Here is a 46,773-nt window from a genome sequence, read left to right as displayed (position 1 = left end):
CGGACCGTCGCCGGGTGGGCGGGACGGGTGGCGCCATGTGGCGGTCAGTCACGCATGGTAGTCATTCGTACGCGGAAAGCGAGCGTGGCAAGCTCTGCAAATTCACGCAAGCCGCTTGCGTCTTTTGCCGTACACTCGCAGCCATGACACGACGACTTGCCGAAGTGGCGAAGAAGGTCGGGGTGAGCGAGGCGACCGTCAGCCGGGTGCTGAACGAGAAGCCCGGCGTCTCCGAGGCGACCCGGGCCGCGGTGCTGACTGCGCTCGACGTGCTCGGCTACGAGCGCCCCACCCAGCTGCGCGGCGAGCGGGCCCGCCTGGTCGGCCTCGTCCTGCCGGAGCTGCAGAACCCGATCTTCCCCGCGTTCGCCGAGGTCGTCAGCGGTGCGCTGGCCGGCCAGGGCTTCACGCCGGTGCTCTGCACCCAGACCGCGGGCGGCGTCTCCGAGGCGGACTACGTGGACCTGCTGCTGGAGCAGCAGGTGTCCGGCATCGTGTTCTTCGGCGGCCTGTATGCCCAGGGCGACGCCCCGCACGAGCACTACGACCGGCTCGCCGACCGCAGCCTGCCGACCGTGTTGCTGAACGCCGCGATCGAGGACCTGGACTTCCCCCGGGTGTCCTGCGACGACGCGGTCGCCGTCGAGCAGGCCGTCGGCCACCTGCATCAGCTGGGCCACCGGAAGGTCGGCCTGGTGCTCGGCCCGGCGGACCACGTGCCCTCGCAGCGCAAGCTCGGCGCGGCCCGTGCGGCGCTGGCCAGGGCCGGTGTCGAGCTGCCGGACGCGCACGTGGAGCGGGCCCTGTTCAGCCTGGAGGGCGGGCAGGCGGCGACCACCCGGCTGCTGCGCCAGGGCGTCACCGGCGTGGTCTGCGCGAGCGACCCGCTGGCGCTCGGGGCCGTCCGCGCGGTGCGCCGGGCGGGCCTGTCGGTGCCTGACGACGTGTCGGTGATCGGATACGACGACTCCTCGTTCATGATGTGCACCGACCCGCCGCTGACCACGGTGCGCCAGCCCATCGAGGCGATGGGCCGGGCGGCCGTGGAGCTGCTGGTGGGCGAGATCGCCGGGGTGAAGGTGACCCACGACGAGCTGCTCTTCGAGCCGGAGCTGGTGGTCCGAGGGTCCACCGCCCCGGTGCGCCAGCGGGGTTGACGATCCCGGAGGAATCCCCGCAATCCACCCCCTGACGGTCCGTCGGACCAAGGGCGGGCACTTCGGTGCCCGCCCTTTTCGTGTGCCCGCATGCGGTGCGATCCGTTGACATGCCTGTAGCACCTCTGTAACTCTTGGCTGACATCGCGCAAAACTCAGACATATAAACGTCAGATTGGTGATTCCTCCTGTAGCTTCCCCCACGAAGGCAGGCCGACGGCGGCCGGATGCTCAAGGGGCGGCTGCCGCTCACGGCCCTCCGGCCCACCCCGCCCACCACCGGCACCACCACCCCGCCGCCGCCCACCGGCGACCTCGCACTGCGCCGGCCGACCACCGAGAGCAGCCACACCCAGGTCTACGGCAGCGACAACGCCGTCGACGGCGACCCGAACTCGTACGGGGAGAGCGCCAACAGCGCCTTCCCACAGTGGATCCAGGTCGACCTGGAGACGGTGCACCCCGTCCGGCGCCTGGTCCTCGCGGTGCCGCCCGCCTCGGCCTGGGGCGCCCGCACCCAGACCGTCGCGGTGCTCGGCTCCACCGGTGGCAGCGCCCTCACCACCCTGGCCGTCGCCGCCGGGTACCGCTTCGACCCGGCCGGCGGCAACACCACCACGCTCACGCTGCCCGCCGCCGTGCAGACCCGGTACCTCCGGCCGCAGTTCACCGGCGACACCGGCTGGCCGCCGGGCAGCTCTCCGCGCTGCAGGCCTTCGCCCAGTAGCGCCCGTCCGGTCGGAACACCGGCCCCGCGCAGCGGCGCGGGAGGACGGATCCACCACAGACCTCGGGCCGCCGCACACCCCGGCGGCCCGATCCGGGGCATGCCCCGGCGCACCCCCCGGGGGGTGCTCGCGCGGCGGAGCCGGGGGCCGCCACGCCGCGCACCGCAATGACATCCGAGACAGAGGGACGCAATGAGATCCAAGCGCACACTGCCGCGGCTCGGCGCCGCGACGGTCGCGACCGGACTGCTGCTGATGGTGATCGGGCCGGTCGTACCGGCCCACGCCGCCGGCGGTCCGAACCTCGCGGCCGGCAAGACCGTGACCGCCAGCAGCTCCACCGGTGTCCAGGTGGTGGGCAACGTCAACGACGGCAGCCAGGACACCTACTGGGAGTCGACCAACAACGCGCTGCCGCAGTGGGTCCAGGTCGATCTCGGCAGCCCCGCCGCCATCGACCAGGTGGTGCTGAAGCTGCCCGCGGGCTGGGGCTCCCGGGACGAGACGCTGACCCTGCTGGGCTCCACCGACGGGTCCACCTTCTCCACCATCCTGGGCTCCGCCGCCCAGTCCTTCGACCCGGGCGCCGGCAACACCGTCCGGCTCAACTTCGCCTCCACCACCACCCGCTTCGTGCGGGTGAGCGTCACCGCGAACACCGGCTGGCCGGCCGCCCAGATCTCCGAGCTGGAGGTGTACGGCTCGACCAGCGCCTCCGGCAACCTGGTGCGCTCGGTCAGCGCCGGCAGCTCCAACGCGCCGTACGCGGCGAACAATGCGGCCGACGGCAACACCGGCACCTACTGGGAGAGCGCCAACAACGCCTTCCCGCAGTGGTACCAGGCCGACCTCGGCTCCGCCGTGCCGGTCAACAAGCTGGTGCTGCGGCTGCCCTCCGGCTGGGAGGCCCGTAGCGAGACGCTGAAGGTCCAGGGCTCCACCGACGGCGCCAACTTCACCGACCTGGTCGCCTCCGCCGCGTACACCTTCAACCCGGCCACCGGGAACAGCGCGACGATCAACCTGAGCACGACCACCACCCGGTACGTGCGCCTCTCGTTCACCGCCAACAGCGCCTGGCCGGCGGCCCAGCTCTCCGAGTTCGAGGTGTACGGCCCGAGCACCGGTGACACCCAGGCGCCCGGTGCGCCCGGCAGCCTGGCGTACACCCAGCCCGGCTCCGGCCAGATCAGGCTGACCTGGACGGCCTCCACCGACAACGTCGGCGTCACCGGCTACGACGTCTACGCCAACGGCGAGTTGCTCACCAGCGTGGCCGGGAACGTGCTGACGTACACCGACAGCCGTCCGGACAGCGCCACCGTCTCGTACTACGTCAAGGCGAAGGACGCGGCCGGCAACCAGTCCGCAGCCAGCAACACCGTCACCCGCACCGGCCAGAGCGGCGACACCCAGGCGCCCAGCGCGCCCGGCGGTCTCGCCTACACCCAGCCCGGCTCCGGCCAGATCAGGCTGACCTGGACGGCCTCCACCGACAACGTCGGCGTCACCGGCTACGACGTCTACGCCAACGGCTCGCTGAAGGCCAGCGTCGGCAGCTCGGTGCTCACCTACACCGACAGCCAGCCGGACACCGCGACCGTCTCCTACTACGTCAAGGCCAAGGACGCGGCCGGCAACCAGTCCGACTCCAGCACCACGGTGATCCGCACCGGCCAGAGCGGCGGCAACGGCACCAACCTGGCGGCGGGCAAGCCGATCACGGCCAACTCCTCGATCTACACCTTCGTGGCGACCAACGCCAACGACAACGACGTCACCAGCTACTGGGAGGGCGCGGGCGGCAGCTACCCCAACACCCTCACCGTGGCGCTGGGTTCGAACGCCGACACCCAGCAGGTGGTGCTCAAGCTGAACCCGGCCTCCGTCTGGGGCGCCCGCACCCAGACCGTCGAAGTGCTCGGCCGCGAGCAGAACAGCTCGACCTTCAGCACGCTGGTCGCGGCGAAGCCGTACGCCTTCGACCCGGCCTCCGGCAACACGGTGACCATCCCGGTCACCGCCCGGGCCGCCGACGTCCAGCTGAAGATCACCAGCAACACCGGCTCCGGCGCCGGCCAGGTCGCCGAGTTCCAGGTGGTCGGTGTGCCGGCCCCCAACCCGGACCTGACCGTCACCGGCACCACCGTCTCCCCGGCCAGCCCGGTCGAGACCGATGCCCTGACCCTCGCCACCACGGTGAAGAACCAGGGCAACGCGGCCTCCGCCGCCACCTCGGTCACCCTGTACCTGGGCGCCACCAAGGTCGGCACCGCGCAGGTCGGCGCGCTCGCCCCCGGCGCCTCCAGCACCGTCAACGTGAGCGTCCCGGCGCAGAACGCGGGCAGCTACCAGCTCACCGCCAAGGTCGACGAGGCCAACGCCGTCATCGAGCAGGACGAGACCAACAACACCTGGACGGCGGCGAACGACCTGGTGGTCAACCAGGTCGCCAGCTCCGACCTGGTGGCCTCCCCGGTCTCCTGGTCACCCTCCAACCCGGCGGCCGGGAACGCGGTCGACTTCTCGGTGGCGATCAAGAACCAGGGCCCCTCGGCGGCCGCCTCAGGCGCGCACGGCATCACCCTGACCGTGCTCGACTCCCAGGGCAACGCGGTCAAGACGCTGACCGGCTCCTACAGCGGCGCGATCGCCCCCGGCGCCACCACCTCCCCGGTCTCGCTGGGCAGTTGGACGGCCGTCAACGGCAAGTACACGGTGAGGACCGTGATCGCCGCCGACAGCAACGAGCTGCCGGTCAAGCAGGCCAACAACACCAGCAGCCAGGGCCTCTACATCGGCCGTGGCGCCAACATGCCCTTCGACACCTACGAGGCCGAGGACGGCGTGCTGGGCGGCGGGGCCGCCGTGGTCGGCCCGAACCGCACCATCGGCGACCTGGCCGGCGAGGCCTCCGGCCGCAAGGCCGTGACACTCAACTCGACCGGCTCCTCGGTGGAGTTCACCACCAAGGCGGCCACCAACACGCTGGTGACGCGCTTCTCCATCCCGGACAGCGCGAGCGGTGACGGCACCAATGCCACGCTGAACGTCTACGTCGACGGCACCTTCCTGAAGGCGATCGACCTGACCTCGAAGTACGCCTGGCTGTACGGCAGCGAGACGGCGCCCGGCAACTCGCCCGGCTCCGGAAGCCAGCGGCACATCTACGACGAGGCCAACCTGCTGCTCGGCACCACGGTGCCGGCCGGGCACAAGATCAAGCTGCAGAAGGACTCGGCCAACTCCAGCCAGTACGCGATCGACTTCGTGAGCCTGGAACAGGCCACCCCGATCGCCAACCCGGACCCGGCGACGTACGTCGTCCCGGCCGGCTTCACCCACCAGGACGTGCAGAACGCCCTGGACAAGGTCCGGATGGACACCACCGGCACGTACGTCGGCGTCTACCTGCCCGCGGGCGACTACCAGACCGCCAACAAGTTCCAGGTCTACGGCAAGGTGGTCAAGGTCGTCGGCGCCGGCCCCTGGTTCACCCGGTTCTACGCACCGACCACCCAGAGCAACACCGACGTCGGCTTCCGCGCCGAGGCCACCGCGAACGGCTCGACCTTCTCGGGCTTCGCCTACTTCGGCAACTACACCTCCCGGATCGACGGCCCCGGCAAGGTGTTCGACTTCTCCAACGTCGCGAACATCACGATCGACAACATCTGGACCGAGCACATGGTCTGCATGTACTGGGGTGCCAACACCGACAGCATGCGGATCACCAACTCGCGGATCCGCGACACCTTCGCCGACGGCATCAACATGACCAACGGCTCCACCGACAACCTCGTCTCGAACAACGAGGCGCGGGCCACCGGTGACGACTCCTTCGCGCTGTTCTCCGCCGTCGACGCCGGCGGCGCCGACGAGAAGAACAACGTCTTCGAGAACCTCACCACCGTCCTGACCTGGCGCGCGGCAGGCATCGCGGTGTACGGCGGCTACGCCAACACCTTCCGCAACATCTACATCGCCGACACCCTCTGCTACTCCGCTGTCACCATCTCGTCGCTGGACTTCGGCTACCCGATGAACGGCTTCGGCGCCTCGCCCACGACGAACCTGCAGAACATGACGATCGTCCGGTCCGGTGGCCACTTCTGGGGCCAGCAGGTCTTCCCGGCGATCTGGGTCTTCTCGGCCTCCAAGGTCTTCCAGGGCATCCGCGTGAGCGACGTCGACATCGTCGCCCCGACCTACAGCGGCATCATGTTCCAGACCAAGTACACGGGCAGCCAGCCGGAGAACCCGGTGAAGGACACCGTCTTCACCAACATCTCGATCACCGGCGCCAAGAAGAGCGGCGACGCCTTCGACGCCAAGTCCGGCTACGGCATCTGGGCCAACGAGATGCCCGAGGCGGGCCAGGGCCCGGCGGTGGGTGAGGCGGTCTTCAACAACCTCACCATGAGCGGCAACGTCAAGGACATCCAGAACACCACGTCCACGTTCAAGATCACCGTCAACCCGTGACGATTGCGCAAACGCAGCAGGGCGGGCGCCTTTCGGCCCGCCCTGCTGCGGCGTTCCGTGCGGCCGCTTGCGGGCTCTGCAGGGCGCTTGCGCCGACGGCTGCGCAACCCGGCGTCACCAGGCCCGGCACGGGCTGCCGCGGCGCCGCACGAGGCCTTTCGGCAGGTGATGGGCAGGTCGCGGCGGCCGGGCGGCTAGCAGTGGAGCCACGCGAACCTGCACAGGCAGTGTCGTGTTTTTGCGAAATCTAGTCGACATCTTGTGGACATCTGTCGAGGCTGGTTAAGTGGTCGACACCGGCCGGCGCTGTTGCCAGACACAGCGACCGTGCCCCGGCCTCGCACGCTTCCCCGGCTCCCGGACGTCTTCCGGGGCCGTCCCCCACCGGAAATCCACGGGCACCCCCGCGACCGGGCGCAGCCCCCACGTGCTTGAAAGGGTCCATCCGCATGACCAGAGACCGGCTCCTCCGCAGAACCGTCGCCCTCGCCGCCGCCGCGGGCCTCGCCCTCACCGCGGCCGCCTGCTCCTCCGGCTCCGACGCCGGCAACTCCGGGGACTCCGGCAAGCCCGCGGCCGGTGCCTCGCTCGACCCGAACACCAAGGTCACCATCAGCATCGACTGCCAGCCGCCGACCACCAAGCCGGCCGAGCGCAAGCAGTGGGCCGAGGACGTCACGGCGTTCAACAAGCTCTACCCGAACGTCACGATCAACGCGAAGGACGCCTCCCCCTGCGAGGAGCCCGCCTCCTTCACCGCGCAGCTCAAGGGCAAGACCCAGCCGGACGTCTTCTACACGTACTTCACCGACCTGGAGCAGGTGCTCGACGCCGACCAGGCCGAGGACATCACCCAGTACGTCAACGAGCAGACGGTGCCCGCGCTCAAGGACATCGACCCGTCCGTCCTGAAGACCCTGACCTCGGAGGGCAAGCTCTACGGCCTGCCCACCACCAACTACAAGATGGGCCTGCTCTACAACCGCAAGCTCTTCAAGCAGGCCGGCCTCGACCCCGACAAGCCGCCGACGACCTGGGCCGAGATCCGGGAGGACGCCAAGAAGATCGCGGCGCTGGGCAACGGCGTCAACGGCTACGGCGACTACAGCGCCACCAACCAGGGCGGCTGGCACTTCACCGCCGAGCTCTACGGCCTCGGCGGCTCGATGACCACCGAGGACGGCAAGAAGGCCGCCTTCAACACGCCCGAGGGCAAGCAGGTCCTGCAGAACCTGTACGACATGCGCTGGACCGACAACACCATGGGCGCCACCCAGAGCCTCAAGTGGCCCGACCTGATGACCCAGATGTCGACGGACAAGCTCGGCATGTACGTCGGGGCGCCGGACGACATCACCTACATGGTGCAGACCCTCAAGGGCAACTACGAGGACTACGGCATGGGCCCGATGCCCGGCGGCAGGGGCGCCCTGCTCGGCGGCGCCGACTACATGTTCAAGAAGGGCTCCACCCCGGACCAGATCAAGGCCGGCATCGCCTGGGTCAACTTCAAGTGGCTGACCATGGGCAAGGGTCAGTTCGACTACGCCCGCACCAAGGCCGACGGTCTGCCGGTCGGCCTGCCGCAGCCCTTCCTGTTCGGCGGCTCCACCCTGGACGCCGACAACAAGGCCAAGGCCGCCAGTGCCACCGTCCCGGTGCAGAACTATGCGCCGTACCTGGCCACTTCGGTGCCCGGCAAGACCGAGCCCGCCAACGCCCAGCAGATCTACAAGGTCCTCGACGGCGCCGTCTCGGCCGTTCTGACCGACAAGAACGCCAACGTCGACAAGCTGCTCTCGGACGCCGAGAGCCAGGTCAACCAGGTGCTGGCCAACCTCCAGTGACGGCCGGTGGGGGCCGGCCGGCGGGCCGGCCCCCACGTACGCCCGAGCCACACCCTCCGACCGACCGGGAGTAAACCCCCATGGCAGCGATCAGCGTCTCCGCCCGCCGGAAGACCGAGCCACCGGCGCACGCCGACCCCTCGCAGGGCCGCGCCGCCCTCCGTCAGCGCTTCCGCAGGCACCTCACCGGCCACGGCTTCCTGCTCGGTGCCCTGCTGTGCTTCGCGTACTTCTCGTGGTACCCGATGGTCCGCGAAGTGATCATGAGCTTCCAGAAGACCAAGCGCGGGAAGACCACCTGGGTCGGCACGGAGAACCTGGACCGCATCTTCGCGGACCCGGACTTCTGGCACGCCTGGCGCAACACGCTGCTGTTCACCGTGCTCGCCCTGGTGCTCGGCTTCGCGGTGCCGTTCGTCGTCGCCGTCCTGCTGAACGAGCTCCGCCACGCCAAGGCCTACCTCCGGGTGCTGGTCTACCTGCCGGTGATGCTCCCGCCGGTCGCCTCGGTGCTGCTCTTCAAGTACTTCTACGACCCCGGCTACGGCCTGTTCAACGCGATCCTGAAGTCGCTCCACCTGCCGACCTCGGCCTGGCTCAACTCGCCCACCACGTCCATGCTCTCGGTCGTCATCGCGGCCACCTGGATGAACATGGGCGGCGCCACCCTGATCTACCTGGCGGCCCTGCAGGGCATCCCCGGAGAGCTCTACGAGGCCGCCGAGCTGGACGGCGCCGGCCTGCTGCGGCGGATCTGGCACGTGACGATCCCGCAGACCCGGCTGATCCTCTCGCTGCTCCTGCTGCTGCAGATCGTCGCCACCATGCAGGTCTTCGTCGAGCCCTACCTGCTGACCGGCGGAAACGGCCCGCGGAACTCGACGCTGACCGTCGTCAACCTCATCTACCAGTACGCCTTCAGCTTCAACAACTACGGCAGCGCCTCGGCGCTCGGCCTGGTCATGCTGCTCGTACTCGCCGGCTTCTCCGCGCTGTACGTGCGCCTGAGCCGCACCAACGACTAGGACGGGAGCCCCGCCATGGCAGACACCTCGACCCGTACCCTGATCTCCGAGACGCAGCTGAACCGCCCGCTGGGCAGGGCGGTCTACTGGACCGTGCTCGTCCTGGTGGTGACGGCCTTCACCCTGGTCTTCCTCGGCCCGCTGTACTGGCTGGTGACCGGCGGACTGAAGTCCACCCAGGAGGTCATCCAGAACCCGCCGACCTTCTTCCCGCAGCAGATCCACACCGACACGTACACCGAGGCGTGGTCCAAGCTCAACATGGGCCGGCTGCTGTTCAACACGCTGTACTACGCGTTCGGGGCGCTCGCCTTCCAGCTGGTCTTCGACGTGGCCGCGGCCTACGCGCTCTCCAAGCTGCGGCCCGTCCTCGGCAGCCTGATCCTCGGCATGATGCTGGCGACGCTGATGATCCCGTCCACCGTGCTGATCGTGCCGCAGTACCTCACCGTCCTGGACCTGCCGCTGCTGCACCTCAACCTGATCAACACCCCGTGGGCGATCTGGCTGCCCACCGTGGCGAACGCCTTCAACATCTTCCTGCTGAAGCGCTTCTTCGACTCGGTGCCGGAGGAGCTGATGGCCGCCGCCGCCATCGACGGCGCCTCGCCGCTGCGGGCGCTGTGGTCGATCGTGCTGCCGATGTCCCGGCCGATCCTCGGCGTGGTCTCCATCTTCGCGGTGGTGAACGTCTGGAAGGACTTCCTGTGGCCGCTGCTGGTCCAGCCGGACCCGAAGAACCAGCCGCTCAACATCGGCATCAATTCGCTGTCCGTCGGCGTGCCGCAGAACGTCGTGATCGCCGCCCTGGCCATCGCCTCGGTGCCGACCGTCGTGTTCTTCCTGATCTTCCAGCGCAACATCATGGCCGGCCTGACCTCGGGCGGGCTCAAGGGCTGACGGCCCGTCATTTCTCGAAAGGACTACCCACCGTGGTGCAGCAGCCCGACCGCCGGGACTGGTGGCGAGACGCGGCGATCTACCAGGTCTACCCCCGCAGCTTCGCCGACGGCAACGGCGACGGCACCGGTGACCTGGCGGGAATCCGCGCCCGGCTCCCGTACCTCGCCGAACTCGGCTTCGACGCCGTCTGGTTCAACCCCTGGTACCCGTCCCCGTTGAAGGACGGCGGCTACGACGTGGCCGACTACCGCGCCATCGACCCGGTCTTCGGCTCGCTGGAGGAGGCCGAGAAGCTCATCGCGGAGGCCCGTGACCTCGGCATCCGCACCGTCGTCGACATCGTGCCCAACCACGTGTCCGACCAGCACCCGTGGTTCCGTGCCGCGCTCGAGGCCGGCATCGGCAGCCCCGAGCGGGAGCTCTTCCACTTCACCGAGGGGCGCGGCGAGAAGGGCGAACTGCCGCCCAACGACTGGAAGTCGGAGTTCGGCGGCTGCCCGTGGACGCGGATCGAGGACGGGCAGTGGTACCTCCACCTGTTCGCCTCCGAGCAGCCCGACCTCAACTGGGCGCACCCGCTGGTCCGCCGGGAGCACGAGGAGATCCTGCGCTTCTGGTTCGACCGGGGCGCGGCCGGCGTGCGGATCGACTCGGCCGGCCTGCTGACCAAGGAGCCGGGCCTGCCCGACTTCGAACCCGGCGTCGACACGCACCCGTTCGTCGACCGCGACGACCTGCACGAGATCTACCGCTCCTGGCGGGCGATCGCGGACTCCTACGAGGAGCCGCGGGTGCTGATCGGCGAGATCTGGGTGCCGGACACCGAGCGGTTCGCCCGCTACCTGCGGCCGGACGAGCTGCACACCGCCTTCAACTTCGACTTCCTGGCCCGCCCGTGGTCGGCCGCCGAGCTGCGCGCCTCGATCGACGGCACGCTGGCCGCGCACGCCCCGGTCGGCGCCCCGGCCACCTGGGTGCTCGCCAACCACGACGTCACCCGGACGGTGACCCGGTACGGTCGCGAGGACACCCGCTTCCAGTTCGCCACCAAGCGCTTCGGCACCCCGACCGACCTGGACCTCGGCCTGCGCCGGGCGCGTGCCGCCGCGCTGCTCTCGCTGGCGCTGCCCGGCTCGCTCTACCTCTACCAGGGCGAGGAGCTCGGCCTGCCCGAGGTCGAGGACCTGCCGCTCGGCAGCCTGCAGGACCCGATGCACTTCCGCTCCGGCGGCACCGACCCCGGCCGCGACGGCTGCCGCGTCCCGATCCCGTGGTCCGGCACCCTGCCGCCGTACGGCTTCGCGCCCGACGGCGCCGAGCCGTGGCTGCCGCAGCCGGCCGGCTGGGGTGCGCTCACCGTGGCGGCGCAGACCGGTGACCCGGACTCGATGCTGGAGCTCTACCGCGCCGCGTTGCGGATCCGCCGCGAGCGGATCACCGGGGGCTTCGACTGGCTGCCCTCCGCCCCGGAGGTGCTGGCATTCCGGCGGGCCGACGGCTTCGGATGCCTGGTGAACCTCGGCGAGCAGCCGGTGCCGCTGCCCGGGGGCGCCCGCCCGGTGCTCTCCAGCGGACCCCTCACGGACGGCGGGCTGCCGTCCGACACCGCGGTGTGGCTGGAGTTCCCGGACACTCGTCTATGATTGCTGGACAGGTGTCCATGAAATCGGAGTGATCCATGCATACGGCGGCGAACGTCCTGGTCGGCCTGGTGGCCGCACTGCACGCGTACATCCTGGTGCTGGAGATGTTCCTCTGGGAGCGCTCCCCGGGCCGGAGCCTCTCCGGCTTCGACGCAGGCATGGCCAGGGCGACCGCGCCGCTCGCCGCCAACCAGGGCCTCTACAACGGATTTCTGGCGGCCGGCCTGCTCTGGGGCCTGATCGCCGCCGACCCCGTCGGCCACGACGCCCAGGTCTTCTTCCTGAGCTGCGTCGTGGTAGCCGGCCTGTACGGCGGGGCCACCGCGAACCGGCGGATCCTGGTCGCCCAGGCACTGCCCGGCGCGGTCGCCCTCGCCGCCGTGCTGGCCACCGGATGAACGACCCCCGCGCCGAGCGCACCAGGGCCGCCCTGCGCGGCGCCCTGCTCGCCGAATGCGGCGAGCGGCCGCTCTCGGAGGTGAGCGTCTCGGCCGTGGTCCGCCGCGCGGGCCTCGGCCGGGCCACCTTCTACCTGCACTACGAGGACCTGCGAGCGCTGGCCGTCGACGCCTGCGGGGAGGTGGTCGAGGCGGCGGTCGACGCCCTGCACGACTGGCGCGGCCCGGTCGACCCGGCGGCGCCGCCCGCCGCACTCACCGCCTTCCTGGCGGACGCCGCCGGGCGCGCCGCCCTCTACCGCGGCCTGCTCGACCCGGGTGGCGGCGGCCCGCTCGGCGACCTCATGCACCGACGGCTGCGCGAGCGCAGCCGCACCGAACGCGAACGGGCCGGTGCCCCGCACGCGGACACGGTGGCCTCCGCGGTCGCCGCGGCCTTCACCGGCCTGCTCGCCGACTGGCTGCACGGCCTGATCGCCGCCGACCCGCCCACCTTCGCCGGCCGGGTCTGGCGGCTGCTGATCGCCCTGCACCGCACTCCGCTGTGACGCCCCGGGGGCGCGTGGGGGCACCTCCCGGCCGAGGGCCGGGGGAGAACTGCGCGGTTCGGGACGGGTGCACTGCGCGAACTCGGGGCGAGCCCTGAACCGTACGGCTCGCCACCCGGGACTGCGCAGTGCCCGCGGCCCTGGTGCACCGCGGCTCAGTGCGCCGGTGCCGGGGGAGTTGTGGCGGCTACGGCAGGTTGCGGGCCCAGATCCAGTCCGGGCCGTCCTCGCCGATCTCGTCGAGGTGCCCGGCACGGGTCAGCCCGGCCTTCACGGCGACCCGCTGCGAGGCCAGGTTGTCGGGGCGTATCCGGGCGATCAGCGGCAGCCGTGGCAGCTCCCGGCCGGCCCAGGCGACGACGGCGGAGGCCGCCTCACTGGCCACGCCCCGGCCCCAGCAGGAGGGGTCGAAGCGGTAGAAGAGGTTGAGCCCGCGCATCCCGCCCAGCACCGTCGGCTTCACCCCGCAGAAGCCGAGCGGCTGCTCCGCGCCGCGGTCGCGCACCACCCAGTAGCCGTAGCCGCTGCGCTGCCACCGCTCGTCCCAGCGGCGGTACAGCCACTCGGCCTCGGCCCGGGTGCGCAGCGCGTCCGAGGGGTTGTGCCGGCAGGTCCGCGGGTCCCGGTGGACGGCCAGGATCACTGCCACGTCCGCGGGGACCGGCCGCCGCAGGACGAGGTGATCCGTCGTCAGTTCCGTTGCGTCCAGTGCCGGTTCGGTCATGGCCGCAGCCTAGCCCGGCAGGCGCTCAGCGGCACCAGCCGTTGCGGTAGGCGTTCCAGTCGGCGGGGGTGGCGGTGAAGTCGACGTACAGCGCCAGGCCGAAGGACTGCCGGCCGCTGCGACCCAGGCCGAGCCGGGCGCCGCGGACGGCCGCCGCGACGGTCTCCGCGGAGCCGTGGTGGCCGAAGCCGTCCGCCCAGTAGGCGGGCAGGCCCATCAGCAGGTCCACGGAGTCCGGGGTCGCGGCCAGCGCCAGCTCGGTCTGCCGGGCGACGTAGCCGCCGTACAGCGACTCCAGCGGCATCCCGGTGTCGTAGCTCATCACCGCGATCTGGTCGACCCGGCGGGCGACGTCGGCGAAGTACTCCTTCGACCACCACTTGCCGTGGTCGGCGACCGCGAGCCCGGCGCGGTGCAGGCCGGGGACGGGGTCGATCTGCGGGGCGGAGACGGAGAGCGGCACCGCGGAGGCCGCGGTGAGCGGCCGGACCTGGTCGAGCAGGGCGAGGAAGCCGGCCGACCCGGAGCGGACGGGTTCGAGGTCGAAGTGCACGCCCTCGAAGCCGAGAGCCAGGGTCTGCACCGTGGCGACGGTGATCCGGGTCCGGACCTCGGGCCGGTCCAGGTGCAGGCCGTCCTTCTCCGGGGCGACCACGTCGCCGAGCCAGGCCTGCACCCGCAGGCCGGGCAGCCGGCGGTGGACGCCGTCCAGGAACCAGCGGGCCTGCGGCGCGAGCGCGGGGTCGAGCGAGCCGTCGTGCGCGAGCGGCCCGGTGTGCACGTACAGGTCGCGGATGCCGGTGCCGGCAAGGCGGGCGGAGAGGGAGGTGAGGTCGGCGTCGGTGCGCCGGCCGTCGACCCAGGCGTGGCCCAGCCAGAGGGCGTCACGGCCCCTGGTCCTGGCCTCGAGAGACGGTTCGCCCACGTACTGCAGTCGGAGGGCGGCCGCGGCGGCGCCCACCGGAAGGAGTAGCAGGCCGAGGGCGGCGGCGAGCGCGACGACGAGCCGCCGGCGCCTGCCCCGCCGGGGCCGCAGCCTCCGCAGCCACGCCGTCGGCGCGGTGATCCTCCGTGGCACCCGGCCCCTCCCGTCCCGTCCGTTCAGGTGGACAGGACGCCCAGGATGCGGAACGGGTTCCGTCGCCGGGCAGGTGTCCGGATACCCTGACGGCGTGCCTCCCCGTTCACGGAGGGGACGCATAGCCGACAGCCGTCGCACCCAGGGAGTCGCCCCATGGCCACCGCCGTCCCCTCGTCCGCCGCAGCCGCCGCTCACCAGGAGCGCGCGAACGCCCTCCGCGAAGCCCTCGCCACCCGTGTCGTGGTGGCCGACGGCGCGATGGGCACGATGCTGCAGGCGCAGGACCCGACCCTGGAGGACTTCCAGCAGTTGGAGGGCTGCAACGAGATCCTCAACGTCACCCGCCCGGACATCGTGCGTTCCGTCCACGACGCGTACTTCGCCGTCGGCGTGGACTGCGTGGAGACCAACACCTTCGGTGCCAACCACGCGGCGCTCGGCGAGTACGAGATCGCCGACCGCATCGTCGAGCTGTCCGAGGCCGGTGCGAGGATCGCCCGCGAGGCAGCCGACGAGTTCACCGCCCGCGACGGCCGGACCCGCTGGGTGCTCGGCTCGATCGGCCCCGGCACCAAGCTGCCGACGCTGGGCCACACCACCTTCGCGGTGATCCGCGAGGGCTTCCGGCTGAACGCGGCAGGCCTGATCGCCGGCGGCGCGGACGCCCTGCTGATCGAGACCAGCCAGGACCTGCTGCAGACCAAGGCCTCCGTGCTGGGCGTGAAGCAGGCGCTCGCCGAGGCCGGTCTGGACCTGCCGGTGCTGGCCCAGGTGACCGTGGAGACCACCGGCACCATGCTGCTCGGCTCGGAGATCGGCGCGGCGCTGACCGCCCTGGAGCCGCTGGGCATCGACTACATCGGCATGAACTGCGCCACCGGCCCCGCCGAGATGAGCGAGCACCTGCGCTACCTGGCGAAGAACGCCAAGGTGGGCCTGTCCTGCATGCCCAACGCCGGCCTGCCCGTCCTCGGCAAGGACGGCGCGCACTACCCGCTGAGCCCGGAGGAGCTCGCGGACGCCCACGAGACCTTCGTCCGCGAGTACGGGCTGTCGCTGGTCGGCGGCTGCTGCGGCACCACGCCCGAGCACCTGCGGCACGTGGTGGAGCGCGTCCAGGGCCGCCCGGTGGTGGCCCGCGACCCGAAGCCGGAGGCGGCCGCCGCCTCGCTCTACCAGTCGGTGCCCTTCCGGCAGGACCTCTCCTACCTGGCGATCGGCGAGCGCACCAACGCCAACGGTTCCAAGAAGTTCCGCGAGGCGATGCTGGCCGAGGACTGGCAGGCCTGCGTGGAGATCGCCCGCGACCAGATCCGGGACGGCTCGCACCTGCTCGACCTGTGCGTCGACTACGTCGGCCGGGACGGCGTCGCCGACATGCGGGAGGTCGCCACCCGGCTGGCGACCGCCTCCACCCTGCCGCTGGTGCTGGACTCCACCGAGCCGGAGGTGCTGCGGGCCGGTCTGGAGGCGCTCGGCGGCCGCGCGGTGCTCAACTCGGTCAACTACGAGGACGGCGACGGTCCTGAGACCCGCTTCGGCCGGATCGCCTCGCTCGCCCGCGAGCACGGCGCCGGCCTGATCGCGCTGACCATCGACGAGGAGGGCCAGGCCCGCACCGCCGACAAGAAGGTGGCCATCGCCGAGCGGCTGATCGAGCAGCTCACCGGCGACTACGGCATCGACGAGTCGTCGATCCTGGTCGACTGCCTCACCTTCACCCTGGGCACCGGCCAGGAGGAGTCCCGCCGGGACGGCATCGAGACCGTCGAGGCGATCCGCGAGCTGAAGCGGCGGCGCCCGCAGGTGCAGACCACGCTCGGCCTGTCGAACATCTCCTTCGGCCTCTCGCCCGCGGCCCGCGTGGTGCTGAACTCGGTCTTCCTGCACGAGTGCGTGGAGGCCGGCCTGGACTCGGCGATCGTGCACGCCTCCAAGATCCTTCCGATCGCGCGGATCCCCGAGGAGCAGCGCGAGGTCGCGCTCGACCTGGTGTACGACCGCCGCAGGGACGGCTACGACCCGCTGCAGCGCCTGCTGGAGCTGTTCGAGGGCGTCTCCTCGGCCTCGGTGAGGGCCTCGAAGGCTGAGGAGCTGGCGGCGCTCCCGCTGGAGGAGCGCCTGCAGCGGCGGATCGTCGACGGCGAGCGGAACGGCCTGGAGGCCGACCTGGACGAGGCCCTGACGGCCCGTCCGGCACTGGAGATCATCAACGACACGCTGCTGGCCGGCATGAAGGTGGTCGGCGAGCTGTTCGGCTCCGGGCAGATGCAGCTGCCGTTCGTGCTGCAGTCGGCCGAGGTGATGAAGTCCGCGGTGGCGCACCTGGAGCCGCACATGGAGAAGTCCGACTCGGAGGGCAAGGGCACCATCGTGCTCGCCACCGTGAAGGGCGACGTCCACGACATCGGCAAGAACCTGGTCGACATTATCCTGTCCAACAACGGCTACAACGTCGTCAACCTCGGCATCAAGCAGCCGGTCTCGGCGATCCTGGAGGCGGCGCAGGAACACCGGGCGGACGTCATCGGCATGTCCGGCCTGCTGGTCAAGTCCACGGTGATCATGAAGGAGAACCTGGAGGAGCTGAACCAGCGGGGACTCGCCGCCGACTTCCCGGTGATCCTCGGCGGCGCCGCCCTCACCCGGGCCTACGTCGAGCAGGACCTGCACGAGATCTACCAGGGCGAGGTCCGCTACGCCCGGGACGCCTTCGAGGGCCTCAAGCTGATGGACGCGCTGGTCGCGGTCAAGCGCGGCGTGCCCGGTGCGGCCCTGCCCGAGCTGCGGCAGCGCCGGCACGCGCGGGTCGAGGTGGAGGAGGTCGAGGAGGTCAACCTCGGCCAGGTCCGCTCCGACGTGGCCGTCGACAACCGGGTGCCGGTCCCGCCGTTCTGGGGCGACCGGATCGTCAAGGGCATCCCGTTCGCCGACTACGCCTCCTGGCTGGACGAGGACGCGCTGTTCAAGGGCCAGTGGGGCCTGAAGGCCTCGCGCTCCGGAGACGGCCCCTCGTACGAGGAGCTGGTGGAGACCGAGGGCCGGCCGCGGCTGCGGATGTGGCTGGACCGGCTGCAGACCGAGGGCTGGCTGGAGCCCGCGGTGATCTACGGCTACTTCCCGGCCAACTCCAAGGGCGACGACCTGATCGTCTACAACGAGGACGGCTCCGAGCGGACCCGGTTCACCTTCCCGCGCCAGCGCCGCGGCCGCCGGCTCTGCCTGGCCGACTTCTTCCGCCCGGAGGACTCCGGCGAGCGGGACGTGGTGGCGCTGCAGGTGGTCACCATGGGCAACCGGGTCTCCGAGGCCGCGAACGAGCTGTTCGCCGCCAACGCGTACCGCGACTACCTGGAGCTGCACGGCCTGTCGGTGCAGCTGGCCGAGGCGCTCGCCGAGTTCTGGCACGCCCGGGTCCGCTTCGAGCTGGGCTTCGGCGACGAGGACCCGCAGGACGTCCGCGACATGTTCGCCCTGAAGTACCGCGGCGCCCGCTTCTCGCTGGGCTACGGCGCCTGCCCGGAGCTGGAGGACCGCGCCAAGATCGCCGAGCTGCTGAAGCCCGAGCGGATCGGCGTGGTGCTCTCCGAGGAGTTCCAGCTGCACCCCGAGCAGTCCACCGACGCCATCGTCATCCACCACCCCGAGGCGAAGTACTTCAACGCCAGGTAATCCGTCCGCTGCGTTCCGTTCGGCACATTTCCGGTCGACGGGCGTATCCTGAATGATCCTGAACGGGCCGGTCCGCTCACCAGCGGGCCGGCCTGTGCCATCCCCGGCCCCGTCCGGCCACCCGTGCGGACGGGACCCCACCCGGCGAAGGGACCTTGCCATGACGACCATCTCGACCCTCACCGAGAGCCTCGGCGGAACCGGCGGCGGCCTGCAGGCCGTGCTGCTCGACATGGACGGCACGCTCGTCGACACCGAGGACTTCTGGTGGCAGGCCGAGGCGTCGCTCTTCGCCGAGTTCGGGCACGCCCTCGACGAGGCCGACCGCGCCCACGTCGTCGGCGGTCCGATGACCCGGGTCATCGACTACCTGCTCGCCCGCACGGCCGTGCCGCTCAGCTCGGCCGAGCTGACCGTGCTGATCAACCAGCGCTTCGTCGACCTGCTGGCCGGTGGCGTGCCGCTGATGCCCGGCGCCGAACGGCTGCTCAACACCCTGGCCGCACACGGCATCCCCGCCGCCCTGGTGTCCGCCTCGCACCGGCACGTCATCGACATCGTGCTGCGCAGCCTCGGCGCCCACCACTTCGCCTTCTCGGTGGCCGGCGACGAGGTGCCCCGGACGAAGCCGCACCCCGACCCGTACCTCACCGCCGCCGCCCGGCTCGGTGCCGACCCGGCCCGCTGCGTGGTCATCGAGGACGCCCCGACCGGGGTGCTCGCTGCCGAAGCGGCCGGCTGCCCGGTCATCGCGGTGCCCTCCGTCGCCGCCATCGAGCCCGGCCCCGGCCGCACCGTCCTCGGCTCGCTGGAGCAGGTCGACCTGGAGCTGCTGCACGCGCTCACCACGGCCAGAGTGTGAGATCGATCTCTTTCCCGAGGGGTGCCGCTCTCTGGCTGCGGCGCCGTGGCGACGGACCGTACTGGGCCTGACGGTCAAATCGGACATTGGCCTACAGATCGCCGGACTGCGGGGCCCGGCGGTCCCGGCCGGCCCCCGGCCCTCGCGCACGCGTGCGAGGCGGTACGTGGTCGATATGGCACGCTACTTCCGGTCATTCCCCGAATAAGGGGACCCACGGACCGTCGCAGCCGCGCCCGCCACCCTGGTCACGGCCCGTGACGGCACCCTACCGGCGCCTCCCCACAAGCCCGGCCGCACGGAGAAGGAATCCATCCCGCATGTCTTCAGCCCACCGCCTGGCCGTGCTCGGCTGCGCCGTCGTGGTCGCCTCCTCGGCCGCCGGCTGCGCCTCCGCGACCAAGGCCGTCACCGGCAAGGACTCGCCGTCCACGATCACCATGGGCACCACCAACGTGACCAGCGTGCTCGACCCGGCCGGTGCCTACGACGCCGGTTCCTGGCTGGTGCTGAACAACACCTTCCAGTCGCTGCTGAGCTTCCCGCCCGGCGCGACCGTGCCGCAGCCGGACGCCGCGCAGTCCTGCGGCTTCACCGGCGGTGACGCGATCACCTACGCGTGCACCCTGCGCAGCGGGCTGAAGTTCTCCAACGGCCACTCGCTGACCAGCGAGGACGTCGTCTTCTCGGTCCAGCGCATGCTGAAGATCAACGACCCGAGCGGCCCCTCCTCGCTGCTCTCCAGCCTCAAGTCCGTGGAGGCCAAGGGCCAGGACAAGGTGGTCTTCCACCTCAAGGCCCCGGACGCGGTGCTCCCGGCGAAGCTCGCCTCGATGGCCGGCGCGATCGTCGACCACCAGGTCTTCCCGGCCGACGCCCTGCTCGCCAACGACAAGCTGGTCGGCTCCGGCCCGTACAAGATCGACTCGATCGCCCCGATCGAGGGCGGCGAGAACCCAGGCAAGATCGCCCTCTCCGCCAACAGCGAGTACAAGGGCGACAACAAGCCGACCACCGGCAAGTTCGCGCTGCGCTACTTCAACGCGCCGGACGAGCTGAAGTCCGCGCTGGAGAGCGGCGAGGTCGACCTCGCCGACAACAGCCTGCAGCCCGCCGCCGGCGCCAAGATCAAGAGCGACCAGATGGCCGGCAAGGGCGACCTCAAGGTCGCCGAGGGCGAGAGCGCGGAGACCCGCTACCTGGTCCTCAACACCAAGGACGCCGTCACCGGCAACCCGGCCGTCCGCCAGGCGATCGCCCAGCTGATCGACCGCAAGGCGCTCTCCCGCACGGTGTACGCCAACACCGTCCAGCCGCTGTACTCGCTGGTGCCGGCCGGCATCACCGGGCACAACACCTCCTTCGCGGACCGCTACGGCGACCCGAGCGTCGACAAGGCGAAGAAGATCCTCTCCAACGCGAAGGTCTCCACCCCGGTCAAGATCACCCTCACCTGGTCGCGCGCCCGGGCCGGCGCCGCCGAGATGGAGCAGATCAAGAAGGACCTGGAGAACGGCGGCGTCTTCCAGGTCGACATCAAGCAGGAGCCCGACTGGAAGAAGTACCAGGCGGGCTGGAAGGCCGGCAGCTACCAGGCCTACACCGTCGGCTGGACCCCGGACTACGCCGACCCGGACAACTTCGTCAGCCCGATCGTGGTCGACGGCGGTGCCTTCCACAACGGCTGGGACGACCCGCGGATCAGCGGCAAGCTGGTGCCCGCCAGCATCAAGCTGACCGACCGCTCCGCCGGCGGCGGCTACGCCCAGATCCAGAACATCGTCGCCGAGGGCGTCCCGGTGATCCCGCTGTTCCAGGCGAAGTCCTTCTACGCCTCGCGCAACGACATCACCGGCGTCGACGGCACCGTCGACACCACCGGCATCTTCCGCTTCTGGGAGATCGGCCGCAACGGCACCAAGTGACCGAACGGCGACGGCCCGCCCCCTCCGCACCGGAGGAGGCGGGCCGTCGCCGTACCCGGTCGGCTCACATCGAGCCGGGACGCACCAGACCCGACTCGTAGGCGTACACCGCGGCCTGCACCCGGTCGCGCAGCTGCAGCTTCGTCAGCACGTGCCCGACGTGCGTCTTCACCGTCGTCTCGCTGACGAACAGCTCGCCGGCGATCTCCGCGTTCGACAGGCCGCGGGCGACCAGCCGCAGCACCTCCACCTCCCGCTCGGTCAGCGCGCCCAGCGCCTGCGGCGGTGCCTCCTCACCGGAGGGCAGCTTGGTGGCGTACATGTCCAGCAGCCGGCGGGTCACCGACGGCGCCAGCATCGCCGCGCCGTCCGCCACCACCCGGATCGCCTGTACCAGCTCCTCGGCCGGCACGTCCTTCAGCAGGAAGCCGCTGGCCCCCGCACGCAGCGCCTCGACCACGTACTCGTCCAGGTCGAACGTGGTCAGTACCAGCACCTTGGCCGGGCCGTCCCGCCCGGGACCGGCGATCCGCCGGGTCGCCTCCACCCCGTCCATCCGCGGCATCCGGATGTCCATCAGGACCACGTCCGGCTGCAGCGCCCGGACCTGCTCCAGCGCCTGCTGGCCGTCCCCGGCCTCCCCGACCACCACCAGGTCGGACTCGGCCTCCAGGATCATCCGGAAGCCGGTGCGCAGCAGCGGCTGGTCGTCGACCAGCAGCACTCGGATCGTCACCTACGACTCCTTGCTCACCATGAGATCCCCCGTGGGATCGTCGTCGGTCGTTCTCTGCACCGGCACCGGCACCGGCACCGGCACCTGCACCGGCAGCGGGTACGGCGGGGGAGTGCCCCCGAACTCGGGGCACCGCGCCTTGTGGTCGCACCAGTCGCACAGCCGGTTGCGGGTGGCCGGGAAGTCGCCCGTCGCCACCGCCCGCGAGATCGTCTCCCACAGCGCCCGGAGCTTGCGCTCCACCGACAGCAGGTCCGCCTCGTCCGGGTCGTACGTGACCACGTCCCCGCCGCCGCCCAGGTACACCAGCTGCAGCCGCCGCGGGACGACGCCCTTCCAGCGCCACACCACCAGGGCGTAGAACTTCATCTGGAACATCGCCTTGCCCTCGAAGTCCCGCGAGGGCGCCCGCCCGGTCTTGTAGTCGACCAGCCGCACCTCGCCGGTCGGCGCGACGTCCACCCGGTCGATGTAGCCGCGCAGCAGCACGCCCGGCTCCAGCGGTGTCTCCACGTACAGCTCGCGCTCCACCGGGTGCAGCCGCGTCGGGTCCTCCAGCCCGAACCAGCGGTCCACCAGCTTCTCCGCGTCGCCCAGCCAGCCGGCCAGCGCCGAACCGTCCTCGTCACCCGGGAACAACTGCGCCAGCTCCGGCCGCTCGCCCAGCATCCGCTCCCACTGCGGGCGCAGCAGCGAACGCGCCAGCTCCGCCGTCCGCTCGCCCGGCGGGTGGTCGAAGAGCCGCTCCAGCACGGCGTGCACCACCGTGCCGCGGGTGGCGGCCGCGCTCGGCGGCTCCGGCAGCCGGTCGATCACCCGCAGCCGGTACAGCAGCGGGCAGGTCATGAAGTCGCCGGCGCGCGACGGCGAAAGGCCCGTCGGCGCGGCGGCCGGCCGGGCCGGCGGCACGGTGTCGGTCTGGTGCATGCCCCCGACCCTATTGCCCTTCGCTCACATCCCGCTGCCGCCCGGCTGACACGGCAGCGCTGGAGCGGCCGCATCCGGGGTATCACCGAGGTGCGGGCAGCACCGGACCGGCGCCGCGGGCGCGGCGCGAGGGGCGCGCGCGGCATCCGGACGGAGATCACGTAGCGTGGGCGCGACGGTGCGGGCCGCGGCAGCCGTGGCAGCACGGCGCGCCGGCGGGGACGACGAGAGCGAAGGGGACGCGGTGAGCGACACCAGGGGGCAGCGGACCTCCGACCAGCCGTCCGCGGGCCGGCCCGAGCGGCCGGAACCGCGCGGCGGCATCCTGATGGGCCGCCCCTTCGGCGTCCCGGTGTACGTCACGCCCTCCTGGTTCGTCATCGCCGCCCTGATCACCTGGGTCTTCGGCGGCCGGCTCAGCGAGGTGCTGCCCGACCTCGGTGCCACCCGCTACCTCGTCTCCTTCTCCTTCGCCGTCGCCTTCTACGCCTCCGTGCTGGTGCACGAACTCGCGCACACCGTGGTCGCCCTCCGCTACCGGCTCTCGGTGCGGCGCATCCAGCTGCAGTTCTTCGGCGGCGTCTCGGAGATCGAGAAGGAGGCCGAGACACCGGCCCGCGAGTTCTGGCTGGCCTTCGTCGGCCCGCTGCTCTCGCTCGTCCTCGGCGGCGGCTTCTACCTCGCCCTCACCGCCGTCGACACCGACACGGTGCCCGGCGTCCTGCTCGCCGGCCTCATGGTCAGCAACCTCGTCGTCGCCGCCTTCAACCTGCTGCCCGGCCTGCCGCTGGACGGCGGCCGGATGCTGCGCGCCGTCGTCTGGGGCATCACCGGCCGACCGATGGCCGGCACCGTCGCCGCCGCCTGGGTCGGCCGCGGCCTCGCGCTGCTGGTCCTCTTCGGCCTCCCGCTGTACAGCGCCTCCCGCGACCCCCAGCAGTCCACCACCGACAGCCTGATCGACGGCGTCCTCGCCGCCGTCCTCGCCGTGATCATCTGGAACGGGGCGAGCGGCGCCGTCCGCAACGCCCGGCTCCGCGAGGCGCTGCCCCGGCTCGCCCTGCGGGACCTCGCCCGCCGCTTCGTCGACGTCACCGCCGACACCCCGCTCGGCGAGGCGCTGCGGCGCGCCCGCGAGGCGCAGGCCGGCGCGATCGTCGTCGTCGACGGCCGCGGCGAGCCCACCGCCCTGGTCACCGAGACCGCCGTCGGCAAGGTGCCCGAGCACCGCCGCCCCTGGGTCGCGGTCGGCGCCCTGGCCCGCGACCTCGAACCCGGCATGCGGCTCGACCTCGACCTCACCGGCGAACAGCTGCTGGCCGCCATGCGGCGGGTCCCCGCCACCGAGTACCTGATCGTCCGCCCCGACGGCAGCCCGTACGGCGTGCTGGCCCTCGCCGACCTCGAGCGCAGACTCGCCCGCGAGGTCGGCGGCCGCGTCTAGGCCGAGGCACACGGGAGGTGCCCTCCCCGGCCCCCCTGATCGGTCACCGCGATCCCTGGGGGGCGACCCCGGCTGGTCGGGGGAGGTCCGGCGTTCCCTTAGGATTGTCGGCATGTCCGAACCGACCGGTGCCACCCGCCGACGCGGGCCCTTCCAGGTCGGGGACCAGGTCCAGCTGACCGACCCCAAGGGCCGCCACTACACGTTCACGCTCCAGGCCGGGAACCAGTTCCACACCCACAAGGGTGCGTTCCCGCACGACGAGCTGATCGGCGCCCCCGAGGGCACGGTCGTACGCACGACGGGCAACGTCCCGTACCTCGCGCTGCGCCCCCTGCTCCCCGACTACGTCCTGTCCATGCCCCGCGGCGCGGCGGTGATCTACCCCAAGGACGCGGGTCAGATCCTGGCGATGGCCGACATCTTCGCGGGCGCCCGCGTCGTCGAGGCCGGCGTCGGCTCCGGCGCGCTCTCCACCTACCTGCTGCGCGCCGTCGGCGACACCGGCATGCTCGCCTCCTACGAGCGCCGCGAGGACTTCGCCGAGATCGCCCGCGGCAACGTGGAGCGCTACTTCGGCGGCCCGCACCCGGCGTGGAAGCTCACCGTCGGCGACCTCCAGGACAACCTGGTCGAGACCGACGTCGACCGCGTCATCCTGGACATGCTCGCCCCCTGGGAGTGCCTGGACGTCGCCTCCAAGGCGCTCGTCCCCGGCGGCCTCATCTGCTGTTACGTGGCCACCACCACCCAGATGTCGAAGACCGTCGAGGCGCTGCGCGAGCACGGCACCTTCACCGAGCCGCAGGCCTGGGAGACCATGGTCCGCACCTGGCACCTGGAGGGCCTGGCCGTCCGCCCGGACCACCGGATGATCGGCCACACCGGCTTCCTGCTCACCGCCCGGCGGCTCGCCGACGGCGTCGAGCCGCCGCTGCGCCGTCGCCGGCCGGCCAAGGGCGCCTACGGCGAGGACTACGACAACGGCACCCCGGAGCCCTCGCTCGCCGAGCGGGCCGCGGCCCGCCGGTCCGCCCGCGAGTCGGCCGCCGCCGAGGGCGTCGACCTGCCCTGACATCGTGACCGGCCACCCGCCGAGGGGCGGCGCGACGGAGGAGTTCCTCCGGCGTGCCGCCCCTCGCGGCGTTCCGCGCCGGGCCCGGCCGAAGAGGCCTCGGCCCGGTGTCCCGCGGCGGCCGATCATGTGGCAGGATGCTCGCTCACGACACCCCCTTCTTCGCGCCCGGATCCCTGGGCGCAGCGACCGGGGGAGAGGTCTGCCCGGCGGGCGCGGCGAGGTGGGGGACACCCCTCGCGGGGACGGCGGGCACCCGGGCCCGGGGGAGCCCTGACAGCGAGCACCAGCAGCGGCCGAGGCGGAGCAGACCATGACCACGAGCGGCATGACCACCGGCGGACCGAAGGTACCCGGGCACGCGCGCAGCGGGCTGAAGCACTGGGCACTGGTCGCCGCCGGCTGCGGCGCGGTGGTGGCCGGGGCGCTCGCGGCCGACCCGGCGCAGGGCAGCCCCACTCCCGTGCGGCCCACCGCGGAGCCGGTGCCGGCGGCCGCCGCACCCGACCCGGGGAAGGCCGAACTTCCCCTTGACTGCGGCCCCTTCGGCGTGTCCGTGGCACTGCGGGCCAGTGCGACGGTGGACGGCGTGCCGAGCACCGTGGTGGCCGCCCACTGCGCGGCCGGCAACGGCACCCCGCCGGACGGCGTCTACCTGCTCACCAACGGTCCGGACGGCCGGCCGCAGGTCGCCGGGACGCTGCTGGACCCGGTGAAGGACGGGCTCACCGTCACCGCCCTCACGATCCGGAGCGACGGCGCGATCCGCGGCCACGCCCAGGGCTGGTCCTCGGACGACGTGCCGCGCTGCTGCCCGGACCGCGCGGTGGACCTCAGCTGGACGCGGCAGGGCGAGAACTGGGTGCGGGCCCAGAGTGCCGTTCCCGCCGGACAGGTCTGACCGGCGCCCGCGGGGGCTGACGGACCGTGGCGTCCGTCCTGCGCGTACCGGTCGTGTCGCGGGGCCGGGCTGAGCCGGGCTCAGCCCGGCGCGCTCACTCGGCGTCGGGGCCGTACACCTCGACCCGGTCGCGCACCCGGCGCACGTGGATGCAGTCGCCGGGGCAGTCCTTGGCGGAGTCCACGACGTCCTGAAGCAGGGTCAGCGGGACGGGCACCGTCTCGCCGGGCTGCTGGCGCAGCTCGTCGTCCTCGCCCTTCACGTAGGCGAGACCGTCGATGTCCAGCTCGAAGACCTCCGGCGCGTACTGCGCGCAGATGCCGTCGCCCGTGCACAGATCCTGGTCGATCCAGACTTCGAGCTCTTCGCCGGTCGCCGACATGTCCCCTGCCGTTTCTGTCACGGAACGCCCCGCTTTGCGCGGCATTTCCACTCTCACTCCAGAGCCGACCTTACCCCCGCCCTGCTTTGAACCGTTGAGCGGTGGGCACATCCACTACCAGAGGGGACGCAACGCAAGGGCGAAGATCGGACACGCCCGATCCATCTTTCTGATCTAGGGGTTTACAGACCCCTGGCTGCAGGTAGGTTTGGGTCGTCCAGCTCCCCCAGGAGGAGGTGAGGACCGTGGCAGCCCACGATGACGACTACAACCGCAGCGCCGGCCGGCCCGCTCGTGGTTCCGACGAGGCCGCGCAGGTCTCGTACCTCGAGCAGGAGATCGCCGTCCTGCGTCGCAAGCTCGCCGACTCGCCGCGCAACTCGAGAATCCTCGAGGAGCGCATCGTCGAGCTCCAGACCAACCTGGCCGGTGTCACCGCCCAGAACGAACGGCTCGCCGCCACCCTCCGCGAGGCCCGCGACCAGATCGTGGCCCTCAAGGAGGAGGTCGACCGCCTCGCCCAGCCGCCTGCCGGGTTCGGCACCTTCCTCGAGGCCAACGAGGACGGCACCGTCGACATCTTCACGGGCGGCCGCAAGCTGCGGGTCAACGTGAGCCCGAGCATCGACCCCGAGGAGCTGCGCCGCGGCCAGGAAGTCATGCTCAACGAGGCCCTGAACGTCGTGGACGCGATGGCCTTCGAGAGCATCGGCGACATCGTCACCCTCAAGGAGGTCCTGGAGGACGGCGAGCGCGCCCTGGTGATCGGCCACACCGACGAGGAGCGCGTCGTCCGGCTCGCCGAGCCGCTGCGCGAGCTCACCCTGCGCTCCGGCGACGCCCTCCTGATGGAGCCCCGCTCCGGATACGTCTACGAGGTGGTCCCGAAGTCCGAGGTCGAGGAGCTGGTCCTCGAGGAGGTCCCGGACATCGACTACCGGCAGATCGGCGGTCTGGGCACCCAGATCGAGCAGATCCGCGACGCGGTCGAGCTGCCCTACCTGCACGCCGACCTCTTCAAGGAGTACGAGCTGCGCCCGCCCAAGGGCGTGCTGCTCTACGGCCCGCCCGGCTGCGGCAAGACGCTGATCGCCAAGGCGGTCGCGAACTCGCTGGCCAAGAAGGTCGCCGAGGTCACCGGCCGGCCGCAGGGCAAGAGCTACTTCCTCAACATCAAGGGCCCCGAGCTGCTCAACAAGTACGTGGGCGAGACCGAGCGGCAGATCCGCCTGGTCTTCCAGCGGGCCCGGGAGAAGGCGAGCGAGGGCACGCCCGTCATCGTCTTCTTCGACGAGATGGAGTCCCTGTTCCGCACCCGCGGTTCCGGCGTCAGCTCTGACGTGGAGAACACCATCGTCCCGCAGCTGCTGGCGGAGATCGACGGTGTGGAGGGCCTGGAGAACGTCATCGTCATCGGCGCCTCCAACCGCGAGGACATGATCGACCCGGCGATCCTGCGGCCCGGCCGCCTGGACGTCAAGATCAAGATCGAGCGGCCGGACGCCGAGGCGGCGAAGGACATCTTCTCCAAGTACCTCAAGGACTCTCTGCCCTTCCACCCGGACGACGTCAAGGAGCACGACGGCTCGGTGCCCGCCACCGTCGCCGCCATGATCCAGTCCGTGGTCGAGCGGATGTACTCGGAGACCGAGGACAACCGCTTCCTCGAGGTCACCTACGCCAACGGCGACAAGGAAGTCCTGTACTTCAAGGACTTCAACTCCGGCGCCATGATCCAGAACATCGTGGACCGCGCCAAGAAGATGGCCATCAAGGACTTCCTCGACCACGGCCAGCGCGGCCTGCGCGTCTCCCACCTGCTCGCCGCTTGCGTGGACGAGTTCAAGGAGAACGAGGACCTGCCCAACACCACCAACCCGGACGACTGGGCCCGGATCTCCGGAAAGAAGGGCGAGCGGATCGTGTTCATCCGCACCCTCGTCACCGGCAAGCAGGGCGCCGAGTCCGGCCGGTCCATCGACACTGTCGCCAACACCGGACAGTACCTGTAAGGACCGCGAACCCTCCGTCCGGCTGCGGTGCCCACCCGCCCCGCAGCCGGACGGCGCGTCTGCACAGGACCACTACGGGCAAGGAGGGCCGCATGACCGTACGGCGCGTGATGGGCATCGAGACCGAGTACGGGATCTCCGTGCCCGGCCACCCGAACGCCAACGCCATGCTCACCTCGTCCCAGATCGTCAACGCCTACGCCGCGGCGATGCACCGGGCCCGGCGGGCCCGCTGGGACTTCGAGGAGGAGAACCCGCTGCGCGACGCCCGCGGCTTCGACCTCGCGCGCGAGGTGGCGGACGCCAGCCAGCTCACGGACGAGGACATCGGCCTCGCCAACGTCATCCTCACCAACGGCGCCCGGTTCTACGTGGATCACGCGCACCCCGAGTACAGCTCGCCCGAGGTGACCAACCCCCGTGACGCGGTGCTCTGGGACAAGGCCGGCGAGCGGATCATGGCCGCGGCGGCGGCCCGCGCCCTGGAACTGCCCAACGGGCAGAAGATCCACCTGTACAAGAACAATACTGACAACAAGGGCGCCTCCTACGGCACCCACGAGAACTACCTGATGAAGCGGGCGACGCCGTTCGCCGACATCGTCCGCCACCTCACGCCGTTCTTCGTCTCCCGCCAGGTGGTCACCGGCGCGGGTCGGGTCGGGCTCGGCCAGGAGGGGTCCGCGAACGGGTTCCAGATCAGCCAGCGCGCCGACTTCTTCGAGGTCGAGGTGGGCCTGGAGACGACCCTCAAGCGGCCGATCATCAACACCCGCGACGAGCCGCACGCCGACGCCGAGAAGTACCGCCGGCTACACGTGATCATCGGCGACGCCAACCTCTCGGAGATCTCCACCTACCTCAAGCTGGGCACCACCTCGCTGGTGCTGGCGATGATCGAGGACGGCTTCATCGCCGTCGACCTGGCCGTCGACCAGCCGGTGCGCACCCTGCACCGGGTCTCGCACGACCCGGGCCTGACCCACCTCCTCCAGCTGCGCAGCGGCCGGAAGCTCACCGCCGTCCAGCTGCAGATGGAGTACTGCGAGCTGGCCCGCAAGTACGTCGAGGACCGGTACGGCCAGGACGCCGACGACCAGACCATGGACGTGCTCGCCCGCTGGGAGGACGTGCTCGGCCGGCTGGAGCGCGACCCGATGAGCCTGTCCAAGCAACTGGACTGGATCGCCAAGCGCGAGCTGCTGGAGGGCTACCGCCAGCGCGACGGCCTGGACTGGGACAACCCCCGGCTGCACCTGGTCGACCTGCAGTACAGCGACGTACGGGCCGACAAGGGCCTCTACAACCGCCTGGTGGCCCGCGGCCGGTTCGAGCGACTGCTCACCGAGGACGAGGTCACCCACGCGGTCTCCAAGCCTCCGGAGGACACCCGGGCGTACTTCCGCGGGCGCTGCCTGGAGCAGTACGCCGAGCACGTCGCCGCGGCCTCCTGGGACTCGGTCATCTTCGACCTGCCCGGCCGTGACTCGCTGCAGCGGGTGCCCACCATGGAGCCGCTGCGCGGCACCAGGAACCACGTCAAGGAACTCCTGGACCGCTGCCGGACGGCCGAAGATCTGGTTCGTGTACTGTCCGGAGGGTAACTCTTCGATCACCTGGGGTGAAATCCCCGCCGAAGGGGAATCATTCCGGTGAGCGCCGAGCGTTGAAGGTAAACCGGGCGCGAATGCCGTACCCGGCGGATAGGGTCTGACCACACAGAGCGAGCGGGGTGAGGGAAATGGCTGGTAAGGACACCGGCGGCGGCCAGCAGCGGGCGAACCGCTCCTCCGAGGAGGTCGAGGAGCAGTCCGCAGAGGCACAGGCCTCCGACGACCTGAAGGAGCGCCAGGAAAAGCTCAGCGACGACGTCGACGCCGTCCTGGACGAAATCGACGAGGTCCTCGAGTCGAATGCCGAGGATTTCGTCCGCGGATTCGTGCAGAAGGGCGGCGAGTAGGAGGGGGCATTCCCTTCCTGAAACCGCGCTGCGGAGGTCGCGCTGCAGGTGTGTCACGGCATGCCTGCAGCGCGCTCTGCTCCCACCGCCCGCGGCGGCACCGCCGATCGTGTGGATCAAGGGGCGCCGACGCGGGTAGGGTCCGGGCATCAGCTGCTCGATCGACTGCTTGATCGTCAACACGGAAGGAATCGTGTGGAAGCCATCACTGGTGGCACCGGGCGTCTACCGGCTGCCTTCCTGACCCCCGGGTCCTCGTCGTTCATCGACTTCCTCGGCCGGCACGCGCCCGAGCTGCTGCCCGGCAACCGCAGCCTGCCCGGGGGCGTGCTGGAGGCGCCGCACGGCACCACCATCGTCTCCGCGGTCTTCGACGGCGGCGTGGTGATCGCCGGTGACCGCCGCGCGACCATGGGCAACGTGATCGCCCAGCGCGACATCGAGAAGGTCTTCCCGGCCGACGAGTACAGCGCCGTCGGCATCGCCGGCACCGCCGGCCTCGCCGTCGAGATGGTCCGCCTCTTCCAGCTGGAGCTGGAGCACTACGAGAAGATCGAGGGCGCCGTCCTCTCCCTGGAGGGCAAGGCCAACCGGCTCACCACCATGATCCGGTCCAACCTGGCGATGGCGATGCAGGGCCTCGCCGTGGTGCCCATCTTCGCCGGCTACGACCTCGACCTCGGACGGGGCCGGATCTTCACCTACGACGTCACCGGCGGCCGCTCCGAGGAGCGCGGCTTCGCCGCCACCGGCTCCGGCTCGGTCTTCGCCCGCGGATCGCTGAAGAAGCTCTACCGCGAGGACCTCGACGGCGAACAGGCCGCCACGCTGGCCGTGCAGGCCCTCTACGACGCCGCCGACGACGACTCCGCCACCGGCGGCCCGGACCTCGCCCGCGGCATCTTCCCGATCGTCTCGCTGATCACCGAGGACGGCTTCCGCCGGCTCTCGGACGACGAGGTGTCGGAGATCGCCGTCTCCATCACCGCAGGGCGCCGCGAGCACCCCAACGGCCCGCAGGCCCCGCTGCTCTAGTCCGCCACCCACCCAGGAAGAAGGGGACGACCGCCGGTGTCCACACCGTTCTACGTCTCGCCTCAGCAGGCCATGGCGGACCGCGCGGAGTACGCCCGCAAGGGCATCGCCCGCGGCCGCAGCGTGGTCGTGCTCACCTACGCCGACGGCATCGTCTTCGTCGCGGAGAACACCTCCCGGGCGCTGCACAAGGTCTCCGAGATCTACGACAAGATCGCCTTCGCCGCGGTCGGCCGGTACAACGAGTTCGAGAACCTGCGCATCGGCGGCGTCCGCTACGCCGACCTGCGCGGCTACTCCTACGACCGCGCCGACGTCACCGCCCGCGGCCTCGCCAACGTCTACGCCCAGACCCTCGGCACCATCTTCTCCTCGGTCGGCGACAAGCCGTACGAGGTCGAGCTGGTCGTCGCCGAGGTCGGCCGCACCGACGGCGACGACCAGATCTACCGGCTCACCCCGGACGGCTCGGTCGTCGACGAGAAGAACTACGTCGTGGTCGGCGGCAACGCCGACTCCATCGGCAACTACCTGGGCCAGCGGCACCGGGCCGGCATGGCCCTCACCGAGGCCCTCAAGCTCGCCGTCGACGGCCTCGCCCGCGACCCCAACGGCGGCAGCCCGCGCGCCATGACGCCGGAGCAGCTGGAGGTCGCGGTGCTGGACCGCAAGCGCGTCCAGCAGCGCAAGTTCAAGCGCATCCTGGGCGGCCAGCTCGGCCGCCTGCTCGGCGGCGACGCCTCCGCGGCCGAGGACGAGCCGGCCGCCGGCGCGAAGCCGGCCTCCGAGGGGGAGGCGCCCGCCGCCGAATAGCCCGCCCGTGTGAATCCCGTACGGCACCCGACGGTGCCGTACGGGATTCACGTGCGCCTTCCGGGATTTGACACCGCGCCGTGGTCGGATTGCCGGCGGTACCGTGACCTTTTCGGCTCCGCCGAAGGGGTTTCGGAATGCTCCCGGAAGAGAAAAGATGCCTCATGGACCGCCGAATTTTCGGGCTGGAGAACGAGTACGGTGTCACGTGTACGTTCCGGGGACAACGGCGTCTGTCTCCTGACGAGGTGGCCAGGTACCTCTTCCGCCGCGTAGTTTCCTGGGGCCGCAGCAGCAATGTCTTCCTGCGGAACGGTGCACGCCTCTACCTCGACGTGGGCTCGCACCCCGAGTACGCCACTCCCGAATGCGACGACGTCACCGAGCTGGTGACGCACGACAAGGCGGGCGAACGCATCCTGGAGGGCCTGCTCGTGGACGCCGAGCGGCGCCTCCACGAGGAGGGCATCGCCGGCGACGTCTACCTGTTCAAGAACAACACCGACTCGGCCGGGAACTCCTACGGCTGCCACGAGAACTACCTGGTGGCCCGGCACGGCGAGTTCTCCCGGCTGGCCGACGTCCTCATCCCCTTCCTGGTGACCCGCCAGCTCATCTGCGGCGCCGGCAAGGTGCTGCAGACGCCGCGCGGCGCGGTCTACTGCGTCAGCCAGCGGGCCGAGCACATCTGGGAGGGCGTCAGCTCGGCGACCACCCGCTCCCGGCCGATCATCAACACCCGCGACGAGCCGCACGCCGACGCCGAGCGCTACCGCCGGCTGCACGTCATCGTCGGCGACTCCAACATGTCGGAGACCACCACCCTGCTCAAGGTCGGCGCCACCGACCTGGTGCTGCGCCTCATCGAGGCGGGCGTGGTGATGCGCGACCTCACCCTGGAGAACCCGATCCGGGCGATCCGCGAGGTCAGCCACGACCTCACCGGTACGCACCAGGTCCGGCTCGCCAACGGCCGCGAGGCCAGCGCGCTGGACATCCAGGAGGAGTACTTCACCAAGGCGCTGGAGTTCGCCGACCGCAAGGGCCTGAACACCGGCACGGTGGCCCGGGTGCTCGACCTCTGGGGACGCACCCTGGAGGCCGTCCGCACCGAGGACCTGGAGAAGGTCTCCACCGAGATCGACTGGATCATGAAGTACCGGCTGATCGAGCAGTACCGCGAGAAGCACCAGATGACGATGTCCAACCCGCGGGTCGCCCAGATCGACCTCGCGTACCACGACATCCACCGCCGCCGCGGGCTGTTCTACCTGCTGCAGAACAAGGGCCGGGCGGCCCGGGTCACCACCGACCTCAAGACCTTCGAGGCCAAGTCGGTGCCCCCGCAGACCACCCGGGCCAGGCTGCGCGGCGACTTCATCCGCCGGGCGCAGGAGCAGCGGCGCGACTTCACGGTGGACTGGGTCCACCTGAAGCTGAACGACCAGGCACAGCGCACCGTGCTGTGCAAGGACCCGTTCCGTTCGGTCGACGAGCGGGTGGAGAAGCTCATCGCGGGCATGTGACGCCCGCGGAGGGCACAGGCGGCCCCGAGGGGTGGCGTCCGGGCGGGTGGGTCCGGACGCCACCCCTCCGGCACGTGCTTGCGCCTCCCCGGCTGCGGCGCCCCCGGGTCATACGCTGGCGACCATGCGACGATTCGCCGGACTGCCGGCCGTGCCCCTTGCCGCCCTGCTCGTCGCGGTGCTCGCGGCGTGCTCCAGCGGCTCCTCCGGGTCCTCCGGGGCCTCGCCCGCCGCCTCCGCCTCGGCCACCGCGGTGCCGAGCCCGGTGGAGTCGGCCGACCCGATGCCCACCGTCGCCGGGGACTTCGGGTCCAAGGCCGAGATCACCCTGCCGCAGGGCCAGCCGAGCGGCGAGTTCGTGGTCAGCGTCGTGCACGAGGGCGACGGCGCCACGGTGGCCAAGGGCGACTGGGTGACGGTCAACTACACCGCCAAGGACTGGACGACCCGCAAGGACGTCTCCAGCTCCTACGACACCGGCGGCAAGCCGCAGCTGTACCAGGCCGGCAGCGGCCAGCTGGTGCCCGCCTTCGACCAGGCGGTGCTCGGCAAGAAGGCCGGCAGCCGGCTGCTGGTGGTGGCCCCGCCGGCCGCGGGCTTCGGCACCTCCGGGAACACCGCGGCCGGCGTCGGCGGCCAGGACACCGTGGTCTTCGTCCTCGACATCCTCGACGTGGTGCCGCCGGACTCGACCGTCTCCGGGGAGATGACCCAGCCGCCCGCGACCGCGCCGCAGGTCAAGGACAACGGCAAGCAGGCGCCGACGATCACCATCCCGGCCGGGCAGAGCCCGCCGACCGAGCTTCAGACCTACGTGCTGATCAAGGGCGACGGCAAGCCGGTGCAGTCCGGGCAGCAGCTGCTGGTGCAGTACACCGGTGTGCTGTGGTCGGACGGCTCGCAGTTCGACTCCTCCTACTCGCACGGCGGCGCGCAGGCCCTCCAGGTGGGTACCGGCAGCCTGATCAAGGGCTGGGACCAGGGCCTGGTCGGGCAGACCGTCGGCAGCCGCGTGATGCTCGTGGTGCCGCCCTCGCTGGGGTACGGGAACCAGTCCAGCGGGCCCGTCCCGGCCGACGCCACGCTGGTCTTCGTCATCGACATCCTGGAGGCCGTGTAGCGGCCCTGCGAAGGCTCCCGGCAGGTCCCGGGCAGGCCCCGCACATGCCGGTCCCCGTACGATCCGTGCGACACGCCCGGGGCCGGGTGACGGGTACAACGATCCCGCACCGGTCAAGGAAGTCCTCATGCGGACCTGACATACTGCTGGCGTTTTCGGCACTGTGGCAGCGCTGTCAGGTCCGGCGAGGGCGTGGCGCGGCGAGATGGATGGGGAGCAATGTCTGAGAAAGCGTCGAGCCCGGGCGAGGCCGGCACCGCCGCGGGCGACCCCGCGGCCGCACGTCCCGGCGGCCCGCTGCCCGGGGACGGCGAGTCGATCGTCGTTCCGCCCGCGATCCTGAAGCAGCAGGCCGGCTGGGGCCAGGCCCCGGCCCGGCCCGCCGGCGAGAAGGACGAGGAGCCGCAGGTCTTCGCCTCGACCGTGCGCCGCAAGGACCTGTCGGAGGCCGGCTACGACGAGGACCCGCCCGGCGCCGGCCGCCTCGGCGCGATCCTGGGCACCGTGCTGGCCGTCCTGCTGGTGGGCAGCTGCATCACGCTCTACATGGTGAACAAGGACGACGGGAAGTCCGCCGCGGCCCCCACCCCCGACGCGGCGGCCACCGCCTCGCCGACGCCCTCCGCCGACCCGGTGCCGCCGATCAAGGACAACGCCAAGGTCCTGCCGACCGTCACCGGCGACTTCGGCACCAAGGCGACCATCACCCTGCCCAAGGAGGCCGCCGAGGGCACCTTCGTGGTCAAGGAGCTGAAGTCCGGCGACGGCACCAAGGTCGACAAGAACACCTGGGTGACCGCCGACTTCTCGGCCATGAACTGGGGCACCGGCAAGGAGATCGAGGGCTCGTACAAGAGCGGCAAGCCGCAGCTCTTCCAGGCCGGCGCCGGCAAGCTGATCCCGGCCCTCGACCAGGCCGTCACCGGCCACAAGGCCGGCAGCCGGCTGCTCGTCGTCGCCCCGCCGGCCGCCGCCTTCGGCTCGCAGGGCAGCAGCAGCATGGGCGTCGGCGCCAAGGACACCCTGGTGTTCGTGATCGACATCAAGAACGCCACCGCCCCGGACACCGTGCTCAGCGGCGACATGACGGCCCCGCCGGCCGACCTGCCGAAGGTCAAGGACAACGGCAAGAAGCCCGCCGACATCACCCCGGTGCCCGGCACCCCCGAGGTCAAGGACCTCAAGTCGCACGTCCTGATCCAGGGCAAGGGCCGCAAGATCGAGGCCGGCGAGAAGGTCCTCGTCCAGTACACCGGCGCGCTGTACAAGGACGGCAAGGTCTTCGACTCCTCGCTCAAGCGCGGCGAGGCCTTCACCTTCGTCACCGGTGGCGGCGGCGTCATCGAGGGCTGGGACAAGGGCATCACCGGCCAGACCGTCGGCAGCCGGATCGAGCTGGTGATCCCCGCCTCGCTCGCCTACAAGGACCAGGCGCAGGGCGACATCCCCGCCAATTCGACACTGGTCTTCGTGATCGACATCCTGGATGCCGGCGTCGGCTCCCAGGACTAGTCCCAGGACTGGTCCCGGGGCGGACGACCTGGGCCGTTCCCGGGCAGCGCGACACGTCGCGCCGCCCGGGAATGGCCCGGACGGGCAGCGGCGCGCCGTACGGTGGACCGCAGCGGTGCCTGCCGCCCCGTCATGTCCGTATCACCGAACGAGATGAGTCTGTTGTGAGCCTTTCCAAGCCGGAGATCGACTTCCCGGGCGGCGAGCCGCCGAAGGAACTGCAGATCCGCGACATCGTGGTCGGCGACGGTGCCGAGGCCAAGGCCGGCGCGGTCGTCGAGGTGCACTACGTGGGTGTCACCTTCTCCACCGGCGAGGAGTTCGACGCCTCCTGGAACCGTGGCCAGACCTTCCGCTTCCCGCTCGGCGCGGGCCGCGTCATCAAGGGCTGGGACCAGGGCGTGGAGGGCATGAGGGTCGGCGGCCGGCGCGAGCTGGTCATCCCGCCGAACCTGGCGTACGGCAACCAGTCGCCGAGCCCGCTGATCCCCGCGGGTTCCACCCTGATCTTCGTCGTCGACCTGCTCGGCGTCTGAGACACCCCACAGCACCGGGCCGCACCCCTCGGGGGTGCGGCCCGGTGCCGTCGTTCCGGGGTCCGGCAGGGCTCGGCTTTTGCTCAGCGTGCCCGGACCGGTACGGTCGGGTCCGCCGGATCACGAGGGTGCCGGCCGGACGGACAGGAAGGTCAGCGATGGCGATCGCGAAGGCGGAGCGGTTGATGAACCTCGCCCTCTGTCTGATGAACACCAGACGGCCGCTCTCCAAGAAGGAACTGCGGGAGTCGGTCGAGGCCTACCGGGAGGCCTGGCAGCAGGGCAGCGAGGACGCGTTCAACCGGATGTTCGAGCGCGACAAGGACGACCTGCGCGAGCTCGGCCTGGTCATCGACGTCGACGAGAACGCGCTCGACGGCGAGGTCGGCTACCTCGCCCGCCGGGACCGCAACCGCCTCCCCGAGATCGTCCTCGACGCCGAGGAGGCCGCCGCCCTCACCCTGGTCGCCCGGGTCTGGCAGCAGGCCAAGATGTCCGGTGCGGCCAGCGGCGCCCTGCAGAAGCTCCGGGCGGCCGGCGTGCCCTTCGCCGAGGACGCCGAGCACACCGCCCTGCAGCCGCGCATCCCCGCCCGCGAGGCCGCCTTCGAGCCGCTGCTGGTCGCCGCCCGCGACCGGCGCCCGGTCACCTTCGACTACCGCAAGGCCGGCGCGTCCGCCGCCGAGCAGCGTTCCGTCGAGCCCTGGGCCCTCGAGTGCTGGCGCGGCCACTGGTACCTGGCCGGCTACGACCGCGACCGGCAGAGCGCCCGGGTCTTCCGGCTCAGCCGGATCACCGGCAAGGTCCGCTCCCGGGCCGGCGGCTTCACCGGTGACGTCCCCGAGCACGTCGACGTGCGCGCCCACGTCGCCCGGTTCGCCGGCGAGGGCGCCGTCACCGAGGGCGCCACCGCCACCGTCCGGCTCCGCCGCGGCGCCGCCTTCCCGCTCCGCGGCCGGGCGCTCGCCACCACCCGCGTCGACGAGCACTGGGACGAGCTGGAGATCCCGTACGGCTACGGCCTCGGCGCCGACCTCGCCGAGTTCGGGCCCGACGTCGTCGTCCTCGGACCGGACGACCTGCGGGCGGACGTCATCGACCGGCTGCGCGCCGTCGCCGGAGTGGGGGAGTAAAGGCATGAGCAACGCGATCGACCAGACCCGGCGGATGCTCTCGCTGGTCACCTACCTGCGCGAGCGCCCCGGCGCCGAGGTGGCCGAGGTCGCCCGCGCCTTCGGCATCACCGAGCGCGAGCTGATCGGCGACCTCAACGTGCTGCCGATGTGCGGCACCAGCTTCCGCGGCGGCGACCTGCTCGACATCGACACCGACGGCGACCGGATCTGGTGGCACAACGTCGACGACGTCGCCCAGCCGCTGCGCCTGGCCGCCGACGAGGCCACCGCCCTGCTGGTCGCCGCCCGGGCGGTGGCCGGCCTGCCGGGCCTGCGCCGCCGCGACCGGGAGGCGCTCACCCGCGCCGTCACCAAGATCGAGGACGCGGCCGGTGACAGCGCCGAGTCCAGCGCCCGGGTCGGCGTCACCTTCGAGGCCGAGGGCCAGGTCTTCGCCGACATCGACCGCGCGCTCACCGAGGGCCGCCGGCTCTGGCTGCGCTACTGGTCGCACGGCCGCGGCGGCATGACCGAGCGCGAGGTGGACCCGATCCGCCTGGTCACCGAGGGCCACACCTACCTCGAGGCCTGGTGCCGCACCTCCGAGGACCGCCGGATCTTCCGCCTGGACCGGGTCGCCGAGATCAAGGTGCTCGACGAGCCCGCCGACCCGCCGCGGATCGAGCCGCGCGACCTGTCCGCGGGCCTGGTCAACCCGGCCGCGGACGACCCCGAGGTGATCGTCGAGGTCGGCCCCGGCGGGCGCTGGGTCGCCGAGTACTACACCCACGACAAGGCCGAGGAGCTGCCCGACGGCGGGCTGCGGATCACCCTGCGCAGCGCCGACCCGTCCGGGCTGCGCCCGCTGGCGCTCCGGCTCGGCCGCGACGGCCGGATCGTCTCCCCGCCCGCCCTCGCCGAGCAGGCCCGCGAGGCGGCCCTCGCCGCACTCGCCGGCTACCCGGAGGGGCAGGCCTGACCGGTGGCGTACGGCACCAGATTCCAGGTCTACTGCTCGCAGTGCCGGGAGAAGGTCGAGCTGCCGGCGGAGGACTTCCGGCTGGTGCTCGGCCCGACCCGGGAGCGCACCTTCTACGGCTTCGTCTGCCCGGAGTGCGGGGTGTCCGTCCGCAAGCCGGCCGGGGAGAAGATCGTGCAGGCCATGACGGCGGCCGGGGTCAGCACCATGCGCCTGCTGCCGGTGGAGGGCTGACCGACCGGTAGGGTCGTGCCATGCCGTGGACCCTCACCGCCGCCGTCCTGCTGGCCACCGCCGGCCTGCTCGTCCTGGGCGCGCTCGCCGTCCGGCTCTGGGCGGACGTCCGCTCGCTGGCCCGCGCGGTCGACTCCGCCTCGCGGGCCCTGGCCGCGGCGGCCGCCGACCTCCCGGGCCGCTGACCCCCCGACCGCCGATCTCCGGGCCGCCGACCCGGCCGGGTACCCTCGTGGCAGGCCCCGCGGTGCGGCCGGGGCCGCAGTGGGACGGCGGTTGCCGGGCGGCAACCGGCAACGACTACCATCGCCCGAAACGGGGAGGACGCGCCCCGCCGAGGGAATGGTGGTGCACATGCGCATCTCGCCGACGGCGATCCTGGTGGTCGCGGTCCTCGCGGTGCTGCTCTTCGGGGCGAAACGCCTGCCGGACGCCGCGCGGGCCCTCGGCCGGACCCTGCGCATCCTGCGCAGCGAGGCCAAGGCCCTGCGGACGGACGGCGCCGGTGCGCCACCGCAGCCCGCGGCGGAGCCGGCGCCGATGACGATCAAGCGGGCACCCGGGTCGGGCGACGCCCGTCCGGTCGGTGCCGCCGACCACGGCGCGGCCCCGCGGGGCTGAGCCGGTACCCACGGCCATCGGGGGTCCGCCGTCCGGCGGGCTCCGTCGTACGAGTTGAGGACCGGGCTTGAGCAAGTCTTCCAAGGCGCCGAAGCCGCCGAAGGACCCCGAGGGCCGGATGGCGCTCGCCGACCACCTGCGCGAGCTCCGCAACCGGGTGGTCAAGTCGGTCCTGGCCATCGTGATCACCACCGTCGTGGCGTTCTACTTCCACCGGGAGCTCACCAACTTCCTGCTCGAGCCGCTCCCGTCCTGCGGCGAGAAGGGCCTGACGGCCACCGGCGAGCGGTGCGGCGTGGTGTCGACCATCGGCCTGCTGACGCCGTTCACCCTCGCGCTGAAGGTCAGCCTCACGGCCGGCGTGGTCGCGGCCACCCCGGTCTGGCTGTACCAGCTGTGGGCCTTCGTCGCGCCGGGCCTGCACAAGCACGAGCGCAAGTACTCGATGAGCTTCCTGGCGGCGGGCGTCCCGCTGTTCCTCGCGGGTGCCGTCCTCGCCTACCTGATCCTGCCCGCCACCGCGGAGATGCTGATCTCCTTCGCGCCGACCGAGACCGTGCCGATCATGCCGGCCGAGGACTACCTCGACGTGGTGACCCGGATGGTGCTGGTCTTCGGCGGGGCCTTCGAACTGCCGCTGCTGCTGGTGATGCTCAACATGATCGGCGTGCTGAGCGGCAAGCGGCTGCTCGGCTGGTGGCGCGGCATGGTCATGGGCATCACCGTCTTCGCCGCCTTCGCGACGCCCAGTGCCGACCCGCTGAGCATGCTCGCGCTGGCCGCGCCGATCTGGGCGCTGTACTTCCTGGCGGCGGGCATCGCGCTGCTCAACGACCGCCGCCGGGCGCGGCGGAACCCGGACGCCGGGCTGAGCGACGAGGAGGCCTCGCACCTGGACCTCTCCGTCGAGGGCGTGGACGGCCCGGAGTCGGTCGAGGCCTCGGCCGCCCCGGAGGCGCCCGCCCCGGTGCCGGCCGCCCGCACCGAGCAGATGGACGACATCACCTGATCCGTGCCTCCGCACGAAGCCCGGAGCCACGACGCCCGGAGCCGCGAAGCCCCGATCCGCCCACACCTCGGCGGACCGGGGCTTCCGGCGTTCTGCCAGGTCCGACGGCGCCTGGCGTGATCGGACGGGCCCGATGCGGTCTGATGGGGGAGAGCCCCCGCGCGGGGCGTTTCGGAGGAGGCGCGCAGCATGCCGAAGGTGACCACCCAGACCCCGGCCGGGGAGGGCGCCGCCGCCCTGGCCCGGCGCGGCGAACTGGAGGGCTGGACGGTCGACCACGTCGAGTTCCGGCAGCCGGTGGACGGTGCGGCGGCCATGGCGGGCCTGCCGGGCGGCTGCAGCTGCCCGCACTGGGGCTACGTGCTCCGCGGCCGGCTGGCCTTCCGCTTCGCCGACCGTGAGGAGGTCTTCGAGGCGGGCGACGTCTTCCACCTGCCGCCCGGCCACGTGCCACGGATCGCGGCCGGCACCGAGATCGTCCAGTTCAGCCCGACCTCGCAGCTGAGGGCCTTCGAGCAGGCGGCGGCCACTGCCGCGGGGGACCGGCCGGGGTGACCCTTCCCAGACACTGAACCATGTGACATATTACTGCTGTGCTCACGCAACCCAGCCACGACGTCGTGGTGATCGGCGCCGGTGTCGTCGGTGCCGCCTGCGCCTACTACGCCGCGCGGGCAGGCCTGCGGGTCGCCGTGGTCGACCGCGGCCCGGTGGCCGGCGGCACCACCGGCGCCGGCGAGGGCAACCTGCTCGTCTCGGACAAGGAGCCCGGCCCCGAACTCGACCTCGCCCTGCTCTCCACCGGCCTCTGGCGCGACCTCGCCGAGGAGCTCGGCGCGGCGGTGGAGTACGAGCCGAAGGGCGGCCTGGTGGTGGCCTCCGCACCCGCCGGCCTCGACGCGCTGCGGGGCTTCGCCGCCCGGCAGCGGGCCGTCGGGGTGCAGGCCGAGGAGATCCCCGCCGACGGGCTGCCCGCCCTCGAACCGCACCTCGCGCCCGGCCTCGCCGGCGGCGTCCGCTACCCGCAGGACGCCCAGGTCCAGCCGGCCCTCGCCGCCGCCCACCTGCTGCGCGCCTCCGGCGCCGACCGGCACCTCGGCGAGACCGTCCGGGCGCTGCGGACGACCGCCGCCGGCGCCGTGTGCGGCGTGGTCACCGACCGGCGGGAGCTCGCCGCCGCCGCGGTGGTCAACGCCGCCGGCACCTGGGGCGGCGAGATCGCCGCGCTGGCCGGCGTCCACCTGCCGGTGATGCCGAGGCGCGGCTTCGTCCTCGTCACCGAGCCGCTCCCGCGGATCGTCCGGCACAAGGTGTACGCGGCGGACTACGTGGCCGACGTGGCCAGCGGCTCGGCCGCACTGCAGACCTCCGCCGTGGTCGAGGGCACGCCTGCCGGACCGGTGCTCATCGGCGCCAGTCGGGAACGGGTCGGCTTCGACCGCACCCTGTCGGTGGAGGTGCTGCAGCGCCTCGCCGCGCAGGCCGCCGCACTCTTCCCGGTGCTCCGCGGGGTCGCCGTCCAGCGCGCCTACCGGGGCTTCCGCCCCTACCTGCCCGACCACCTGCCCGCCGTCGGGGCCGACCCGCGGGTGCCCGGGCTGTACCACGCCTGCGGGCACGAGGGGGCCGGCATCGGCCTCGCCCCCGCCACCGGACTGCTCGTCGCCCAGCAGCTCACCGGAGACCCCACCGCGCTCGACCCCGCACCGTTTCGCGCCGACCGCTTCAAGGTCGTCGGCCCCGCCGGCACCGAGCCGCCCGTCACCGATCGAGGAGAGGCATGACCGTGGACCGCACCCCCGCCCGGCTGGCCGACGCCACGCCGGGGCCGGGCCACACCATCGAGTTCGACGGACGGCCGGTGCCCGCGCTGCCCGGCCAGAGCATCGCCGCCGCCCTGTGGGCCGACGGCGTCCTGGCCTGGCGCCGCACCCGGGTCGGCGGCCGGCCGCGCGGCGCGTTCTGCGGCATCGGCGTCTGCTACGACTGCCTCGCCACCGTCGACGGGCAGCCGAACCGGCGCACCTGCCTGATGCCCGCCGAGCCCGGCACCGTCGTCACCACCCAGGAGGGCCACGGCCGTGCCGATCTCGCCGTCTGACCCGACCGCCCCGCACCGCGACCCGGCAGCGGTGCCGTACGACCTCGCGGTGGTCGGGGCCGGCCCGGCAGGGCTGGCCGCCGCCGTCACCGCCGCCGAACTCGGCCTGCGCTGTGCCCTGCTGGACGCGGCCGAACGCCCGGGCGGCCAGTACTACCGGCACCCCGCGCCCGGCCTCGGTGCCGCCCGCCCGGACCGCCTCCACCACCACTGGCCCGCCTTCACCGCCCTCCTCGCCCGCCTCGACACCCAGGTGCGGGCCGGACGGGTCGACCATCTCGCGGGCCACCACGTCTGGACGGCCGAACCCGGCGAACCCTGGCGGCTGCACGCCGTCGTCGGCCCGGCCGGCACCGGCAGCGCGGTCGTCGAGGCCCGCAACGTGCTGCTCGCCACCGGCGCGTACGAACGCCAGCTGCCCTTCCCCGGCTGGACCCTGCCGGGTGTGGTCACCGCCGGCGGCGCCCAGGCCATGCTCAAGGCCGGACTGGTGCTGCCCGGCCGGCGGATCGTGGTGGCCGGAAGCGGACCGCTGCTGCTCGCCGCCGCCGCCTCGCTCGCCGCGGCCGGCGCCCGGGTGCCCGCCGTCGTCGAGGCCGGCGACTACCTCGGCTACGCCCGTACGCCCGCCGCCCTCGGCGCCCTGGCCGCCAACCCCGGCAAGCTCGCCGAGGGCGCCCGGCACGCCGCCCTTCTGCTGCGCCACCGGGTGCGGCTGCGGCCGCGGGCCGCGGTCGTCGAGGTGCACGGCGAGGACCGGGTCACCGCCGTCACCGTCGCCCGGCTGGACTCCGCCTGGCGGCCCGTCCCCGGCACCGGGCGGCGGATCGCCTGCGACGCCCTCGCCGTCGGCCACGGCCTGCTGCCGCAGATCGAACTCGCCACCGAACTCGGCGCCCCCACCCGTACGGCCCCGGACGGTGCCGTCGCGCTCGCCGTCGACGAGCGACTGCGCACCGGTCTGCCCGGGCTCTGGGCCGCGGGGGAGACCTGCGGCGTCGGCGGCGCCGACCTCGCGCTGGTCGAGGGCGAGATCGCCGCCCGGGAGATCGCCGGGCGGCCGGTGCCCACCGCACTGCGCTCGGCGCGCCGCCGCAGGCGGGCCTTCGCCGACCTGCTGGCCGCCGCTCACCGCCCGGGCCCGGGCTGGACGGACTGGCTCACCCCCGGGACGGACGTCTGCCGCTGCGAGGAGGTCCCGGTCTCCCGGATCCGGGAGGCCGTCGAGGAGCTCGGCGCCGGCGACGCCCGGACGGTCAAGCTGCTCACCCGGGCCGGTATGGGGTGGTGCCAGGGCCGGATGTGCGGTCCCGCGGTCGCCTGCCTCTCCGGCGGCGGCCCGGCGCGCCCCGACAGCCGCCCGCTCGCCTGCCCCGTCCCGCTCTCGCACCTGGCCGAGGCCGCCCCGCGGCCCTCCGACGGCAGGTCCTGAGCGGACCGCCCGGCCTGCGGGCCGGTCGGCCCGTACGCCGGCGCCGCCGGCGGCCCGCATGTCGGGGGGTCGGCGGGTCGGCCTTGTGGCGGCCCGTCCAGATCTATAAAATGTCACACCTCACCACTCAGGAGCGAAACCCATGACCCGAGTCCCGTACGACCCCGCCCGGCCCTGGCGCGGCATCATGGTCGCCACCGCGCTGCCGCTGCGCGAGGACCTCACGGTCGACCACGACGCCTACGGCGAGCACGTCCGCCGGCTGATCGACGCCGGGTGCCACGGCGTCGTCCCGAACGGCTCGCTCGGCGAGTACCAGACGCTCACCCCGGAGGAGCGGGCCCGCGTGGTGCGCACCGCCGTGGAGGCCGCCGGCGACGGCGCGCGGGTGATGCCCGGCGTCGCCGCGTACGGCTCCGCCGAGTCCCGCCGCTGGGCCGAGCAGGCGGCCGAGGCGGGCGCCGGGTCGGTGCTTCTGCTGCCGCCCAACGCCTACCGCGCCGACGAGGCCGCCGTGCGCGCCCACTACGCCGAGGTCGCCAAGGCCGGGCTGCCCGTCGTGGCGTACAACAACCCGATCGACACCAAGGTCGACCTGGTGCCCGAGCTGCTCGCCCGGCTGCACACGGACGGCTCGATCGTGGCCGTCAAGGAGTTCAGCGGCGACGTCCGCCGCGCCTACCAGATCGCCGAGCTCGCCCCCGGCCTCGACCTGCTGATCGGCGCCGACGACGTGCTGCTGGAGCTCGCCCTCGCCGGCGCGGTCGGCTGGATCGCCGGCTACCCCAACGCCCTGCCGGAGGCCTCCGTCACGCTGTACGAGGCCGCCGTCGCCGGTGACCTCGCCACCGCACTGCCGCTCTACCGCACCCTGCACCCGCTGCTGCGCTGGGACTCCAAGACCGAGTTCGTGCAGGCCATCAAGCTGTCCATGGACATCGCCGGGTTGCCCGGCGGCCCCTGCCGGCCGCCCCGCGGCCCGCTCGCCCCGGAGGTCGCGGCCGCCGTCCGCGCCGCCACCGAGAAGGCCCTCGCCGAGGGCCTGTCGTAGCCGTCGTCCCGTCCGCCGGCCGCCGCCCACCCGGCGCGGCCGGCCCCGACCACCGAGGGGGAGCGGCATGCGCAGCCGCCACGTCTTCCACGCCGTCGACTCGCACACCGAGGGCATGCCCACCCGCGTGATCACCGGCGGGTTCGGCACGCTGCCCGGTGCCACCATGGCCGAACGGCGGGTGCACTTCCAGCAGCACCTGGACCACTTCCGCACCCTGCTGATGTACGAGCCCCGCGGGCACGCCGCGATGAGCGGCGCGATCCTGCAGCCCCCCACCCGGCCGGACGCCGACTTCGGCGTGCTCTTCATCGAGGTCTCCGGCCTGCTGCCGATGTGCGGCCACGGCACCATCGGCGTCGCGACCGTTCTCGTCGAGACCGGCATGGTCGAGGTGCGGGAACCGGTGACCACCGTCCGGCTGGACACCCCGGCCGGTCTGGTCACCGCCGAGGTGCGGGTCGAGAACGGCGCGGCGAAGGCCGTGACCATCCGCAACGTGCCCTCCTTCTCGGCCGGGCTCGACCTCAAGGCCGACGTCCCCGGGTTCGGCACCGTCTCCTACGACCTCGCCTACGGCGGCAACTACTACGCGATCCTGCCGTTGGAGCGGCTCGGCCTGCCCTTCGACCGGGCCCGCAAGCAGGAGATCCTCGACGCCGGGCTGGCCGTGATGGCCGCGATCAACGAGAGCGACCGGCCCGTCCACCCCGAGGACGAGTCCATCAACGGCTGCCACCACGTGCAGCTGGTCGCCCCCGGCTCCACCGGGCGGCACTCCCGGCACGCCATGGCGATCCACCCCGGCTGGTTCGACCGCTCTCCGTGCGGCACCGGCACCTCGGCCCGGATGGCCCAGCTCAACGCCCGCGGCGAACTGCCGATCGGCCAGGACTTCGTCAACGAGTCCTTCATCGGCACCACCTTCACCGGACGCATCGTGGAACGCACCACCGTCGCCGGCCGCCCCGCGATCGTGCCGACCGTCACCGGCCGCGCCTGGCTCACCGGCACCGCCCAGTACTTCCTCGACCCCGACGACCCCTTCCCGGCCGGCTTCCTGCTGTGACCCGCCCGAACGCCGCGCACCGCCCGCCACCCACCCGAAGGGCCCTCCCGTGACCGTCACCTCGCACAACCCCGCAGACCCGGCCGACCTCGTGATCACCACCGACGCCGCCGGTGCGGCCGGCACCCGGGCCGCCGTCGAGCGGGCCCGCGCCGCGCAGCCCGGCTGGTACGCCGCCGGGGCCG

Annotated in this window: 41 protein-coding genes; 36 read left to right on the top strand and 5 right to left on the bottom strand. The window is 72.1% G+C overall.

Annotated elements, in window-relative coordinates:
* The first annotated feature begins 143 nt into the window (after nt 1-143).
* The 9 genes from KSNIM_RS08305 to KSNIM_RS08265 all read left to right on the top strand — a co-directional run bounded on the left by KSNIM_RS08305 (nt 144) and on the right by KSNIM_RS08265 (nt 12,734).
* Nucleotides 144-1,157, top strand: coding sequence for a LacI family DNA-binding transcriptional regulator (locus KSNIM_RS08305; RefSeq protein WP_263102578.1), 1,014 nt, complete (start codon nt 144-146; stop codon nt 1,155-1,157).
* Nucleotides 1,158-1,384: 227 nt separating this feature from the next.
* Nucleotides 1,385-2,056 (top strand): discoidin domain-containing protein, encoded by a 672-nt coding sequence (locus KSNIM_RS08300; protein WP_263102577.1) that lies wholly within the window; start codon nt 1,385-1,387, stop codon nt 2,054-2,056.
* A 21-nt stretch (nt 2,057-2,077) separates the two neighbouring features.
* Nucleotides 2,078-6,370 carry a discoidin domain-containing protein gene (locus KSNIM_RS08295; protein ID WP_263102576.1) on the top strand — a complete coding sequence of 1,431 codons (4,293 nt, stop codon included), beginning with the start codon at nt 2,078-2,080 and terminating at the stop codon, nt 6,368-6,370.
* Between the two features lie 449 nt (nt 6,371-6,819).
* Complete coding sequence (locus KSNIM_RS08290; protein ID WP_263102575.1) at nt 6,820-8,217, top strand: extracellular solute-binding protein; 1,398 nt, start codon at nt 6,820-6,822, stop codon at nt 8,215-8,217.
* 80 nt (nt 8,218-8,297) lie between these two features.
* Nucleotides 8,298-9,242 (top strand): carbohydrate ABC transporter permease, encoded by a 945-nt coding sequence (locus KSNIM_RS08285; protein ID WP_263102574.1) that lies wholly within the window; start codon nt 8,298-8,300, stop codon nt 9,240-9,242.
* 15 nt (nt 9,243-9,257) lie between these two features.
* On the top strand, nt 9,258-10,142 hold the full coding sequence (locus tag KSNIM_RS08280) for a carbohydrate ABC transporter permease (protein ID WP_263102573.1): 885 nt from the start codon (nt 9,258-9,260) through the stop codon (nt 10,140-10,142).
* 32 nt (nt 10,143-10,174) lie between these two features.
* Entirely contained in the window at nt 10,175-11,788 is a 1,614-nt protein-coding gene (locus KSNIM_RS08275; RefSeq protein WP_263102572.1) for a glycoside hydrolase family 13 protein, read from the top strand.
* 35 nt (nt 11,789-11,823) lie between these two features.
* Entirely contained in the window at nt 11,824-12,186 is a 363-nt protein-coding gene (locus KSNIM_RS08270; RefSeq protein ID WP_263102571.1) for a DUF1304 domain-containing protein, read from the top strand.
* Nucleotides 12,183-12,734, top strand: coding sequence for a TetR/AcrR family transcriptional regulator (locus KSNIM_RS08265; protein ID WP_263102570.1), 552 nt, complete (start codon nt 12,183-12,185; stop codon nt 12,732-12,734). Before KSNIM_RS08270 ends, KSNIM_RS08265 begins: the two co-directional genes overlap by 4 nt.
* A 187-nt stretch (nt 12,735-12,921) precedes the next feature.
* Here KSNIM_RS08265 and KSNIM_RS08260 read toward each other — a convergent pair whose 3' ends face one another.
* Nucleotides 12,922-13,458: a GNAT family N-acetyltransferase gene (locus tag KSNIM_RS08260; protein WP_263102569.1), complete on the bottom strand. Its 537-nt coding sequence runs from the start codon at nt 13,456-13,458 to the stop codon at nt 12,922-12,924.
* Between the two features lie 25 nt (nt 13,459-13,483).
* Nucleotides 13,484-14,536 (bottom strand): hypothetical protein, encoded by a 1,053-nt coding sequence (locus tag KSNIM_RS08255; RefSeq protein WP_263102568.1) that lies wholly within the window; start codon nt 14,534-14,536, stop codon nt 13,484-13,486.
* Between the two features lie 156 nt (nt 14,537-14,692).
* On the opposite strand from KSNIM_RS08255, the gene metH reads away from it, so the two are divergent.
* The 3 genes from metH to KSNIM_RS08240 all read left to right on the top strand — a co-directional run bounded on the left by metH (nt 14,693) and on the right by KSNIM_RS08240 (nt 20,998).
* Nucleotides 14,693-18,211, top strand: coding sequence for a methionine synthase (gene metH, locus KSNIM_RS08250; RefSeq protein WP_263102567.1), 3,519 nt, complete (start codon nt 14,693-14,695; stop codon nt 18,209-18,211).
* Between the two features lie 160 nt (nt 18,212-18,371).
* Nucleotides 18,372-19,073, top strand: a complete 702-nt coding sequence (locus KSNIM_RS08245) for an HAD family hydrolase (protein WP_263102566.1) — start codon at nt 18,372-18,374, stop codon at nt 19,071-19,073.
* Nucleotides 19,074-19,393: 320 nt separating this feature from the next.
* Nucleotides 19,394-20,998 carry an ABC transporter substrate-binding protein gene (locus KSNIM_RS08240; protein WP_263102565.1) on the top strand — a complete coding sequence of 535 codons (1,605 nt, stop codon included), beginning with the start codon at nt 19,394-19,396 and terminating at the stop codon, nt 20,996-20,998.
* A gap of 64 nt (nt 20,999-21,062) precedes the next feature.
* Here the strand turns inward: KSNIM_RS08240 and KSNIM_RS08235 are convergent, their stop codons facing one another.
* Entirely contained in the window at nt 21,063-21,734 is a 672-nt protein-coding gene (locus KSNIM_RS08235; protein WP_263102564.1) for a response regulator, read from the bottom strand.
* The gene (locus KSNIM_RS08230) at nt 21,735-22,661 is read right to left on the bottom strand and encodes a RecB family exonuclease (RefSeq protein ID WP_263102563.1); all 927 of its coding nucleotides are present in this window, start codon (nt 22,659-22,661) and stop codon (nt 21,735-21,737) included.
* Nucleotides 22,662-22,905: 244 nt separating this feature from the next.
* Between KSNIM_RS08230 and KSNIM_RS08225 the strand changes: the two genes are divergently transcribed.
* The 3 genes from KSNIM_RS08225 to KSNIM_RS08215 all read left to right on the top strand — a co-directional run bounded on the left by KSNIM_RS08225 (nt 22,906) and on the right by KSNIM_RS08215 (nt 26,081).
* Nucleotides 22,906-24,105: a site-2 protease family protein gene (locus tag KSNIM_RS08225; RefSeq protein WP_263102562.1), complete on the top strand. Its 1,200-nt coding sequence runs from the start codon at nt 22,906-22,908 to the stop codon at nt 24,103-24,105.
* 112 nt (nt 24,106-24,217) lie between these two features.
* Entirely contained in the window at nt 24,218-25,180 is a 963-nt protein-coding gene (locus tag KSNIM_RS08220) for a tRNA (adenine-N1)-methyltransferase (RefSeq protein ID WP_263102561.1), read from the top strand.
* A gap of 313 nt (nt 25,181-25,493) precedes the next feature.
* Entirely contained in the window at nt 25,494-26,081 is a 588-nt protein-coding gene (locus tag KSNIM_RS08215) for a hypothetical protein (protein ID WP_263102560.1), read from the top strand.
* Between the two features lie 94 nt (nt 26,082-26,175).
* On the opposite strand, the gene KSNIM_RS08210 is transcribed toward KSNIM_RS08215, so the two are convergent.
* A complete protein-coding gene (locus KSNIM_RS08210; RefSeq protein WP_263107868.1) occupies nt 26,176-26,463 on the bottom strand; it encodes a ferredoxin in 288 nt (95 codons plus the stop codon).
* A gap of 245 nt (nt 26,464-26,708) precedes the next feature.
* Here KSNIM_RS08210 and arc point away from each other — a divergent pair, with 245 nt between their 5' ends.
* From arc to KSNIM_RS08105, 21 genes are all read left to right on the top strand, one after another.
* Complete coding sequence (gene arc, locus KSNIM_RS08205) at nt 26,709-28,475, top strand: proteasome ATPase (protein ID WP_263102559.1); 1,767 nt, start codon at nt 26,709-26,711, stop codon at nt 28,473-28,475.
* 92 nt (nt 28,476-28,567) lie between these two features.
* Nucleotides 28,568-30,079: a depupylase/deamidase Dop gene (gene dop, locus KSNIM_RS08200; RefSeq protein WP_263102558.1), complete on the top strand. Its 1,512-nt coding sequence runs from the start codon at nt 28,568-28,570 to the stop codon at nt 30,077-30,079.
* Between the two features lie 137 nt (nt 30,080-30,216).
* Nucleotides 30,217-30,435 carry a ubiquitin-like protein Pup gene (locus tag KSNIM_RS08195; protein WP_030274209.1) on the top strand — a complete coding sequence of 73 codons (219 nt, stop codon included), beginning with the start codon at nt 30,217-30,219 and terminating at the stop codon, nt 30,433-30,435.
* 195 nt (nt 30,436-30,630) lie between these two features.
* Nucleotides 30,631-31,470, top strand: coding sequence for a proteasome subunit beta (prcB, locus tag KSNIM_RS08190; protein WP_263102557.1), 840 nt, complete (start codon nt 30,631-30,633; stop codon nt 31,468-31,470).
* A gap of 36 nt (nt 31,471-31,506) precedes the next feature.
* The gene (prcA, locus tag KSNIM_RS08185) at nt 31,507-32,283 is read left to right on the top strand and encodes a proteasome subunit alpha (RefSeq protein WP_263102556.1); all 777 of its coding nucleotides are present in this window, start codon (nt 31,507-31,509) and stop codon (nt 32,281-32,283) included.
* Between the two features lie 164 nt (nt 32,284-32,447).
* Nucleotides 32,448-33,809, top strand: a complete 1,362-nt coding sequence (gene pafA / locus KSNIM_RS08180) for a Pup--protein ligase (RefSeq protein WP_030274214.1) — start codon at nt 32,448-32,450, stop codon at nt 33,807-33,809.
* Between the two features lie 124 nt (nt 33,810-33,933).
* Entirely contained in the window at nt 33,934-34,929 is a 996-nt protein-coding gene (locus KSNIM_RS08175; RefSeq protein ID WP_263102555.1) for an FKBP-type peptidyl-prolyl cis-trans isomerase, read from the top strand.
* Nucleotides 34,930-35,148: 219 nt separating this feature from the next.
* Nucleotides 35,149-36,441, top strand: a complete 1,293-nt coding sequence (locus KSNIM_RS08170; RefSeq protein WP_263102554.1) for an FKBP-type peptidyl-prolyl cis-trans isomerase — start codon at nt 35,149-35,151, stop codon at nt 36,439-36,441.
* 164 nt (nt 36,442-36,605) lie between these two features.
* Complete coding sequence (locus tag KSNIM_RS08165) at nt 36,606-36,977, top strand: FKBP-type peptidyl-prolyl cis-trans isomerase (protein WP_263102553.1); 372 nt, start codon at nt 36,606-36,608, stop codon at nt 36,975-36,977.
* Nucleotides 36,978-37,135: 158 nt separating this feature from the next.
* The gene (locus KSNIM_RS08160; RefSeq protein ID WP_263102552.1) at nt 37,136-38,110 is read left to right on the top strand and encodes a helix-turn-helix transcriptional regulator; all 975 of its coding nucleotides are present in this window, start codon (nt 37,136-37,138) and stop codon (nt 38,108-38,110) included.
* Nucleotides 38,111-38,114: 4 nt separating this feature from the next.
* Nucleotides 38,115-39,071, top strand: a complete 957-nt coding sequence (locus tag KSNIM_RS08155) for a helix-turn-helix transcriptional regulator (protein WP_263102551.1) — start codon at nt 38,115-38,117, stop codon at nt 39,069-39,071.
* A 3-nt stretch (nt 39,072-39,074) separates the two neighbouring features.
* Nucleotides 39,075-39,305, top strand: a complete 231-nt coding sequence (locus tag KSNIM_RS08150; RefSeq protein ID WP_263102550.1) for a phage terminase large subunit family protein — start codon at nt 39,075-39,077, stop codon at nt 39,303-39,305.
* 20 nt (nt 39,306-39,325) lie between these two features.
* A complete protein-coding gene (locus KSNIM_RS08145) occupies nt 39,326-39,490 on the top strand; it encodes a hypothetical protein (RefSeq protein WP_263102549.1) in 165 nt (54 codons plus the stop codon).
* Between the two features lie 169 nt (nt 39,491-39,659).
* Nucleotides 39,660-39,926, top strand: a complete 267-nt coding sequence (tatA, locus tag KSNIM_RS08140; protein ID WP_263102548.1) for a Sec-independent protein translocase subunit TatA — start codon at nt 39,660-39,662, stop codon at nt 39,924-39,926.
* A 118-nt stretch (nt 39,927-40,044) separates the two neighbouring features.
* The gene (gene tatC / locus KSNIM_RS08135) at nt 40,045-40,935 is read left to right on the top strand and encodes a twin-arginine translocase subunit TatC (protein WP_411543851.1); all 891 of its coding nucleotides are present in this window, start codon (nt 40,045-40,047) and stop codon (nt 40,933-40,935) included.
* Nucleotides 40,936-41,124: 189 nt separating this feature from the next.
* Complete coding sequence (locus KSNIM_RS08130) at nt 41,125-41,490, top strand: AraC family ligand binding domain-containing protein (protein ID WP_263102546.1); 366 nt, start codon at nt 41,125-41,127, stop codon at nt 41,488-41,490.
* A 38-nt stretch (nt 41,491-41,528) separates the two neighbouring features.
* Nucleotides 41,529-42,719: an NAD(P)/FAD-dependent oxidoreductase gene (locus KSNIM_RS08125; protein WP_263102545.1), complete on the top strand. Its 1,191-nt coding sequence runs from the start codon at nt 41,529-41,531 to the stop codon at nt 42,717-42,719.
* Nucleotides 42,716-43,036, top strand: coding sequence for a (2Fe-2S)-binding protein (locus tag KSNIM_RS08120; RefSeq protein ID WP_263102544.1), 321 nt, complete (start codon nt 42,716-42,718; stop codon nt 43,034-43,036). The genes KSNIM_RS08125 and KSNIM_RS08120 overlap by 4 nt, the downstream gene beginning before the upstream one ends.
* Nucleotides 43,017-44,468 carry an NAD(P)/FAD-dependent oxidoreductase gene (locus KSNIM_RS08115; RefSeq protein WP_263102543.1) on the top strand — a complete coding sequence of 484 codons (1,452 nt, stop codon included), beginning with the start codon at nt 43,017-43,019 and terminating at the stop codon, nt 44,466-44,468. The genes KSNIM_RS08120 and KSNIM_RS08115 overlap by 20 nt, the downstream gene beginning before the upstream one ends.
* A gap of 142 nt (nt 44,469-44,610) precedes the next feature.
* A complete protein-coding gene (locus KSNIM_RS08110) occupies nt 44,611-45,519 on the top strand; it encodes a dihydrodipicolinate synthase family protein (RefSeq protein ID WP_263102542.1) in 909 nt (302 codons plus the stop codon).
* A 67-nt stretch (nt 45,520-45,586) separates the two neighbouring features.
* Nucleotides 45,587-46,588, top strand: a complete 1,002-nt coding sequence (locus KSNIM_RS08105; RefSeq protein WP_263102541.1) for a proline racemase family protein — start codon at nt 45,587-45,589, stop codon at nt 46,586-46,588.
* Nucleotides 46,589-46,773: the final 185 nt, after the last annotated feature.

The organism is Kitasatospora sp. DSM 101779 (assembly GCF_025655475.1).
Lineage (GTDB): Bacteria > Actinomycetota > Actinomycetes > Streptomycetales > Streptomycetaceae > Kitasatospora.
This window is presented reverse-complemented; position numbering and strand designations above follow the sequence as displayed.

Excerpts from the sequence above, each read along its gene's own strand:
- KSNIM_RS08300 (WP_263102577.1), top strand. The coding sequence starts at position 1,385 with ATGCTCAAGGGGCGGCTGCCGCTCACGGCCCTCCGGCCCACCCCGCCC.
- KSNIM_RS08280 (WP_263102573.1), top strand. The coding sequence starts at position 9,258 with ATGGCAGACACCTCGACCCGTACCCTGATCTCCGAGACGCAGCTGAAC.
- KSNIM_RS08240 (WP_263102565.1), top strand. The coding sequence starts at position 19,394 with ATGTCTTCAGCCCACCGCCTGGCCGTGCTCGGCTGCGCCGTCGTGGTC.
- tatA (WP_263102548.1), top strand. The coding sequence starts at position 39,660 with ATGCGCATCTCGCCGACGGCGATCCTGGTGGTCGCGGTCCTCGCGGTG.
- tatC (WP_411543851.1), top strand. The coding sequence starts at position 40,045 with ATGGCGCTCGCCGACCACCTGCGCGAGCTCCGCAACCGGGTGGTCAAG.
- metH (WP_263102567.1), top strand. The coding sequence starts at position 14,693 with ATGGCCACCGCCGTCCCCTCGTCCGCCGCAGCCGCCGCTCACCAGGAG.
- KSNIM_RS08105 (WP_263102541.1), top strand. The coding sequence starts at position 45,587 with ATGCGCAGCCGCCACGTCTTCCACGCCGTCGACTCGCACACCGAGGGC.
- KSNIM_RS08155 (WP_263102551.1), top strand. The coding sequence starts at position 38,115 with ATGAGCAACGCGATCGACCAGACCCGGCGGATGCTCTCGCTGGTCACC.
- dop (WP_263102558.1), top strand. The coding sequence starts at position 28,568 with ATGACCGTACGGCGCGTGATGGGCATCGAGACCGAGTACGGGATCTCC.
- KSNIM_RS08145 (WP_263102549.1), top strand. The coding sequence starts at position 39,326 with ATGCCGTGGACCCTCACCGCCGCCGTCCTGCTGGCCACCGCCGGCCTG.
- KSNIM_RS08210 (WP_263107868.1), bottom strand. The coding sequence starts at position 26,463 with ATGTCGGCGACCGGCGAAGAGCTCGAAGTCTGGATCGACCAGGATCTG.
- KSNIM_RS08220 (WP_263102561.1), top strand. The coding sequence starts at position 24,218 with ATGTCCGAACCGACCGGTGCCACCCGCCGACGCGGGCCCTTCCAGGTC.
- KSNIM_RS08175 (WP_263102555.1), top strand. The coding sequence starts at position 33,934 with ATGCGACGATTCGCCGGACTGCCGGCCGTGCCCCTTGCCGCCCTGCTC.
- KSNIM_RS08160 (WP_263102552.1), top strand. The coding sequence starts at position 37,136 with ATGGCGATCGCGAAGGCGGAGCGGTTGATGAACCTCGCCCTCTGTCTG.
- KSNIM_RS08290 (WP_263102575.1), top strand. The coding sequence starts at position 6,820 with ATGACCAGAGACCGGCTCCTCCGCAGAACCGTCGCCCTCGCCGCCGCC.
- KSNIM_RS08245 (WP_263102566.1), top strand. The coding sequence starts at position 18,372 with ATGACGACCATCTCGACCCTCACCGAGAGCCTCGGCGGAACCGGCGGC.
- KSNIM_RS08295 (WP_263102576.1), top strand. The coding sequence starts at position 2,078 with ATGAGATCCAAGCGCACACTGCCGCGGCTCGGCGCCGCGACGGTCGCG.
- KSNIM_RS08130 (WP_263102546.1), top strand. The coding sequence starts at position 41,125 with ATGCCGAAGGTGACCACCCAGACCCCGGCCGGGGAGGGCGCCGCCGCC.
- KSNIM_RS08110 (WP_263102542.1), top strand. The coding sequence starts at position 44,611 with ATGACCCGAGTCCCGTACGACCCCGCCCGGCCCTGGCGCGGCATCATG.
- KSNIM_RS08305 (WP_263102578.1), top strand. The coding sequence starts at position 144 with ATGACACGACGACTTGCCGAAGTGGCGAAGAAGGTCGGGGTGAGCGAG.
- KSNIM_RS08195 (WP_030274209.1), top strand. The coding sequence starts at position 30,217 with ATGGCTGGTAAGGACACCGGCGGCGGCCAGCAGCGGGCGAACCGCTCC.
- KSNIM_RS08170 (WP_263102554.1), top strand. The coding sequence starts at position 35,149 with ATGTCTGAGAAAGCGTCGAGCCCGGGCGAGGCCGGCACCGCCGCGGGC.
- KSNIM_RS08285 (WP_263102574.1), top strand. The coding sequence starts at position 8,298 with ATGGCAGCGATCAGCGTCTCCGCCCGCCGGAAGACCGAGCCACCGGCG.
- KSNIM_RS08215 (WP_263102560.1), top strand. The coding sequence starts at position 25,494 with ATGACCACGAGCGGCATGACCACCGGCGGACCGAAGGTACCCGGGCAC.
- KSNIM_RS08230 (WP_263102563.1), bottom strand. The coding sequence starts at position 22,661 with ATGCACCAGACCGACACCGTGCCGCCGGCCCGGCCGGCCGCCGCGCCG.
- pafA (WP_030274214.1), top strand. The coding sequence starts at position 32,448 with ATGGACCGCCGAATTTTCGGGCTGGAGAACGAGTACGGTGTCACGTGT.
- KSNIM_RS08270 (WP_263102571.1), top strand. The coding sequence starts at position 11,824 with ATGCATACGGCGGCGAACGTCCTGGTCGGCCTGGTGGCCGCACTGCAC.
- KSNIM_RS08120 (WP_263102544.1), top strand. The coding sequence starts at position 42,716 with ATGACCGTGGACCGCACCCCCGCCCGGCTGGCCGACGCCACGCCGGGG.
- KSNIM_RS08260 (WP_263102569.1), bottom strand. The coding sequence starts at position 13,458 with ATGACCGAACCGGCACTGGACGCAACGGAACTGACGACGGATCACCTC.
- KSNIM_RS08265 (WP_263102570.1), top strand. The coding sequence starts at position 12,183 with ATGAACGACCCCCGCGCCGAGCGCACCAGGGCCGCCCTGCGCGGCGCC.